Source organism: Paenimyroides marinum, assembly GCF_900108395.1.
Classification (GTDB): Bacteria; Bacteroidota; Bacteroidia; order Flavobacteriales; family Flavobacteriaceae; genus Flavobacterium; species Flavobacterium marinum.
The window spans coordinates 1-57,671 of the sequence record NZ_FNXE01000016.1 but is presented as its reverse complement, the minus strand read 5'-3'; the positions used below and the strand labels follow the sequence as shown (position 1 = coordinate 57,671).

Below are 57,671 nucleotides of genomic sequence, written 5' to 3'. Positions count from 1 at the left end.
CCCTTTTGATGTAAAGTTCTATTTTGTGAGGATTTTCAAAATCTATTTTTTGATTGAAAGATGGTTGTTGAGGAACGATCATAAGTAATTTATAAAAGAAAAAAATCTGCGGTTTTTCAAATAATCCAAATTTTGTTCGTTGGTATAAGCTTCCCGTTCAAACGAAATGTTTCTGTAAGCCTGTTTCTTGTTTTTAAATTGTATCCATCGTATCAGAAATTCTGCAAAATACCATATAAAAAACAGAAGAATCAGTAATTCTGATTGTTGCCGAATGTGGATTTTTTCGTGGTTGACAAAACGATTGTTTTCTGTCCAAAATTTATCGCGTACAAAAACAAACGGAAAAATGGTAATTCCCGAAAATCCTTTTGGTACCCAAAATTTTGAAATGATTAATAACATATGGTAAAGTTATGTGTTTTTGGTGGTTTCAACTTCAACAGACCAATTCTATTCTTTAATGTAATACTCGAACTTTTCTTTAATTTCATTTTTTGGGATATTAGTTCTTATTTGTTTGTTGTTTTTGTCAAGTTGTGAATATATTTTGTCTTTCAATACGTAAATTTCAGGTTCTTGATTTTCATAATAAATTTTATACCAATCAAGATATATTTTGTCATATTTTAAAGGAATGACATTCTTGTTTGAGATGTCTATAATTCCATATTTTTTATTTTGAGAAACGATAATAAGATTATTTGTAAAGTAATTTAATTTGTCGTAAACTATTGGAATTAGTTGTTTTCCTTCTTTTGAAAACATTCCTTTTTTATTGTCTTTACTTACAAAATGAGCTTCGGGTCCGTATTCAACCCAATTGGATATTTCATCATATTCGGTAGGTATGATTTCTTTACCAGATAAGTCTATTATCCCGTATTTTCCATTGCTTTTTATAATAAATTTATTGTTTTCATCGTAATAACAAGGTTGTATGTCTTCAAAAACAAAATCAATAATTTTATTTCCTTGTTTGTCTAATATTCCAAATTTATTTTGATGTTTAACTATATAGGTTTCAGAAAACTTACTTGAGGTAATTTCATCATTTTCAAAAGCAACTAAATTTTGATTTTTGAAATTTATTATACCATATTTTCCGTTTTTTTTTGCAATGGTTGTTTCCTCTCCATCGAAAGCTTGTAGTTCTTCAAATTCAAAAGGAATTACATTTTTACCTTCTTCAGTCATTATCCCATAATTGTTCTGGTTGTTTTTTAGTAAAAGCACATCTATATAATAATCACCTAAATCAATCTTGTCCCAAGTATAACTTAAAATATTTTGCTTTATGGGTTTTATGTTTTCATCAAATATTTGTAAAGTTCCGTTCTTTTCTAATACAAACAGCTCAAGAATGTTTGAATATCTTTTTGGATGTTCAATTTTATTGTATTCTAAGGGAATTACTTCTTGTCCTTGATTGTTTATGATTCCATATTTATTGTTTTTTGCTACAATCCCAAAGCCATTTTTATTTAGAGATTCTATATAGTCATATTTTCCTACAGGAACGATAACCTGCATATTTTTATTGATTAGTTGTGGTTTGTTTTCTAAATATACTATTGCTAAGCCACCTTTAAAATATGTAGAATAATGTGACTTTTCGTTACTAATTGGTAAATCAATTACTTTGTCAAACTGAAATTTGGTCAATTGCTCACCATTATTTGCAAAAAAAGCCCATTTTTTGTTTTTTGATACTATTACTACTTCATCAACCATTGATTGGTCTACTTTTTCATAAATTAAAGGAATAATTTCTTCACCTTGGTTATTTACAAAACCGTATTTTCCGTTTTTATGAACTATTGCCAACCCTGATTTATAAAAATAATTCACTTCATCATAAACGAACGGAATGATTGTTTCTCCTTTTCGGTTAATTGCACCACTTTTTCCATCCTTTGTAGCAGGAGCTAATCCATTATCAGTAAACACCCCTAAATCATCGTAGTCAAAAGCTATCAGAATATTTTGATGAATATCTATATAACCGTCTTTGCCATTCTTTTTGGCTAAAATCATATTTTTTTCATCAATAGGATTAAGAAATTCATAGATTCCAAGAGGAATGACTTCTTTTTCATTTTCATCAACAAATCCCCAAGAATTATTTCCACTGATTCTTTTATAATTCTCTGAAGTTTGTCCTTGACAGGCAAATATCAAAAACAAAAAAGATGTTAGAATAAGCTTTTTCATTGATTTAAAGATTTAGTTTTTACATTTCTATATGGTGTTATCAAATATACAAAAAACATCTATCATCTTAATCAACTATCACCCAACATCCATCACCCGTCAAAAAAACAAAAATAAATCACTAAATTTGTAGTTATGAAGAAAGTTTTAATTGAAGGAGAAGATTATTATCTTTCAGATCGCGGCTTTCGCGTGTTTACCGAAAAATATCTTTTAGATCGCGGATATTGTTGCATGAGCGGTTGCAAGCATTGCCCGTACGGATTTAATAAATTAGTGGATCAAATCAGAAAAAAAGTAAAACCAAGAACAATGACGTTTCAAGAAGAAATATTACAGGGAATACCATCACAATTACCGCCATCAGCTTTATATGATGCAACCATAAATCACGCACCAAAGCGTAAAGAAATACTAACCGATGAGGAAAAAACATTAGCTCTTCGCAATGCATTGCGCTATTTTGAGCCGCAGCATCATGCAACGTTGATTCCTGAGTTTAAAGAAGAATTAGAAAAATACGGTCGGATTTATATGTACCGTTTCCGTCCAAAATACCGTATGTATGCTCGTGACATTAACGAATATCCCGGAAAATCGTTACAGGCAAAAGCCATTCAGATGATGATTCAAAACAATTTGGATTATGCCGTGGCACAACACCCGCACGAATTAATTACGTATGGTGGAAACGGAGCTGTTTTCAGCAACTGGGCACAGTATTTATTAACGATGAAATATCTGGCGGAAATGACCGATGAACAAACCTTGGTTATGTATTCCGGACATCCGATGGGATTATTCCCTTCGCATAAAAATGCACCAAGAGTTGTGGTAACCAACGGAATGATGATTCCGAATTATTCCAAACCGGACGATTGGGAAAAATTCAACGCGTTAGGCGTAACTCAATATGGACAAATGACTGCCGGATCGTATATGTACATTGGTCCGCAGGGAATTGTACACGGTACAACCATTACTGTTTTAAACGGTTTTAGAAAAATAGGCAAAGAACCTAAAGGCAATTTATTTGTAACTTCCGGTTTGGGCGGAATGAGTGGTGCACAGCCAAAAGCAGGAACAATCGCAGGTTGTATCACGGTTTGTGCCGAAGTAAACCCAAAAATCACGAAAATCCGTCACAACCAAGGCTGGATTCACGAAGTGATTGAAGATTTAGATCAATTGGTCAATCGGGTTCGCAAAGCACAAGAGCGAAAAGAAGTAGTTTCAATTGCTTATCTTGGAAATGTTGTTGATGTTTGGGAAAAGTTTGATCAGGAAAATTTACATATCGATTTAGGTTCTGATCAGACTTCTTTACACAATCCTTGGGCAGGTGGTTATTATCCTGTCGGAATTTCGTTTGAAGAATCGAATAAAATGATGGCAGATCAACCTGAATTATTTAAAGAGAAAGTTCAGGAAACCTTGCGTCGTCACGCAGCTGCTATCAATAAACACACGGCAAAAGGAACGTATTTCTTTGATTACGGAAATGCGTTCTTATTAGAAGCTTCTCGTGCAGGTGCCGATGTAATGAATCCAACCCCAACTTTAGGACGTGAATTCAAATACCCATCGTATGTTCAGGATATTATGGGACCGATGTGTTTTGATTATGGTTTTGGGCCATTCCGTTGGGTGTGTGCATCAAACAATCCGGAAGATTTACAAAAAACCGATGATATTGCCTGTGCAGTGTTAGAAGAAATGATTAAAACATCGCCCGAAGAAATCCAGCAGCAAATGAAAGATAACATTCAATGGATTCGAGGTGCACAAGAAAATAAATTGGTGGTTGGATCACAAGCCCGCATTTTATATGCCGATGCCGAAGGACGCATGAAAATTGCAAAAGCCTTTAACGATGCTATTAACGACGGAAAAATCGGCCCCGTAGTTTTGGGTCGTGACCACCACGATGTTTCAGGAACCGATTCTCCTTACCGCGAAACATCAAATATTTATGATGGTTCCCGATTTACAGCCGATATGGCGATTCACAACGTGATTGGCGACAGTTTCCGTGGTGCAACCTGGGTTTCAATTCACAATGGCGGTGGTGTTGGCTGGGGCGAAGTTATCAACGGAGGTTTTGGTATGCTTCTTGATGGAACTAACGAGGCAGAGCAACGCTTAAAATCAATGCTTTTCTGGGACGTAAACAACGGAATTTCACGCAGAAGCTGGGCAAGAAACGAAGGGGCTGTTTTCGCTATTAAACGTGCAATGGAAGCGGAACCTTTATTGAAAGTGACGTTGCCAAACATAGTTGACGATAATCTGTTAAAATAAAATACGATGAAACTAATTAAATTTTTACCGTTTTTAGCAATAATGCTATTTGCGTCATGTAGTTCGGTTCAGGTAGCTACTGATTATGATAATTCGGTTGATTTCAGCCAGTTCAAAACCTATGCGTTTATGAAAGACGGGGTTGATAAAATCAACATTTCCGACTTAGATAAAAAGCGTATTTTAAAAGCAATTGACGACGAACTGAGGGCGAAAGGATACACCAAAAGTGATAATCCTGATTTAGTGATTAATTTGTTTACCGATGCCAAACAAGTGGTAAATGTAAATACGTATTACGGAGGTTGGGGTTATGGTTATTACCGCCCTTGGGGGTGGAATCCGTGGATGATGGGGCCAGGCTATCAATCGGTTTCTACTTCCACACAAGGCATTTTGTATGTTGACGTTTTAAAAGCCAACAACAAAGAACTGATCTGGCAAGGAAAAGGAACGGGGTATCTGACCCAAAATCAAAAGAAAAAAGAAGAACGTATTAAAGAATTTGTTACAAAAGTTTTAGAAACGTTTCCGAATAAATAAAAGCAAGGTTTTAAAACCTTGCTTTTATTTTATCTACAATTATTTGTGCCAATTTTTCTTTGCTTTCTATTGTCCAGCCGGCAATATGTGGAGATAACAGAACGTTATCTGCAGTTATAAGGTATTTAAAAGCGTTGGGCAATTCATTGTCTGAAAACATATTTTCAAATGATGATTTTTCGTATTCTAACACATCTAATCCGGCACCTTTTATTTTTCCGGATTTCAATGCTTCAACCAGATCATGGGTGTTTACTGATTTTCCACGGGCGGTATTGATAAACCAAAACGGCTTGGCAAAACCATCGATTAGTTGTTTATTGATTAAATGATACGTTTCATCAGTTTGTGGCGTGTGTAAGCTTAAAATATCGGTGTGTTCTTGCAGTTCCTGTAAAGAAACCTGTGTAGCATATTCGTTGCCAACATTCGGTTTAATATCATAACAAATTACCTTGCAGTCAAAACCTTTTAATCGTTGTGCGAAAGCTTTCCCCATTGTTCCATAACCAATAATTCCTACGGTTTTACCTTCAATTTCGATTCCTCGGTTTTCTTCACGTTTCCAAATGCCTTGTCTCACCTCCTGATCAACATAAGAGAGTTTATTCATTAAATTTAAAAGCATTCCCATCGCGTGTTCAGCAACAGCAGTACGGTTGCCTTCAGGTGCAGCAATAAGTTGAATTCCTTTTGCCTCGGCGTGCTCACAATCAATATTTTCCAATCCGGCACCCACACGACCAATGAATTTTAGATTTGTTGCTGCATCCAGAAATCGTTGGTCGATTTTAAAACGACTCCGTATAATAATACCGTCGTATAAAGCGATTTTTTGTTCGATTTCTTCTTTAGAGGACGTATAATCTTCGTGATTTTCAAATCCGGCGTGTTGTAATTGTTCAATCAATAAGGAATGATTGGTGTCAAGGTGTAATATTTTCATTTATTTGCAAAGTTTTGTCGTTGAGACTTTTGAATCTTTCGGTACAATAAAAACGAAGTTTAACTACCAACTTCCACCTGCCCCACCTCCAGAGAATCCGCCGCCGCCGAAACCACCTCCAAATCCGCCGCCGAAACCACCCGATGAGCCTCCGCCAAAACCGCTGCCACCTCCGCCACCGCGACCAAGACTGCTTAAAATAATGATGTCCATTAAATCCAATCCACCGCGTCGTCCACGATTGTTTCCTCCTTTACCACCACCTATTTTACTTGCGATAATCAGAATAATGATGACAACAATGATAAGAAAAAAAGCAGAACCACTGCTCTCTGTGTTTTCTTGGCGTGTACCTTTGTAAGTACCCGAGAACAGCTCCATGAGTTTGTCTGTTCCAATATCTAATCCGGCATAATAGTCGCCTTTTTTAAATTCGGGAATAATATAATTGCGAATGATTTCTCCGTTAATTCCGGCAGTTAAAAGATGTTCTAATCCATAGCCTGGAGAAATCCATATTTTTCGTTCTTTTTCAGCCAAAAGAATAAATACGCCATTATCTTCTTTTGCCTGACCAACACCCCATTTATGTGCCCATTTTGGAGCCAGCTCTCCTTCATATTCTCCTTGTAAACTTGGAATAATGGCTACAACAATCTGTGTGGAGGTCGTATCGGCATAATGAATCAGCTTTTGTTCTAACTGCTGTTTTTCAGAAGCTGACAATAAAGAAGCGTAATCGTACACTGATGTCTGCTCGCTTGCTTTCGACGGTTTTTCGGGTATATTGAATTGTGCTAAAAGTACGAACGGAAAAAGCAGTACGATTAATAGTGATATTTTTCTAAATGGTTTCATTAACCTCGTGAAATTTCGTTAGGTAATTCGTTTACATCTTCATTTCCGCGGTATGGAAAATAGTGTTTCAATTGTTTCCCTGTATGTAAAATACCTGCGATCAGTCCTTCTTTAAATTGATTGAGCTTAAAGTGGTTGATGACCTTTTTTTTGGTTTCTTCCCAAAAATCATAAGGAACCACCGCGTCGATACCATCATCACCAATAATGGCAAAATGACGATCTTTAACGCCTATATAAAACAAAACGCCGTTGTGGGCGCTTGTTTTATGCATATTTAGCATTTTAAAAACCTCCTGGGCACGTTCTAATACGGGTAAATCGCTGTGTTCTTCTATGTGCACGCGAATTTCGCCCGATGTTTCTTTTTCGGCTTTTACAATGGCTTCAATAATTTCCTGTTCTTCAACAGTGCTTAAAAAATCTTCTGTTAACGACATATTTTTAGAAATTAAATTCTACTTCCGGAGCTTTTTCTGCACCTTCTGAAGCTTGAAAATATCCTTTTTCTGTAAATCCTAAAATTCCAGCTAACAGGTTGTTTGGAAATACTTTAATATGATTGTTGTAAGGTTTAACGGTTTCGTTAAAACGCGTACGTGCCGTTAAAATCTGGTTTTCTGTGCTTACCAATTCATCTTGTAGTTTAATGAAGTTTTGGTTTGCTTTTAAATCAGGGTATCTTTCAACAGTTACCAATAAACGAGATAAAGCACTGTTAACACCGCTTTGAGCTTGGCTAAATGCTGCCAATTGTTCTGGTGTAATATTTGTTGGATCGATAGTTGTTTGTGTTGCTTTAGAACGTGCACTAACAACAGCTTCTAAAGTTGATTTTTCAAAATCTGCCGCACCTTTTACTGTATTAACTAAGTTCTCGATTAATGAATTTCTTCTTTCGTAAGCGGTTTCAACATTTCCCCAGCTTTCTTTTATATTTTCGTTTAAAGTTACTGCTGTGTTGTTAATACCTTTTACCCAAGCATATATACCAATTGCTAATACTGCGATAATAATAAGAGGGAGAAATTTTTTCATAATTTTTCTAATTTAAAGTTCGTTTTTAATACTTAATAATTGTTTTTTAATAAGCTCTAATTTTTCAATAATTTCAATGGTGTTCAACGGTTTTTTCTTGTTATTTTTTAAATATTCTTTGGCACCATCAAGCGTAAATCCCTTTTCTTTTACTAAATGATAAATGGTTTTTAGGTTTTTTAAATCTTCAGGAGTGAACATTCTGTTGCCTTTTGCGTTTTTTTTTGGCTTTAAAATGTCAAATTCTTTTTCCCAAAAACGTATCAACGAAGCGTTTACGTCAAACGCTTTGGCAATTTCACCTATACTGTAATATCTTTTTTCGGGCAATTCAACCTGCATTATTTCAAATTTTAGCTATGCTAATATACAATTTTTTAAAATTAACTTGCAAACAGTTTAATAATATATTGCAATTACGTAATATCTGCCAAAAATCATTAATTTTGCCCCTGTTGTACACTTTTTTGTAAAGTGTTTGTTTTGAACGATTCATAATTAATATATCGAATGAAATCACAGGATATCAGAAAAAAATTTCTTGATTTTTTTGAAAGCAAGGGACATTTAATTGTTCCTTCGGCCCCGATTGTTTTAAAAGACGATCCAACCTTGATGTTTAACAACTCGGGTATGGCACAGTTTAAAGAATATTTTTTAGGCAATGCTGTCCCAAAAGCCACACGTATTGCCGATACGCAGAAATGTTTGCGCGTTTCAGGTAAGCACAACGATTTAGAGGACGTAGGTTTTGATACTTATCACCACACGATGTTTGAAATGTTAGGGAACTGGTCGTTTGGCGATTATTTCAAAAAAGAAGCTATTGCCTGGGCGTGGGAATTTTTGACCGAAGTGCTGAAAATTGACAAAGATCGTTTGTATGTTTCCGTTTTCGAAGGAAACGAAGCAGAAAACGTTCCGTTTGATCAGGAAGCCTGGGACTTGTGGAAGCAATTTGTTGCCGAAGACCGTATCATTTTGGGAAACAAAAAAGACAATTTTTGGGAAATGGGTGATCAGGGACCGTGCGGACCTTGTTCTGAAATTCACGTAGATTTACGTCCGGATAACGAAAGGACAGAAGTTTCCGGTCGTTCATTGGTAAATGCAGATCATCCACAAGTGGTAGAAATCTGGAACAACGTATTTATGGAATTTAACCGTAAAGCCGACGGTTCTTTAGAAAAATTACCTGCAAAACACGTTGATACCGGAATGGGCTTTGAGCGTTTGTGTATGGCAATGCAAGGTGTTACATCCAATTACGATACCGATGTGTTTACACCATTGATTGCAAAGGTTGAAGAAATTACCGGTAAAAAATATACAAACAACGAAATCAAAAACATATCGGAAGAACAAAACCAAACCAATATTGCCATTCGAGTAATTGTAGACCACGTGCGTGCGGTTGCTTTTGCAATTGCAGACGGACAACTACCGTCAAATAATGGTGCGGGTTATGTGATCCGTCGTATTTTACGTCGTGCGATTCGCTACGGTTTTACCTTTTTAGGAACAAAAGAGCCGTTTATTTATCAATTGGTTGATGTGTTATCGGTTCAAATGGGTGCATTCTTCCCGGAAATCGTTACGCAAAAAGAACTGGTTAAAAACGTCATCAGGGAAGAAGAAGCTTCTTTCTTGCGTACTTTGGATCAAGGACTACATTTGTTGGATTCGGTTATTGAGAAAACAGAAGGGAAAATAGTCGACGGAGCAAAAGCATTTGAATTGTATGACACTTTTGGTTTTCCGATTGATTTAACAGCTTTGATTTTACGCGAAAAAGAATATGATTTAGACGAAGTTGGTTTTGAAGCGGCACTGAAAGCACAAAAAGACCGTTCGCGTGCGGCATCTGAAATTTCTAAAGACGATTGGAAGGTGCTGATTGAAGGAAACATTGAAACTTTTGAGGGGTACGACAAAGTAGAAAACGAGGTGAAAATTACACGCATCCGCAAAGTGAAATCGAAAAAAGACGGAACGTTGTATCAAATCGTTTTAGATCATACACCGTTTTATCCCGAAGGCGGAGGTCAGGTTGGAGATAAAGGTAATTTGATTTCGGCGAATGAAACGATCGAGATTTTTGATACCAAGAAAGAAAACAACTTAATTTTACATTTTGCAAAACAATTACCTGGAAATTTAGAGGCTAATTTTGTTGCAAAAGTAAACACCGGTTTACGCAATGCGGCATCTAAAAACCATTCGGCTACGCACTTGCTGCATCAGGCGTTGCGAAGTGTCTTAGGAACGCACGTAGAACAAAAAGGATCATTGGTTGCACCAAATTATTTACGTTTCGATTTTTCGCATTTTGCCAAAGTTACCGATGAGGAGCTGCAACAAGTAGAAGCTTTTGTAAATGCACGTATTGCAGATCAATTGCCGTTGATTGAACGCCGTTCAATTCCTTTTCAACAAGCTTTAGATGAAGGAGCAATGGCATTGTTTGGTGAAAAATACGGCGATGAAGTTCGTGCGATTAAATTTGGTGATTCTATGGAACTCTGTGGAGGAATCCACGTACAAAACACTGCCAATATCTGGGCGTTTAAAATCGTTTCGGAAAGTGCAGTTGCAGCGGGAATCCGTCGAATCGAAGCAATTACAGGAGATGCGGTTCGTTCATTCTATCAAAACCAGGAAGCTACTTTAAAAGAGATTAAAGAAACGCTTAAAAATCCGCAAGATGCGTTAAAAGCTGTTCATTCGTTACAAGACGAAAACACGAAGTTGAAAAAACAAGTGGAACAATTATTGAAAGAGAAAGCAAAAAGCTTAAAAGGCGATTTGCTGAATGAAGTTCAGGAAATAAACGGAGTGAAATTTTTAGCAAAACAGGTAGATTTAGATGCTACGGGAGCAAAAGATTTAGCTTATGAAATTGGCGGAACAGCAAATAATTTCTTTATTTTGTTTGGAACCGTTAATGAAGGGAAACCAATGTTAACTGCTTATGTTTCTAAAGAAATCGTAGAAACTAAAGGTTTAAATGCCGGACACATTGTTCGTGAATTAGGAAAATACATTCAAGGCGGCGGTGGCGGACAAGCATTCTTTGCAACTGCAGGCGGTAAAAATGCTGATGGTATAAAAGATGCGATTGCTAATGCTGTTAGCTTTGTGAAGTAGTAATATGTCACTTCACGCATAGTCGAGAAGTTTATATAAAAACAAAAAGAGGAAAGTTAACTTTCCTCTTTTTTAATAAAACCTTATTTCATAAACAAAGTATCTATCTAAACCGAAAATCTCATACCATTTATCGTACTTATCTATAGCTGCTGCAAAATCACAATCTCTGTATGTGTTTTCGGCTATTTTAATAGGCTTTACAATCGCACAAAACAAATAGACCTGATTATACGTAAACTTTTGGGCCTCATTTATAAAAATTTTAAAATGGTACTGGTCTTCATTATTCAAATCAAAGTTTCTAATCAAACTATAGAATTCATAAAACTGAAGCATCATTTTGTAATTCGTGTCCGATGTACTTTTGGCAAGAATTGTAGTTGAAATACTATTTCCAATCAAATTTGAAAGCACATTTTTAGAATCAAAATATACTTTCTCATTTTTTAACTCACCTTGAACAAACTCTTTCTCAATGATTTCAAAATTCAAAGAAGCCGTTTCATTTGTGACAAATTTGAAATTGTAATAGGAATATCCCTCAAAAGTTTTAAGTGTTTGTTCAAATTTAGTTTCATCCATTTCAGTCTGAATACTAATTTCTTGTGAAAAGACAGTTAAACTATAAATGATAGCCAAGATTGATAATGCAATTTTTTTCATGTTATTTATTTTTAAAGTAACGAAATGTTTTACGAATGTAGTATTTGAAAATAGTAAAATATCTTGTAACTTTAAAGTAAAATTTGTGTTATGAGATACATAGTTATAGTTGAATATCAGGTTTTTCCCAGCTTACGCGAAAAATTTTTTGATTTGGTACGAAAAGAAGCAGCCACAGTGGTAGAGATCGAATTGGGAACGTTGCACGTAACCAGTATGATTGACCGCACGGATCCGAACAAATTCATCAATCTGAAAATCTTTGAAGATTCTGATGCGTATGAGGTTCACAAAAATGGTGAAATTCTCAAAGCATTTTTAACATCTGCAGACGAAATGATTATTGCCGGACCACAGATTGTTTTTGAAGGCTATCAGATGTTTTCGTGTGACGATTATACATTGGAACAAAAAAGTGGTAATGATTTATCTGCTTATTTCAAGAGATAACTTTGTATTTTTGCAATAAAAAAGATGCAATTACAAACCATTGTTCCCATAAAACCGCTGGGAAATCCAATAAATTATAAGGCTAAAATAGTTAACATCGGGAGTTGTTTTGCCGTAAATATGGCACAACGGTTACAGTACTATCAGTTTCAAAACACGATCAATCCGTTGGGGATTTTGTTTCATCCGGAAGCTATCAGTCGTTTGTTGGAATTTGTGGTAAACGATAAGGTCTTTACCCAGGAGGATGTTTTTCAGCATAATGAAATATGGAGTTGTTTCGATGCACATTCTGATTTGAATCAATTGGAACAAGAAGATATTATCGAGCAATTAAATAGCAAAATCTGTAGGTTTAAAGCAAATGTGTTTGATGCAACACATATTATTTTGACGTTTGGAACGGCATGGGTGTATCGCAATAAACAATCAAATCAAATAGTTGCAAACTGCCATAAAGTACCTCAGAATCAATTTGAAAAAGAATTGTTGGCGGTTGAAACCTGTCTGGAAAATTTAAAAAAGATCGAACAAAATCTTCGGCAAATCAATCCGAATATTCAAATTATTTACACGATTTCGCCTGTTCGGCATATAAAAGACGGTTTTGTAGAAAATCAACGAAGTAAGGCACATTTAATTGCAGCTTTGCATGAATATTTAGAGAAAAATAAACCGTTAAATTACTATTTTCCGTCTTACGAACTGCTGATGGACGAATTGAGGGATTACCGGTTTTTCGGAAAAGATTTAATTCATCCAAATGATTTGGCAGTAGATTATATCTGGCAGAAATTTGTTGAGACCTGTATCCATTCAAATGAAATTCCTACCATGAAAATGGTCGATGAAGTGCAAAAAGGTTTGGTGCATCGTTCGTTTAACCCTTATTCTGACGCACACCAGCAATTTTTAGACAAATTAGCTCAAAAAATAGATGTTCTGTTAGAACAATATCCTTTTATGAATTTTAGATAAGATAAATCAAATCTATCAATTAGTTATATGGTCAATAAAGTATTTTTGTGAAATAATAATAGAACAAAAACATATTGAGAACCTGTAAATAAAAAACTTCCCGATACAAAATTTCTTCCACTGCGCTACAGAAATTCTACTCGAAGTGACTGGAAATCCTTAAATAATAACCGAACTTAGGTATATAAATAAAATAAATGTGTTAATTTTTTAACAGCGATTGTTTTTTTTCATACTTTAGACTTTTTAATTATAGAAACTTAAAACAATTTATTTATGAAAATTAATAAACTACTTCTTTTTTTACTGGCGTTGGTCAGTTTAAATTCATGTGTAGAATATGTGGATAACGGTACAGAGCCAGACGGGCCTGAAAAGCCGGAAGAACAGGTGTTTGTAGCAAAACTTTCAGAGGAATCTGAAGGGGAGTTTGTTGGAGATGAATTTATATTTGAAGCAACATTAAATGGTGTAGATGTGACCTCTTCAACTACTTTTAAAGTAAACGGAGTGGCGGTAAAAGGAAATGTATATAAAGCTATAAAAGAAGGCGAAAACGCTGTGCTGGCTACGATGGACGATTTTACTTCTACGTTTAGATTTACCGTTAAAGAAAAAGGCGAAGAAGAACCGGAACCTACAGGTAACAGAATTGAGTATGATGATAACTCATTTGAAGTGAAAACTACAATTTGGTTATTGAATGTTAAATCTGATGAAGATGTACCATATCCTTATGAATTAACACTTCAAGATGGTAGTAAAGTTTTGTGTACTAAATGGATGATGATTTCAACGAGTGCTACAAATGTTACTAATCTACAGCAGGTGATGGATTCTGATTATTACTATTTGTCAGTTGTTTATGTTCCTGTTAATAGTGATAATACAGTTGCTTTTCCTGACGAAACCACTACTTATTTTGATGAGGGTGGTGTAAAAATTGATACTGAGGAGTATGAAATGGAAGATGTAGAATATACTTTTAACTCCGTGACAAGTACAGATGCAGACTATGAGGGGGAGGCTTTGCTGGAGAATAGTAATACAGCAAATTTATTTTGGAACGGAGCCTATATGGTTAGTACAGTGGATTTAGGATCAAAACCTAAAAATAATGCTTTATCAAATACTAATAAAATTGAATTTATTTCGAAAGATAAAATTAAAAACTTAAAAATTACAAAATAACAACCTTTAAAATTTAATGTTTTAAAAACGCTGCTGTACCAGGCAGCGTTTTTGCTTTTGTGTACTTTAAAAAGATTTTTAATGCTGATATTATAAAAGAAATTCCCTTTGCTTATTAAGCAAAGGGAATTTTATAAAATAAGAGGTTTGTTTTAACTAAAAGATACCTTCAACTACTTTATCTTCATTTTCGGTAACCACTTTTGTTAAATTATGCGAGGCTAAACCTTTCATGGCTTTATCCCATTTTTTGCCGCTTAAAGCAGCTTGTTCTTTTAAAGTGCTTAACGGCATTTTGTTCTCGTGTTTTTCTAAAATAGAAAGAATGATTTTTTCATCATCTGTTAGTTCGTAAGCAGGTACTGCTTTTTCCGGACGCATTTGCGGAAACAGTAATACTTCCTGTATAGATGGATTGTTTGTTAAAAACATAATCAATCGGTCCATGCCAATACCTAAACCACCTGTTGGCGGCATACCAAATTCTAAAGCACGCAAGAAGTCTTCATCAATAAACTGTCCGGCTTCATCGTCACCTTTTTCCGATAATTTCAATTGCTCTTCAAAACGTTCGCGTTGGTCAATAGGGTCGTTTAATTCTGAATATGAATTGGCAATTTCTTTACCACAAACCATCAACTCAAAACGCTCTGTTAATTCCGGGTTGTCACGGTGTTCTTTGGTTAAAGGCGACATCTCTTTTGGATAATCGGTGATAAACGTTGGCTGAATATAATTTCCTTCACATTTTTCGCCGAAAATTTCATCAATCAATTTCCCTTTACCCATTGTTTCGTCAACGGCAATTCCCATGTTTTTGGCGGCTTCACGAATTTCATCTTCTGATTTTCCATCAATGTCAAAACCAGTGAAATCAATGATAGCCTGACGCATGGTTATGCGTTTGTATGGTGCTTTAAAATCAATTTCGTATTCGCCAAATGTAGCTTTACTGCTACCGTTTACAGCTATGGCACAATGTTCTAAAAGCTGTTCGGTAAAATCCATCATCCAGTTGTAATCTTTGTAAGCAACATAGATTTCCATCGCCGTAAATTCCGGATTGTGGGTTCTGTCCATGCCTTCGTTTCTAAAGTTTTTAGAAAACTCGTACACGCCTTCGAATCCACCTACAATCAATCGTTTTAGATACAATTCGTTGGCGATTCGCATATACAGAGGGATGTCTAAAGCGTTGTGATGGGTGATGAACGGACGTGCAGCCGCACCACCGGGAATGGCTTGTAAAACCGGTGTATCAACTTCTAAATAACCACGGTCGTTAAAAAACTGACGCATGGCATTGTATAATTTGGTGCGTTTTATGAAAATTTCCTTGTTTAACGGATTCACGATTAAATCTACGTAGCGCATACGGTAACGCAATTCCGGATCGGTAAATGCGTCGAAAATATTTCCTTCGTCATCTGTTTTAGGTAACGGCAGTGGGCGTAATGTTTTAGAAAGAATCGAAAATTTCTCTACACGAATACATTTTGCACCCACTTGTGTGGTAAACAATTCGCCTTCAATACCAATAAAATCGCCTAAATCGGTTAGTTTTTTAAAAACGGTATTATATAATGTTTTGTCATCGCCTGTACAAATTACATCGCGGTTAAAATACAACTGAATTCTTCCTTCCTGATCCTGGATTTCGGCAAAACTTGCTTTTCCCTGATCGCGCACACTCATTAATCTACCGGCGGTTACAACCTTCTTGCTTTCTTCAAAAGTTTCCTTGATCTGCTTCGTTGTATGATCTACCGGAAACAAATTAGCGGGATAAGGATTGATGCCAAGTGCTCTTAACTTGCTCAATTTCTCTCTTCTGATGATTTCTTGTTCTGAAAGTTGCATAAAATATGTAATTTTTTATTTAATCCGCAAAATTAGGTATTTTTCGCTTGATTTGATAGAAATTGTTTAGATTATTTTAGAAGAAGATTTGTGGATAAATGAGTAAATTTGTAAGGAAATAAATTTAAGATATATGAGTTTTTGGAGAGTGGTATTGGCTGTTTTCTTGCCGCCATTAGCTGTTTGCGATAAAGGGTGTGGTTCGTTCATTATTGTGTTTTTACTCACATTGGCAGGGTGGGTTCCAGGAATTATCGGGGCTTTGGTTATATTGAACAACCCAAAATACAACAGATAATAAAAAATAAAAATGAATAAAAAAGTTGAAATTCAAGATTTAGGTCTTAAAGATTATAAAGATACCTGGGATTATCAGGAAAAATTGTTTCAGGAAATTTTAGAGATCAAATCACAAAATAGAAAAGATGAAACCAATGCTAAACAAACGCCGAATTATTTATTGTTTGTAGAGCATCCACACGTTTATACATTGGGTAAAAGCGGACATATGGAAAATATGCTGTTAAATGAAGGTCAATTGGCGGCAAAAGGAGCTACGTTTTATAAAATAAACCGCGGTGGGGATATTACGTATCACGGTCCGGGACAAATTGTGGGGTATCCCATTTTTGATTTGGATAATTTTTTTACAGACATTCATAAATACCTGCGTTATCTCGAAGAAGCAATTATCATGACATTAGCCGAATACGGATTAAAAGGGGAACGGAGCGAAGGCGAAACCGGTGTGTGGTTAGATGTTGGGACGCCTTTTGCCAGAAAGATATGTGCCATGGGAGTTCGGGCTTCACGCTGGGTTACTATGCACGGTTTTGCGTTAAATGTAAATACCGATTTGGGCTATTTTGATAACATTATTCCTTGTGGTATTCGCGGTAAAGCCGTAGCTTCTTTAAATGTAGAATTGGGATTGAAAAAAGTTGATGAAGAAGAGGTGAAGAGTAAGATTGTAAAAAATCTGCAAAATCTATTTTCACTTGATTTTTTATAGGGAGTTAAAATGTTACAATAGTAAAATTTTCTTTTATTTACGATTTTATTTGTAATATTATTCGTTTTAGATTGTCTTGGTGTTAAAATTTTAACAATATTTTCTTGTTTTGTATTGTGATAATACTTATAATTGTTAAAAAAATTAAGACATGAATAAAAGATTTTTTGTTACACTTACAGTTGCATTTGCATTCTGTGGTTTAACATCAGCTTATGCTCAAGAGAAAGTAGTTACAGGTACTGTTAAAGTTGGTACAGAAGCTGTATCCGGAGCGGATGTTGTTGTTAACGGAGGAGAAAGTGGTACTGTCACTGATGATGATGGTGGTTATTCTATATCTGTGAATATAGGAGATACGGTAGAGTATCATTATGTTGGATTTAAATCCGAAACAAGGACAATTAATGCTTCTACACAAGTCATTAATGTTACTTTGACAGAAGACGAGGGATTGCTAGATGAAATCGTTGTAATGGCCTACGGTCAGCAACGTAATAAAAATGAGATCACAGGAAATGTAGTGAAAATTTCTGGTGAAGAGGTTTCTAAAGCTCCAATGGTTTCTGCCGATCAGGCGTTACAAGGGCGTGTAGCGGGTTTAAGTATGGCTACAAATTCAGGTACTCCTGGATCAACCCAACAAATACGTATCCGTGGTTTAAATTCTGTTACAGGTAGTAATGATCCGTTAATTGTTATTGATGGTGTAATTGTTACAAATAACAATTTGTCAGGTGACTCTGAAAATGCATCTTCATTGTCTGCTTTATCTGCAATTAATAGTAACGATATTGAATCGATGACAGTGTTAAAAGATGCCGCTGCAACTTCAGTTTATGGAGCTCGTGGAGCTAATGGTGTTATTGTGATTACTACCAAACGTGGTAAAGAGGGTGTAACGCGTTATGAATTTACCTCTTCTTTAGGATTTCAAAACAATGCAGTTAAAGGGCCTCGCTCATTGACCGGACAAGAAAAGATGGATCTTTTATTAGAAGCATATAACAACACTATGAATGGTGGCGGAGCTTTTGATAAAGATGCTGTTTATCAACAATTAATTGCTCAATACCCTGGAGAAACTGCCAGCTTACAAGCGTGGGTTGATTCAGGAAAACCAGTCAATAACTGGAATGAGTTAATGCGAAATAAAAATGCTGTTGTAAGTATCTTAAATTTCTCTGCAACAGGAGGCGATGAGAAATCTAATTTCTATGCCTCATTAGGACATAATAAAACAGAAGGAACTGTTATTGGTTCTGATTTCAGAAGAATCAGTGGGATGTTTACTTTTAATAGAAAAATGTCTGATAAAGTTGATTTTGGGTTCTCTGCAAACGTTTCGAATATTAAGCAAGAGGGGGTATTGGAACAAGGAGCATTCTTTTCTAATCCCAATTTAATTCGTTACTTTATGAGTCCCTGGGCTTCTCCTTATAACGCAGATGGTAGCTTAAATTTAGGAGGAGGGATGGCAGGTTTACACAACCCTTTATATACTATTCCTAATAATATCCGTATAAATGATGTTATTCGGGTATTAAATAACAATTCAATCAGTTATAAATTTACAGATGACCTTAAGTTTACTTCACAGTTATCTACAGACTTCACATACATAGCATATAGAAACTATAATAATCCAATTCATGGTGATGGAGCCGCGTACAATGGATATGCAGAAAACTCTACCTCTACGATTTTTAAATACATCGCTCAAAACGGATTTGATTATCGATTTTATTTAGGTGATGATCACAAATTCGATGTGAAAGTTTTAATGGAGTATGAAAAAGTAAAGCGTAACTATTTGTATGGTTTTGGAGAGAATATTCCTGAAGGTTTTGATATGTTAGGGAATGCTTCGGCAAACTTTAGTGCATCAACTACATTTACAGATGAGGCAAACTTGGCTTATTTGGGTTTAGTAAACTATTCATATATGAATAAGTATCTAATTGACGCTTCGGTTCGTAGAGAAGGTAACTCTAAATTTCACCCGGATAATCGTTGGGGAACATTCTGGTCTATAGGTGCCGCATGGAATATAATGAATGAAGACTTTTTATTAAGTAATAATACCATTTCAACATTGCGTTTAAGAGGTTCTTATGGCACAAGTGGTAACCAGGGAATTCCAGTAAATATGTATCAAAACACATTAGCTACAGATCGTTATGACGGAGATACGGGATTTGTTCCAAGCCAATTAGGTCAGGATATTACTTGGGAATCACTGAAGAAAACGGATGTTGGAATAAATATAGGTTTTTTACAAGATAGATTTACCGCCTCTTTTGCTTATTTTAAATCAGCTACCTCTGATATGCTTTTGCAAGTGCCTATCACAAGAACAAGTGGTTTTTCGAGTGTATTAATGAATACAGGGACTTTAGAAAATAAAGGTATAGAAATTGAAGCGAGTGCTCGAATAATTGATAAAGAGAATTTCTCTTGGACTTTATACGGAAACATCGGAACAGTAAAAAATAAGATTACTGAGATGCCAACAGATGCTTCAGGTGAAAAAATGACTATAACATCTTCAACAACCAGAACAGAAGAAGGTCATGAGATGAGGGGTTGGTATATGCCTAAATATGCTGGTGTAGACGCCCAAACAGGAGATGCATTATGGTATGTTAACGGACATGATGGAGAAACAACAAATGTTTATAGCGATGCAAAAGTCGATTGGCAAGGAGGTAGTGCAATGCCCACTTATACAGCAGGTTTGGGTACACAAATAGAAATGGGAGGTTTTTTTGCAGGAGCTAATTTCTCTTTTGTAGGCGGAAATAAAGTTTACGAGGATTGGGGGCAATACGTGCAAGGTACATCAACAGCAGCTTTGCTAACATTTAACTCTACAGATTATATAATGGATCGTTGGCAAAATCCTGGAGATGTAACAAATACACCTAAGCTAACATTTACAAGTAACGATAATCACAGGGCTTCAACACGATTCTTAAAAGATGGAGATTATGTTCGTTTACGTGATGTAACTTTTGGTTATAATTTCAAAGGAAATGTTCTCGATCAATTAAATATTGATGGACTTTCTTTGTCTGTGCGAGGAACAAATTTATATACCTGGACTAAAGATAAAACGTTGAAGTTTGATCCCGAGGTAGGTATGAATGCGGGCGATGGAACTTATGGATATACAGGGTTCATTTCACCACCAGTAAAATCAATCATCTTTACTGTTAACGTTAAATTTTAATTGTTATGAAAAAGTTTATATTTAAAGCAGGTTTGTTAACTCTTGTTGTTGTGGGTATAGTGTCTTGTAGTAAAGATTCGTTAGAGCCAGAATTGTCAACTGAAAGAGATCTTAATACAAACCCAGTTTCAACCCTTACAGATTTAGAATACCTTACAAATGGTATGTATAAAAGAATGAGAGCTTCAACTTATTATGGTCGTGATTATATTATTTTTAATGAAGCTCGTACCGACAATGCTTATTCAATAGGTTCTTCTAATCGCTTTGTAACGGTTTCTGAAATGAGAGTGAATGATGGCGATGCTTATGCATCAGATACATGGTCGCAAATATATGCTGTTATTTTAAATGCGAATCATATTATAACAGCAGAAAATGTAACGGGCGATGAAGATGGTATAAATGATTGTAAAGGACAGGCTTTAGTGGCACGAGCTGTAAGTCATTTTGATTTAATGAAATTGTACGGACAGCAACATATAGATGGTCAGGGTGGAACCAGTGCTATTACCGTGCCTTATGTAACTGTTGCGCCTTTGAATTCTACAGACGCAGTTGGGTTTTCAAATGAACGATCTACTTTGGACGAGTTAAGAACTTATATTTATAAAGATTTAGATGATGCTATTGAAATTATTAATAATAGTGCGAACAAAACAAAAATAACTAAACAAGCGGCTCTAGGATATAAATCAAGAATTGCGTTGTATTTAGCAACCTTCTATCCGGCAGATTATCAGTTGGCTTATGATGCAGCTGTAGCGGCAATTGCTGAAGGCGGAAGTGTAGGAAGTGCAGATAATTTTATAGCCCAGTTTTCAGGTAACGTTCCAGATGCAAATTCGGTTTTCGAATTTGCAATGCCTTCTGATGACCATTTAGGCAATACGGGTTTGTTTGAAATATACAATGGAAATGCTTATGGAGATATAGTTGCTCAGGCTGATGTTATAGATCTTTTTGATGATGATGATGTAAGAAAAGATGTTTTAGGTATAGATGGAGCTAATCTAAGAAATGTAGGAAAATACACTGCTTATGCAGATAATGTTATAGCTATGCGGTATGAAGAATTGCTGTTGAACGCAGCGGAAGCGGCTACGCATGTAAATCCTTCAGAAGCTCTTGGTTATATAAATCAAATTAGAACAAATCGCGGTCTCACAGCTTTAACCAGTGTGACAATTGATGATGTGCTATTAGAACGTAGAAAAGAATTAATGTTTGAAGGTTTTAGATTTGATGATCTGATGCGCCTAAAGCAAGACGTTCCTATGAATCCTAGGATTACTGAACAATACGAGTATGGACATTATAGAATAGCATTCCCTATTCCATTAACAGAAATTAATGCAAGTGGAATGCAACAGAATCATGGGTATTAACACTATTTTGAATTAGTTTAAAGGGCTTCCATCGGAAGCCTTTTTTTATAAATCTAATGTATATTGTTTGGGCAGTAATTTAAAAGACATTCTGTGGTATTTACAGGGGCCATATTCCAAAATAGCTTTTCGATGTTGTTTTGTAGGATATCCCATGTTCGTGTCCCAGCCATACATAGGAAACTCCTCGTGAAGTCGCAGCATATACTCGTCTCTATATGTTTTTGCCAAAATAGAAGCTGCAGCAATGCTCAAATACTTGCTGTCTCCTTTAATAATGGTTTCATGTGGAATCTGATAATACGGTTTAAATCGGTTTCCGTCAACAATAATAAACTCTGGTTTAAAACTTAATTGAGAAATCGCTGTGTGCATGGCTTTGATTGAAGCGTTAAGGATATTTATTTCGTCAATGGTATCTTCATAAATATGAGCAATGCTAAAAAAATGATTGTGTTTTTCGATAAATTCCCTCAGTTTTTTTCTTGAGTTGATAGAAAGTTTTTTAGAATCGTTGATTAATTCATTTTCTAACTCTTTATTAATAAGAATAGCCGCTGCAGTAACCGGACCCGCCAAGCAGCCTCTTCCGGCCTCATCGGTTCCTACTTCTAATTTTAAATTACTGAATGATTTTAATAGCATAATAAAATGTTAAATATAAATAATAGTTTGGTAAAAATGAAAAGATTACCACAAAATTATTTAATTTTGATATTCTAAAATTAGAATTAATCTATAAATAAAAATGAAAAATAAAATTACTAAGTTGTTCTTAGCATTGTTAACATTATCATTTGGTTATAATGCAAATGCTCAAGTTGAGGATCAACCAATGCCTGACTATGTACGTAAGGCAACTAATATTGAATTTTTAAATAATTTCGCTAAAGAAAAAGAAGCTGAGTTTGAAGCAAACTACAAAAAAGCTGTTGAAATTGCAAGGAGAGAGGGAAAGCCTATTTCTGGAGATAGAGACGGTAGTACGTTTTTTTTGGTGGGTTTTGATGAAGAAATGGGAGAGTTGATTTATAAAAAAACTTATAATAATGCTGTTGTAGAAAGTAATATGTTTTTTAACAATGTAGCAATTGGTAGTTCGTTACAAACAGCTAATGCGAAACCACTTCACTTAGATAACATTATCGGCGCGGGTATGACTGTTGGTGTTTGGGATGGCGGTGCCGGACTGCCAAATCACTTAGGTTTTGCAACAGGGAGATATCAGCCAAAGAATAATCCAAACAGTAATAATAACACCCAAAACAGTATAAATCACTCGGCACACGTAGCAGGTACAGTCGCAGCAGGTGAATTTGGAAATAAAGATGCTAAAGGATTTGCTTATGGAGCAACAGTTCACGCTTATTTTGGGCTTGGGAATGATCTTGCTACTATGATACCGGCTGCAACTTCAACAACTAACCCTATATATGTGTCTAACCATTCTTATGGTGTTGATTTTGAAGGTAATCCTAATGTAACTGCATCTATTTTTGGACGATATGATGCAAGTGCTAAAGCTTATGATGAGTTAGCAAACAATGCACCTTATTATACGATGGTTTTTGCGGCAGGTAATGATAGAGGAGAGAATTATAATCCAAGCAGACCAGGAGGGAAAGATTTACTGTCTCAAGGAGGGGTGTCCAAAAATACTGTGGTTGTGGCTGCAACCCGCGGTACAGAGGATTTTTCCGGGATAACGGGGGTTTCGTCTGTTACTTCAGCGGGGAATGGACCGTTTATTACTCCTTATAGTAATTATGGGCCGACTGATGATTTTAGAATAAAACCCGATATAGCAGCAAAAGGAGGGGTGTATAATATAGATCCTGTTGTTTCTGTGGGTACTTCTTCGGTAAGTGCTACGGCTACTATGCAAGGAACTTCAATGGCAGCGCCGGCGGTAACAGGGGTATTTACCTTATGGCAGGGATATTATAAAACCGTTTTTAATAAATATATGAAATCCGCTTCGGTTCGTGCATTAATGGCACATACTGCAAGAGAGACCGGACCTGCTGCCGGACCTGACTTTATGTTTGGTTGGGGATTGATAGATGCTGACAAAGGAAGACAGATAATTGATCAGGCCGCAGAAAATACCGCTTTGTTTGGGGAATTTGAGATAGCGCAAAATACAACTTTTGAATATGAGTTTGAATACGATGGGGCTGAACCTTTAGTGGCTACGATCGCTTGGAATGATCCGGCAGGAACGGTTACGAGTCAAGCAAATCTTAATTTGGCAAAATTAGTAAATGATTTAGATCTTCGTTTAATTAATACAGATAATAATACGGTTTATTACCCTTGGTCATTGGTACATAATATTGGACTTGCAGCTACAAGTACCGGTATTGCAGTGAGAGATGTTGATAATACACGAGATAATATTGAAAAAATAGAGCCTGAAAATGCGGCAGCAGGAAATTATAAATTAGTAGTTTCTTACAAAGGAACAATACAGGGAGGTTCGCAAGATTATACGTTAATCATCTCTGGGGCAGGAGGACAAATGCCTGAAACAGATGGTTTGGCTTCTATAGAAGATAAGATACTAAGCGAACTAAAGGTTTATCCAAATCCTGTAGATTCTTATTTGAATATAGATGGAGATTTAGAAGCCTTGGTAAATGCTAAAGTTCAGATATTCGATTTAAGTGGTAAGAGAATACAAGAAGCCGATTTGAATTTTAATTCAAATAATGCTGGTGTTGATGTTTCTGCTTTGAATCCAGGAATGTATATTCTAAAAATCTCAAAAGAAACAGCAACCCAAAGCTATAAGTTTGTGAAAAAATAAACGGATAAGCTTTAAAAAAGTAATGAAACAGAGGGTTGTTTTTTGCAATTCTCTGTTTTTTTTGTGTGTTAAAAATTTGTTATTATATAAAAAAGGTTTAGTTTTGTGCTTGAACTAATTCAAATTAAATTAATATGAGATCAAAGTTTACTTGGATTTTAACTCTGTTCTTCGCTTTAGTTGTGCAAGTTGGTTTTGCACAGAAGCCAGTAACGGGAGTTGTAAAGACGCAAGACGGTGAGCCTATCCCTGGCGCTACTGTTATGTTGGTAGGTACCAATCAAGGTACAGATACTGATGATGAAGGGAAATACACATTAAATTTAAAAAAGGGCGATAAAATCCAAGTGGTTTACGAAGGTTTTAAACCCACAACAGTTACAGCTACCGATTCAGGTATTTTGAATGTAACTTTAGTAGAAGATGATTCTTGGTTGATACCCGAGGTAATTGTAGATACTTATAGAACAGTATCAAAAGAAGAAAATACAACATCTGTTTCTTCAGTTACTTCTAAAACCATTGAAGGGCGTCCAAATGCATCAATTATTCAAACCCTGCAAGGACAGGTTCCTGGGTTGAATATTATGACAGGTTCTGGACAACCGGGAGCTGAAAGTAGAGTAACTCTTCGTGGATTGGGATCTATTAACGGTAATACAGAGCCTTTGTATATCATTGACGGTATTCCAATGTCATCTAACCGTTTCCGTTCGTTAAATCCGAATGAAATCGATCGTGTTGATATTTTAAAAGATGCCGGAGCTACGGCTATTTATGGTAACCGTGGTGCAAACGGAGTAATTGTAATTACCACTAAGCGCGGTTCGTTTGAATCTGATTTAAGTATTAGATATATTGGAACAACCGGGATTTCGTCTATTCAAAGAAATCAGTATAATCTAATGAATACAGCCGATTATGATGATTTTGTTCGTACAGCCCGTCAAGACTATCCAGGTATTGGGGGTAATCTTTCTAATGCACAACGTAGTGTAAATACTGACTGGACAGACGTATTCTTTAACGATGCCCTTACACAAACGCATACCGTAATGTTTAGTGCCGGTTCTAAAAACCTTTCTACTTTTACTTCTGTGGGATATTCAGAATTCGGAGGAACTTTGAAAGGAACCGATTTAAAACGTTTTAGTTTTAGAACAAACTTAGACGGTAAAAACAATTCAGAGAAATTAACTTACGGCACCACAATAAATGCTAACTTTTCTAGATCAAATATGGAAAACGCATCAGGTACTAATGGGGTAAACCAAAATTACTTTTTAGGTGCTTTCCAATCATTACCCTATGTAGACCCTAATAGTTATACCAACGGGTATGATTTATTCCAAGATTACTTAGCGCAGAGAATAGGAATTTCAAACGGTATGCCATTATTTTTAATGGATAAAAGAGCTACGTCAGGCTTTGGACAAGATGAGTTTAAATTGTTAGTAAATGGTAACATTAATTACAAATTAAGTGATAAATTTAAAATATCTAACCAAACAGGTGTAGATTACCAAACAATTAATCAAAACTCTTGGACAAGATACGATGCATTTAACGAATATCTTTTTGCAGTACAAGGACAGGATTACCGCGGATATGTTGCAACGATTGATGAAGACCGTATGGTGTTTAATACCAATACCAACTTGCGTTACGAAGATACATTTAACGATGTGCATAAAGTTTCGGCAGGAGTGTTTTTAGAATACCTTAAAGCACATTTAAGATCAAAAAATATGCAAAAAACAGGTTTCGACCCAATTTTCTGGTCTGATGGAGGGATGACCGGTTGGATTGGTGGTGAGGAAAATTATCAGTTATATGCTCCTACAGCAGGTATGTCACGTTTTGATGCTGGTTTGTTTTCTTATTTTGGAACTGCGAGCTATGATTATGATAGAAGATATGGTTTAGATGCTACTATTCGTCGTGATGCTTCGTTCCGTTTTACCGATGACAATCGCTGGGGAACGTTCTGGTCAGTTTCGGCTCGCTGGAATATTAGCAATGAGAAATTTATGGAAAATTCCGTGTTTAATGACTTAAAATTAAGAGGATCTTATGGTTCTTCAGGGAATCAGGATATTACTGGAGGAGGAATGTTTAGTGGTGCGCAGTTATATGATACGCGCTTTATATCAGCGGTTGGCTATAATGGTGAAACTGGTTTGTCTCTTGGACAACTTCCTAACCCTAATTTGCAGTGGGAGGTTATCACACAAGCAAACATTGGTGTTGATTTCGGAGTGTGGAACAACCGTTTAAGAGGTAGTGTTGATGTGTATCAAAAACAAACCGATGATTTATATTTAAATAATCCGTTATCGGCTATTAATGGTGCGTCTTCATTAAATGCAAACTTTGGTACAATGAGAAACACTGGGGTTGAAGTAAACCTTACCGGAGACATTATCCGCAATGAAAATACCTCATTGTCATTAAGATTTGTAGGAGCCTATAATAAAAACGAAGTGATTGAAATACCTAATGAGAACGGTGAATTCTGGAACGGTACCAGTTTAGTAGGTTATCGAGAAGGAAGTATGGTAAATGAATTCTATATGCCTGAATATTTGGGAATCAACCCTGATAACGGTAATATGATGTTCCGTAGTAAAGACGGTGGCGTAACAGAAAATCCAAACGATGGTGATAACCAATGGTTAGGAAAATCGTCAATGCCTGTGTATCAAGGCGGTTTTGGTATTGATTTTGCACATAAAGGATGGTTCTTAACTGCAGATTTTACTTATGCGTTAGATGCTTGGAGATATGATAACGATTATTATTTCTTTACAGCACCAACTTTTATTAAGCAAAATAACTTATCTAATGACATGAGAGATTATTGGACTCCTGATAACAGAGACGCTAGTTTTCCTGCCTTAACAGGTTCTAATTTCTCTTATGCAAGTGGTTCATCTTTTTATTTGCAAGATGCGTCTTATCTAAGATTAAGATATCTTACTTTAGGATATAATTTTAATCAAAAAGACATCGACTTTATGAAGTTGTCAGGCTTAAGAGTGTATGCGCAAGCTGAAAATTTATATACTTGGACTAAATGGAGAGGTTGGGATGCTGAAAGCAGCAGATCTATTGACTACGGTCAATATCCAACACCAAGAACAGTTTCGGTAGGTGTAGAAGTTCAATTTTAAAGTTAAGAGATTATGAAAAAAATATTTTTAAGTGCATTGTTTGCGTCAGTGATCTTAATCGGATGTTCAGATGCTTACGATATAGAACAAGCCGGTTATGTTACAGAAGAAACAGATGCTTTTAAAACGGCAGATGATATAGGTAAAGGAATACGTTATGTATATAGTTTGTTTCCGGCAGAGCAAGAAATAGCCTTTGATTCTTATTTTACCGATGAATTAGGTGTTGGGGTAGGAAATGCTGGGCAAGGAGTTAACGACGGTAGTTACACTTTTATCTTGTTGGCAGGTAATGACAACGCAACAGCTATGTGGGGAAGATACTACGGAGTGGTAAACCGTTTAAATAGAATATTGGTGCGTATAGACGAGTTATTATTGGAACAAGATGCTGATGAAACAGCTTTGAAAGTACAAAAAGCCAATGCACACGCTCTAAGAGCGTATTGCCATTACAAGTTGTTTGCGTACTTTACTCCTGATTATACTGACCCTAATGGTTTGTCGGTAATTAAATTTGATTTTAAACAAACTGATGATTATAGCAGACACGAAAGTAGAGCGACAGTTGCAGAAATTGTAGAATTTATTGAAGAGGATATTGAAACAGCCAAGAAGTTGGTAGAAAATCCAGATGGAACACCAGGACCTTTAGATCCGGGAGGTCAAATGGCAGGTTCTGGTTATGCATCAGCTGAAATGATGGATGCTATTTTAGTAAAAATGTATTCTATGTTGCAAACTCCAGATGCTTATAATAAGTTAGAAGAGGCTTTTAATAGAATAAAAAATGTAAGATCAATTGCCGATCCTGGTACTTATTTATCAATGTTTGGACAAAGTGCTTCGTCAGCTGATTTTAACGAAGGAATCTTTAAAATCGACAGGGTTTCTACAGATGGAGCGAATACACAGTTTGGTGTTGCATCAGCATGGTATCCAACTCAAGTGGGGACAGCTCCTTATATGGAAATTGGGCGTTCATTATACAATGAATTAGATAAGTTGGATCCTTCTCAACAAGGAGAACCTTATCATGATTTTGAACTGAATTCGGATGGAAGCCTGGTAATAAATCCACAAACGGGTAAACCTATTATTATTAATACGTATGATCGGTATGATGTGAGATATACTATCTCTGTTTTAACAGGTTCTATAGTTGATCCTAATTATGCGTCATTGTCTCAAGAAGCATATAGAAGTAATGATGTTTTATATGTTGGTAAATATGATGGAACGGCAATACAAAACAGACCATTAGCGGCGAGTATTTGGATGTTCCGTTATACGGATATGTTGTTAGCATTAGCTGAAAAACGTGCCTTTGAAGGAGATCTTGCGGGAGTAGAATCTATTATTAAAGAAATTAGAATTAATAGAAATTTAAATATGGATGGTACAGCTCTTAGTATGCCAACAGATTTTTCTACACAACAAGCTGCTTTTGCACGAATTTTAGAAGAACGCAGAGTAGAATTTGCTTTTGAAGGTCAACGTTACTTAGATATGAAACGTTTAGGAGTTCGTGCAGGTTCACCTGGTTTTGTTAGAGATCCACAAGATTGCGCCTCTACTAACGCTTGTAGTTTAGAACCTACAAGCACAAAATTAACAATGCCAATTCCTCGTACTGAGATGGTTTCTAACCCTAACATGGTTCAAAACCCTGGTTATTAATCAGTAAATTAATATAATTAAAAAGAGATGCAATTTGCATCTCTTTTTTTATGCGTTATAGTTGTCAAAAAAATGTACTTTTGTGTAAAATTTGGCTGTATGCGTTTTATTTTATTTTTTGTTTTTCTTTTTTCTATGGGCAGCTTTGCTCAGGTTAAGAAAAGCAATGAAAGAACTAAATTGAGAACTACATTAAATTCTTCAAAACTTGGAGAAATAAAATCTGTTGATCGCTTTTCGTCTGTGGATATGTCCGGGAATGATTCACTTAATGTAAAAAAAATTATTACAAAAGCAGGTGATACGGTTGCACCAATCTCTGCTTACAAAATATATAATGAGCTAACCGGAAGTACTTTGTTCGACACGATTCTTACGATTAAAAAGCAATACAGCTTTAATTATCTGCGTAAAGATATTTTTGGATTATTACAGTTTAATAACGACGGACAGACCTTTCAATCGTTAGATCCTAATTTTCTTCAGGTAAATAATATTATTAGCGTTGGTTTCAACGCACGCCGGTTCTCGTATTTAAACAAAGAAGACATCAGTTATTACAACGTGCCCACACCTGCTACTGAATTAATGTACCGAAGTGTTACCGGTAAAGGACAAAATTTAGATGCGCTGATAGCTATAAATACCTCTGAACGATTCAATGTATTTGTTGGCTATCGCGGATTGCGTTCGCAAGGAAAATATGCGAATCAGCTAACATCAAACGGAAATTTTAGAATAGGTTCAAGTTATTTTACGAAAAATAAAAGATATCAGTTTAAAAACCACATTACTTTCCAGGATATTTATAATGAAGAAAACGCGGGAATGATGAATATCCGTGAGTTTGAGAGTTCCAATGAACCTTATAATAATAGAGAGAATGTAAATGTGTATTTTGCTTATCCTTATGCAGAATCAAGCACCTTATTTAAAGGATTAAGAGGGTATTTCGATCACAGTTTTCAGTTTAATAAGTCAGAAAATAACAAAGCATTAATACGTCACCAGTTGGTCTATGAATATTTTTCAAATTTATATAAATCAACTAATTCAAACCCTCGTAATCTTAATATACCTTATTTTGGTAATGCATTTTCAACAGGAATTCACGATAAAGTACGTCATACACGTGTTGAAAATAACTTTGATTTAGCTTTTGACTCAGAGAAAATTGGTCTGTTTGCTGTAGGCGTCGGTGTATATAATTTTAATCACAGATACCAATCAATAGTTTTTGATGAAGAAAATAACCGCATTGCCAACCGGTTAAAAGATGATATTGTTACATTGGGCGGATCGTATGTGCTGAGTAAGAAAAATGTAGTTGCCGATGCATCGTTTAAACAATCGGTTGTAGGGAAACCATTAACCGATTTAAAAATCAATGCCGCATTTAACCTGAATGAATCTTACGGAATTGAAGCTACTTACCGTTTAGAAAGCAGAATTCCTGATTATACCTACCAGTTGTTTCAAAGTGGATTTATCAAATTAAACTGGCAAAACGATTTTTCAAACGAAAAATACAGTACGTTGAATGCCCGAATTGCCTCTCCTTTCATTAATTTAGAAGGAACCTATCAAATCATTACAGATAAATTATATTTTAGTAACGACGCTACTGCGTTGAATGAAAATGGCAGATACGTCCAATTACTGGTAAGTCCGAAACAGTACGGTAAGGCAATTAATTACTTTATGCTTAAGGCTCAAAAAGAATTTCTGTTTAACAAGTGGGGATTTGATAATACGGTAATGTTTCAGCAGGTGATACAGGATGATGATATTTTAAACGTACCGCAAATTGTAACCAGAAATACCATTTATTTTCAAGACTATGCTTTTAAAAAAGCACTGTTTTTTCAAATGGGAATCACTTTTAATTACTTTACAAAATACTATGCCAATGAATACCATCCGGTGTTGGGCGATTTTGTGGTGCAGGATCAGATAAAAATTGGTAATTTCCCAATGTTTGATTTTTTTCTGAATGCTAAAATTAAAACCGCACAGATTTACATCAATGTAGATCATTTTAATGCTATGCTAACCGGATATAATTATTACAATACACCAACCTATCCGTACCGCGATTTAACATTTAGATTAGGTATGAAATGGAATTTCTTTAATTAAAGTTGTAGCAATACAACTTTTTTCTTTTCTAAAAAGCATATTGTATCTTTGTAGAAATTTATCAATAATGAATTACGCAAAAAATATATTAGAAACCATTGGCAATACACCTTTGGTGCAGTTAAACCATATTGTAAAAGATTTGCCTTGTAAAGTTTTTGCAAAGGTAGAATATTTTAATCCGGGGCATTCGTGTAAAGACCGTATGGCATTGCAAATGGTAGAAGATGCTGAAGCAGACGGACGGTTAAAACCAGGTGGAACCATCATCGAAGGTACTTCAGGAAATACCGGAATGGGATTGGCGTTGGCAGCCATTGTAAAAGGATACAAGTTGATTTGCGTAATTACTGATAAACAATCTAAGGAAAAAATGGATATCTTACGTGCTGTTGGTGCGAAAGTGGTTGTTTGTCCCACCGATGTAGAACCTGAAGATCCACGTTCTTATTACTCTGTTTCAAAACGATTGGCAGAAGAAACGCCTAATTCATGGTACGTAAATCAATATGATAATCCGTCAAATACAAAAGCTAATTATTTGCAAACCGGACCTGAAATCTGGAATCAAACCGATGGTAAAGTGACACATTTTATTGTTGGTGTAGGAACGGGCGGAACCATTTCAGGTATTGGGAAATATCTGAAAGAACAAAATCCAGATGTGAAAATTTGGGGAGTTGATACGTATGGATCTGTTTTTAAAAAATACCACGAAACCGGAATTTTTGATGAAAACGAAGTTTATTCGTATGTAACCGAAGGCATCGGAGAAGATATTCTTCCAAAAAATGTTGATTTTTCTATCATCGATCATTTTACAAAAGTTACCGATAAAGATGCGGCGGTTTATTGTAGAAAACTGGCATTAGAAGAAGGTCTTTTTGTGGGCATGTCATCAGGATCAGCCATTAAAGGTTTGTTGCAAATGAAAGGTGAGTTAAAGCCGGACGATGTAGTTGTGGTATTGTTTCACGATTCTGGTTCTCGTTACATCGGTAAAATCTTCAACGATGACTGGATGCGCGAACGCGGATATTTAGAAGATGAAGTAGTTACTGCCGCAGATTTAATTAAAAATCATATCGATAAACCATTGGTAACTGTCCGTACCGAAGAATTGGTTTCGCACGCTTTAGAACGTATCAGAAAATATAAAATATCACAGATTCCTGTAATTGATAAAGATGGTTTTGCCGGATCGGTAGAAGATAGCGATTTGTTTGCAGCTTATATGGTTGATGCAAATATTGCCGAAAAACCTATTCGCGAAGTCATGGGGAAACCTTATCCGGTGGTAAACAGAAAGACAAAAGTAGCCGAAGTTTCTAAACTGATTACTAAAGAAAACAATGCGGTTTTAGTGGATCTGGAAAATGGAAAATTCCACATCATTACTAAATACGACATCATTAATTCAATTAAATAACCAAAATCCCCGAAAGCTGACCTTCGGGGATTTTTCATTTATATCTTAATTCTCAAGCGACTGTATATACTCCTGAATTTCGAGTGCTCGTTTTTTGACCATTTCCATCTTTCTGAAATCACCCATCACAAAGAAAAGTGTTCCTTTTTCTTGTTGGTAGTAATACAAGTTAATAAACGCGAATTCTGCATCCCGAAATTTTATCCAGTTACGTTGAGCGGTAACTAATAATTCTTTTTCATTTTTGGATAACTTGTTTAGAAATTGACGGTAACTTTCATTTAATAAAATATCCCATTTTTCGTAGGCTTCTTTCACGCAATTTCGTTGTTCTGCAGTTGTTATGGCATCATTTAAACACCGATTCATAGCATCGTCTATCGGGTGCTTTTCTTCTTGCGAAAAGCAAGAAAAGCTAAATAAGCAAAACAAAAAAATAACCTTTTTCATATAACAAAATTTACACAAATGTACTGATAATTAGGATATTTAAAATTTTCAATTTAAATTTATAGAAAGCTTTTTTATTATGAAAGAAGATTTTTTACATTATGTATGGAGATTTAAAAAGCTTAATAATACTCCCCTTAAAACAGTTCAGGGCAATGAAATTGTAATAAAAGATTTTGGACTCTTTTTAGGAACCCACGGTCCCGATTTTTTTAATGCCCGAATGTATATCGATAAGCAACTTTGGGCGGGCAATGTAGAAATACACGTCAACGCTTCAGATTGGTATGCACATCATCACGAGATTGATCCGGCTTACGAAAACGTTATTTTACATGTGGTTTGGAATAATGATTTATCGGTTTTAAGAGCAAACGGAACCGAAATTCCCACGCTTGTTTTAAAAGATTACGTTGCCGAAAATGTTTTTAATGCGTACCATCAGTTTAAAAAGAAACCCAAATATATTTTTTGCGAAGATTACATCAATCATTTTAATTCGTTTGATTGGTTGTTGTGGAAAGAAAAATTAATGATTGAACGATTAGAACAGTTTACAAACCGCATTGTTCAGGAATTAAAACAAACCAATAACAATTGGGAAGAATCATTCTACCGGATGCTTTTACGAAATTTTGGTCTGAATATTAACGGGGCTTTCTTTTATGAAATCGCAAAAAAGCTACCTCTAAATATCGTTAAAAAAGAGCGGACGAACGAGCAGCATCTGGAAGCATTGTTTTTAGGAACTGCCAACCTGTTAACCGCAGAAACAGAAGATTATTATTTTAGGACACTGCAAAAAACCTATGCTTATTTAAAACAGAAATATAGTTTAACGCAAGTTGCTACTGCACCAACATTCTATAAATTACGTCCGGATAATTTTCCAACAATTCGTTTAATGCAGTTTGTTTCGTTTGTAAATCAACAGCCTTTTATGTTTGATTTGGTAAGACATCCAGAAAGTTTATGTGTAAATAATCAGTTGTTGGGCGCCGTAGTTTCTAATTACTGGCAAACGCATTACGTTTTTGGGAAAGAGCATAAGCTCCGTAAAAAGTCAATCACAGCATCGTTTTATAATTTGTTGCTGATTAATACCATTTTGCCTTTTCAGTACGTTTATCATCAGCAGTTGGGCAACGATGTGGTAGATGAAATTTTACAGCATTATCAATCGATAAAACCGGAACAAAACAGTATTACCGATATGTTTAAAAAACTCCAGGTGCCTTTGTCGTCGTCACTTGACAGCCAGTCGGTATTGTTTCTAAAAAAGAATTATTGTGATGTAAGACGGTGTTTAAATTGTGAAATCGGTATAAAATTAATGAACAAATGAACGTGCAGTTACCTTATTTTACCAGAAAACAGCGTGCGGGCATTATCGCTTTAATACTATTGATTGTTCTTCTGCAATTGATCTTGTTTTTTGTTAAGAATACAGATAACGGAAAGGAAATGGCAAATTATGAAATCGATGAAGAAGTACAGTTACAGATTGATCGTCAGAAACAAGCGTTGTTGAAAAGTTATGAAACCCAGCCGTTCAATCCCAATTTTATAACCGATGCCAAAGGGTTCAAATTAGGAATGACTACTGAAGAAATTGATAAATTAGTCGCTTTTCGGGCGTCAGGAAAATACGTTAATTCGGCAGCAGAATTTCAAAAAGTAACAGGTGTCTCAACAGAGTGGCTCAATAAAAATGCACCTTACTTTAAATTTCCGGATTGGACACAAACCCAAAACCGACCATCGTCTCAAAATCAAACCAACGTTTCTGTCACAAAAATTGATTTAAACAAAGCTACAGTCCAACAATTAATCGCTATAAAAGGCATTGGCGAATATTATGCAAACGCGGTAATCAGTGAACGCGAGCGGCTCAACGGGTTTGTTTCTACAGATCAGATCAATTTCATAAAAGGGTTGCGTCCCGAAGCGGTAAATGTTTTAAAGCAAAATACTTTTGTTAACAAACAGGCAATACAAAAAGTAAATGTCAACAATGCAAGTAAAGAAGAATTAGCTGAAATTCCATACATTAGCCCATACATCGCACGGCAGATTGTACTTTTAAGAAGTAAAAGCGATCAACCATTAAAAATTGAAGATTTAGAAAAAATTAATAATTTTCCGCTTGACAAATTACAGATAATTAGGTTATATTTGAATTTTTAGAAAAATAAGCAAAAACAATAACAATAACAAGTTTAAAAATGAATTTTGAGTATAATGAAACCCAAGCAATGATTGCACAATCAATCAAAGATTTTGCAGAAAAAGAAATCCGTCCAAATATCATGAAATGGGACGAAGAGCAGATTTTTCCTGTAGAATTATTTAAAAAATTGGGAGAAATGGGATATATGGGGGTGTTGGTTCCCGAAGAATTAGGCGGATCTGGTTTAGGATACCACGAATATATCACTGTTGTAGAAGAAATCTCAAAAGTAGATTCTTCTATTGGTTTATCGGTAGCAGCTCACAATTCGTTGTGTACCAATCATATTTTAACGTTTGCAAACGATGAACAAAAGAAAAAATGGATTCCGAAATTAGCAACCGGCGAGTGGATCGGTGCTTGGGGACTAACCGAACATAACACCGGATCCGATGCAGGTGGAATGGCTACCACAGCCGTAAAAGACGGTGACGAATGGGTGATTAACGGAGCTAAAAACTTTATCACGCACGCAATTTCCGGTGATGTTGCCGTTGTAATTGTTCGTACAGGCGAAAAAGGCGATTCTCGCGGAATGACTGCTTTTGTAATTGAAAAAGGAACACCGGGATTTTCATCAGGTAAAAAAGAAAATAAATTGGGAATGCGTGCTTCTGAAACAGCAGAATTGATTTTTGACAATTGCCGTGTTTCTGATGCCAACCGTTTAGGTGAAGTAGGTGAAGGATTCATTCAGGCAATGAAAATTTTAGACGGCGGACGCATTTCTATCGGAGCTTTATCGTTGGGTATTGCTAAAGGAGCTTACGAAGCGGCGTTGAAATATTCTAAAGAGCGCATACAGTTTGGTAAACCTATTTCGCAATTTCAGGCAATAGGCTTTAAATTGGCAGATATGGCTACCGAAATTGAATGCTCAGAGTTGTTGTTGCACAAAGCAGCTTATTTAAAAAATAACAACAAACCAATGACAACTGCCGGTGCAATGGCAAAAATGTATGCCTCTGAAGTGTGTGTGAAAGTAGCAACAGAAGCAATCCAGATTCACGGCGGTTATGGTTATACCAAAGATTTCCCGGTAGAGAAGTTCTTCCGCGATTCTAAATTGTGCACCATTGGTGAAGGAACAACCGAAATTCAAAAATTAGTAATTTCAAGAAATCTTTTAAAAGACTAATTTTTTAGAAGATAGAAAATAGATAAAAAAGGAAAGACTGTAGTGGTTTTTCCTTTTTTGTTTAGCTAGTTTGTTTTTTAGTTTAGGTTATTTTAAACTTAAATTAGTAATAATCTCAAAAATATGAAGTAATGTTTAAGAACAAAAATATCATCACAATACAACATCCTGAATCTATTCATCATACAAATGGAATGATTGGATCATGGACAGATTGGGAATTATCTGAAGAAGGAAAGCGACAAGCAAAAAATATAGCGCGTAATTTAAAGATAGAAGTTAAAGAAAATAATTTTTCTCTCTATTCTTCTAATCTTTTAAGGACGAGACAGACGGCTGAAATTGTTGGGGAAGAGCTAAATATAAAGCCACTGTTTGTGGATGTATTGAAAGAAAGAGGTCTTGGAAGAGCAGTTGGAAAATCTGTGCAATGGTTAAAAGAAAATATTGAAAAAGAAGAATTGACAGTTTTTGATAAGTGTTTTAGCGATGCAGAATCAAGAAATGATGTTTGGGAAAGGTTATTACCTTTTTATGAAGAATTAATCAATAATGATGATGAAAATATAATTATTGTTTCTCATGGAGATACCTTAAGTATATTTAATGCTATGTGGTTACGTTTTGATATTGATATCCTTAATAAAGTTGATTTATATGGGATAAGTGGAGGTGTTTCTTTTCTTTATCAAACAAATAAAGGTAAAAGGATCATTAAGCGATTAAGTGATAGTTCATATATGAAATAAAATATATTAGTTTTTTTTCTAATTTATTCAAAAAAATATCCCTACATTTGCACCCATAATGAAAGGAGGTGTATAAATTATGTTGATCATTCCAATTAAAGACGGAGAAAATATTGATAGAGCGTTAAAACGTTACAAAAGAAAATTTGACAAAACAGGAACGTTACGTGCATTAAGATCTCGTAAAAACTTTACGAAACCTTCTGTAACAAAACGAGCTCAATTGCAAAAAGCACAATATGTACAAGGCTTAAGAGATGCAGTAGAAATCTAATAAGTTTTTGAAATAATATTTTTAAAATCGCTAATTAAAGGTAACTTTGGTTAGCGATTTTTTTATGGAGAAATTTTTACAATCATATTACGACTACCTTTTAAAAGAAAAACATTTTTCGCTGCACACCGTAAACGCGTATGTAAAAGATGTGGAAGCATTTTTGAACTTTGCCGAAAAAGATACAACTGATATCGATAAAATTACGTATCAGCACGTTCGTAACTGGATGGTGGACTTGTCTTCGAAAAAAATGAGCAATAATTCAATAAACCGTAAAATTGCCTCGCTGAAAAGCTACTTCAAGTTTCTTTATATTACAAAAACCATCACGTCTTATCCGTTACAGGCACACAAGGCGTTGCGAACCAAAAAAGTATTGCAGGTTCCGTTTTCAGAAGATGAAATGAAAAAAATAGACCGTTCTGATTTTGAAGACGATTATTTTGGATTTCAAAACTATGTCATCATCCTGCTTTTTTATACGTTGGGAATTCGTAAAAGCGAACTGATCAACTTAAAACGAACCGATATCGATTTATACAAACAAGAAATTAAAGTTTTGGGAAAAAGATCTAAAGAGCGTATTGTGCCCATTATGTCTTCAATGCTGCCTGTTTTAAAGGAATTTCTTGAAAACCGCAAAAATCAATTTGGCGAAGATTACAACAAAAACATCTTTTTGTTAAAAAATAGTAAAAAATTAAACCAAACATTTGTTTATAGATTAATAAATAACTATTTTAGAGGTGTAACATCAAAAGGAAAAAAAAGCCCGCATGTGTTACGTCACACGTTTGCTACACACATGTTAAACGCAGGTGCCAATTTAAATACGATAAAAGAATTGCTGGGGCATGCAAGTCTTTCGTCAACCCAGATTTATACGCACACCAGTTTGGCAGAGTTGAAAAAAACGTACGGCAAGGCACATCCGCGCTTTAATACCGGAGAAGAAGATTTATGAACCCTTTAAAAATATAAATTTATGAAAGTGAATATTCAGGCAGTTAACTTTAATGTTGATAGAAAATTAGTAGATTTCATAAACAGTCGTTTAGAAAAATTACAACAATATTTTGATAAAATTGTTGGAATAGATGTATCTTTGCGAACAGAAAATACAAGCGACAAAGAAAACAAGTCGGTTGATATTATTGTAAAGATACCTGGTGATGATTTAGTGGTTAAAAAAACAGCTAAGTCATTTGAAGAGGCAACCGATATGGGAGCAGATGCTTTAGAACGTTTACTAGTAAAACGCAAAGAAAAAATAAAAGCTTATTAAAGAATAAAAAAAACTAAAAAAAGCTTTTGTTTTTTTAAATAAGTATATATATTTGCAGTCCGTTAGAAATAGCGGACTTTTTTAAATGCCTTTGTAGCTCAGTTGGCTAGAGCAGCTGATTTGTAATCAGCAGGTCGTGGGTTCGAGTCCCTCCAAAGGCTCATCAACAAGCAAAGTTGTAAAAATAAAACAGGTTAGGGGAGATACTCAAGCGGCCAACGAGGACGGACTGTAAATCCGTTGGGAAACCTTCGCAGGTTCGAATCCTGCTCTCCCCACAACAAAATTCTTTTTTGCCGGCGTAGCTCAGGGGTAGAGTGCTTCCTTGGTAAGGAAGAGGTCACGGGTTCAAATCCCGTCGTTGGCTCAAAGGTGAATAAAGTTGAACACTAATTATATAACTAAGATTAAATTAATTAAATCATGGCAAAAGAAAGTTTTGATCGTTCGAAACCCCATTTAAACATCGGTACTATCGGACACGTTGATCACGGTAAAACAACATTGACAGCTGCTATTACTAAAGTATTATCAGATGCAGGTTTATCTGAAGCAAGATCATTTGACCAAATTGATAACGCTCCAGAAGAAAAAGAAAGAGGTATTACTATTAATACATCTCACGTAGAATATGCTACAGCTAACCGTCACTACGCTCACGTTGACTGTCCAGGTCACGCGGATTACGTTAAGAACATGGTTACTGGTGCTGCACAAATGGATGGTGCTATCTTAGTAGTTGCTGCTACTGATGGTCCAATGCCACAAACTCGTGAACACATCTTATTAGGTCGCCAGGTTGGTATTCCTCGTATGGTTGTATTCATGAACAAAGTTGATATGGTTGATGATGCAGAATTATTAGAGTTAGTTGAAATGGAAATCCGTGACTTATTATCATTCTATGAGTATGATGGTGATAATGGACCAGTTATCCAAGGATCTGCTTTAGGTGCATTAAACGGTGAACCAAAATGGGTTGAAACAGTAATGAACTTAATGGCTGCGGTAGATGAGTGGATCGAAGAGCCAATCCGTGATACTGAAAAACCTTTCTTAATGCCGGTTGAAGACGTATTCACAATTACAGGTCGTGGTACAGTTGCAACAGGACGTATCGAAACAGGTATCGCTAACACAGGTGATCCGGTTGAAATCATTGGTATGGGTGCAGACAAATTAACTTCTACTATTACAGGGGTTGAGATGTTCCGTAAAATCTTAGACCGTGGTGAAGCAGGTGATAACGTAGGTTTATTGTTACGTGGTATCGATAAAACTGATATCCGTCGTGGTATGGTTATCATTAAACCAGGATCAGTTAAACCACACGCTAAATTCAAAGCAGAGGTTTATATCTTGAAAAAAGAAGAAGGTGGACGTCACACTCCATTCCACAATAATTACCGTCCGCAATTCTACGTTCGTACAACTGACGTAACTGGAACAATCCAATTACCAGAAGGTACTGATATGGTTATGCCAGGTGATAACTTAACTATTACTGTTGAGTTGTTAAACCCAATCGCATTATCTGTAGGTTTACGTTTCGCTATCCGCGAAGGTGGTCGTACAGTAGGTGCTGGTCAGGTAACTGAAATTTTAGACTAATTCAGTTTTAAATTATATTAATTAAAGTCGGCAGGTTACTGCCGGCTTTTATACGGGTGTAGTTCAAGGGTAGAATAGCGGTCTCCAAAACCGTTGATGGGGGTTCGAATCCCTCCACCCGTGCAAAAACAAATCTTATGGCAAAAGTAGTTAATTATATATCAGATGCGTTTACCGAGTTAAAATCTAATGTTACTTGGACAACATGGGCAGAGGTACAGCGCTACACAATTATCGTTGCTATCTTTACCGTGGTGCTTTCGTTAGCTACATGGGGGGTGGATACTTTGTTTGCCGATGCTCTTGCAGGTTTCTTCAACCTTTTAAATTCATAAATTTAAAAGAAGATGGCAGAAAGTAACATGAAAAAATGGTATGTGGTAAGAGCGGTAAGCGGGCAAGAAAACAAAGTAAAAGGTTACATAGAAAGTGAAATTGTACGCTTGGGTATGGAAGACTACTTGTCGCAAGTTTTGGTTCCAACCGAAAAAGTAGTTTCACAACGCGATGGAAAAAAAATTACAAAAGAACGTATTTACTTTCCGGGCTATGTAATGATAGAAGCAAACTTAACCGGCGAATTACCGCATATAATAAAATCTATTGCAGGTGTAATTGGTTTCTTAGGTGAAACCCGTGGCGGTGACCCTGTGCCTTTAAGACAGGCAGAAGTAAACCGTATGCTTGGCAAAGTAGATGAATTAGCTGTTTCAGTTGATGCAGGATTAATTCCTTATGAAATTGGAGAAACAGTAAAAGTAGTTGATGGTCCTTTTAATGGTTTCAACGGAACCATAGAAAAAGTGAACGAAGACAAACGCAAGCTTGAAGTAATGGTAAAGATCTTCGGAAGAAAAACACCATTAGAATTAAGCTTCACACAAGTAGAGAAAATATAATTGTTACATACACATCAATCGCTTCCAATTGAAAGATGTGCTAAATTTTTTTAAAAATGGCAAAAGAAATTAGTAAAGTAGTTAAACTACAAGTTAAGGGAGGTGCTGCGAATCCTTCGCCACCGGTTGGACCTGCTTTGGGGGCTGCTGGAGTTAACATTATGGAATTCTGTAAGCAATTTAATGCAAGAACACAGGATAAACCAGGAAAAGTGCTACCAGTACAAATTACAGTTTACAAAGACAAATCTTTTGACTTTGTTGTTAAAACGCCGCCTGCTGCTGTTCAATTATTAGAAGCTGCAAAATTAAAATCAGGTTCTGGGCAACCAAACCGTAAAAAAGTTGCTTCTATCACATGGGATCAAGTTAAAGCAATCGCTGAAGACAAAATGGCCGACTTAAACGCATTCGAAATTGAGAAAGCTATGTCTATGGTTGCAGGTACTGCACGTTCTATGGGAATCACGGTAACAGGAAACGCTCCTTTTTAATCTTAAAGAAAAGAAGAAATGGCAAAATTGACAAAAAAGCAAAAAGAGGCTGCAGCAAAAATTGAGAAGAACAAATTATATTCTTTAAAAGATGCTTCTGCATTAATTAAAGAGGTTGCTTCTGCAAAATTTGATGAGTCTGTTGATATTGCAGTACGTTTGGGTGTAGATCCGCGTAAAGCAAATCAAATGGTACGTGGGGTTGTAACATTACCACACGGTACAGGTAAAGATGTAAGAGTATTAGCATTAGTTACTCCGGACAAAGAAGCAGAAGCTAAAGCTGCTGGTGCTGACCACGTAGGTTTAGATGAATATCTACAAAAAATAAAAGATGGTTGGACAGATATCGATGTGATCATCACAATGCCTGCTGTAATGGGTAAATTAGGTCCGTTAGGTCGTATTTTAGGACCTCGTGGTTTAATGCCTAACCCTAAAACAGGTACGGTAACAATGGATGTTGCTAAAGCAGTACAAGAAGTGAAATCTGGTAAAATCGATTTTAAAGTTGACAAAACAGGTATTGTTCACGCAGGTATTGGTAAAGTATCATTCGGTGCTGACCAAATTCAAGAAAACGCATCTGAAATTATCCAAACATTAATTAAATTAAAACCAACTGCAGCAAAAGGTACTTATATCAAGTCTATCCACATATCAAGTACAATGAGTCCTGCAATTGCTTTAGATCCAAAAGCAGTTTAATTGGTAGTTAAAATTATTTAGTATGACTAGAGAAGAAAAATCAATTGCGATTCAAGATTTAACTGCACAGTTAGCTGACACTAAAATTGTTTACGTTGCAGATATTTCTGGATTAAATGCAGCTACTACTTCAGATTTACGCAGAGCTTGTTTTAAAGCAGGTATCAAGTTAGAAGTAGTTAAGAATACATTGCTTGAAAAAGCAATGGAAGCATCAGAAAACGAATATGGCGATTTACCTTCAGTTTTAAAAGGAAACAGCGCTATTATGATTGGCGAGGTTGCTAACGGACCTGCGAAAGTTATAAAAGAATTCCGCAAAAAAGGTGAAAAACCAGTTCTTAAAGGAGCTTATATCAATGAAGAAATCTATATCGGTGATAACTTGTTAGATTCTTTAGTAGCAATCAAATCGAAAGAAGAAGTTATTGCAGAAATCATTGGCTTATTACAGTCTCCTGCACAAAGAGTTATTTCAGCTCTTAAAAATCAATTTAAAGACGAAGAATAGTAAACAAGCTATCCCGTTTTTAATGTTCAAAAGAACGCACACAATAAATTATATTATTACAAATTCAAATTAAAAGATAGAAAAAATGGCAGATTTGAAACAATTCGCAGAACAGTTGGTTAACTTAACAGTTAAAGAAGTTAACGAATTAGCAACTATATTAAAAGATGAGTATGGTATCGAACCAGCTGCTGCTGCAGTAGTAGTTGCAGGTGGTGGTGCTGAAGGCGGTGCTGCTGAAGAGCAATCAGAATTTACAGTAGTATTAAAAGAAGCTGGTGCTTCTAAATTAGCTGTAGTTAAAGCTGTTAAAGAATTAACTGGTTTAGGATTAAAAGAAGCTAAAGATTTAGTAGACGGTACTCCTGCTAACGTTAAAGAAGGTATTTCTAAAGACGAAGCTGAAGGATTGAAAAAAGCATTAGAAGAAGCTGGTGCTGTTGTTGAGTTAAAATAATCTCAAACATATAAATTTTTACGGTTTAGGCCTTGGAAGTTGTTCCAATGGCCTAAACCATTTTGCATATAAAAAATAATCAATAACGAAGAAAAAAGCAAACAACGTTCCTGGTTTGTTTTTAAAGATGTGTTGGTTATTTAAAAATAGGAAGTATTAAATAGCTGTGTTTTTACACAAAAAATTACTTTTTTAAACCAAAATTTTGTTCATTAATGATTACAAATCATACTGAAAGGTTAAATTTTGCCTCTACGAAAAATATTCCTGCTTATCCGGATTTTTTGGATATTCAGGTAAAATCGTTTAAAGATTTTTTTCAATTAGAAACGAAATCTGATGAAAGAGGTAACGAAGGTTTGTACAAAACCTTTATGGAAAATTTTCCCATTACGGATACGCGTAACCAATTCGTTTTGGAATTTTTAGACTATTTCGTAGATCCGCCTCGTTATTCTATTGAAGAATGTATTGACAGAGGGTTAACGTATAGCGTTCCTCTTAAAGCTCGTTTAAAATTATATTGTACAGACCCGGAACACGAAGATTTCGAAACCATCGTACAAGATGTGTATTTAGGGACTATACCGTATATGACCCCGAGTGGAACTTTTGTAATCAATGGGGCAGAACGCGTTGTTGTTTCACAATTACACCGTTCGCCGGGTGTTTTCTTCGGACAATCTTTCCACGCAAACGGTACCAAATTGTATTCGGCACGTATTATTCCGTTCAAGGGTTCTTGGATCGAATTTGCAACCGATATCAACAGCGTAATGTATGCGTATATCGACCGTAAGAAAAAATTACCTGTAACTACTTTATTCCGTGCAATTGGATTCGAAAGAGATAAGGATATTCTTGAGATTTTCGACCTTGCCGAAGAAGTTAAAGTTTCTAAAACAGGATTAAAAAAATACATTGGTCGTCGTTTGGCTGCACGTGTATTAAATGTATGGCACGAAGATTTCGTTGATGAAGATACTGGTGAGGTAGTAACAATCCCTCGTACCGAAATTATTTTAGACCGTGATATTGTCTTAGATAAAGACAATGTTGAAGAAATTATAGAGGCAGATGTTAAGACCATTCTTTTACACAAAGAAGACAGTAACCTTGCCGATTATACGATTATTCACAATACGCTTCAAAAAGACCCGACCAACTCGGAAAAAGAAGCTGTTGAATACATCTACCGTCAATTAAGAAACGCATTACCTCCTGATGAAGAAACAGCAAGAGGTATCATAGATAAATTATTCTTTTCTGACCAACGTTACAACTTAGGTGATGTAGGTCGTTACAGAATGAATAAAAAATTAGGATTAGATACGCCGATCGATAAACAGGTTTTAACAAAAGAAGATATCATCACTATTGTTAAATATTTGATCGAGTTGATTAATTCTAAAGCTGAGATTGATGATATTGACCACTTATCAAACCGTCGTGTACGTACAGTAGGAGAGCAGTTGTCAGCTCAGTTTGGTGTTGGTTTGGCACGTATGGCACGTACCATTCGTGAACGTATGAACGTTCGTGATAACGAAGTGTTTACGCCAATTGATTTGATTAATGCAAAAACATTGTCATCGGTTATCAATTCGTTCTTCGGAACCAACCAGCTGTCTCAGTTCATGGATCAAACCAATCCGTTGGCAGAGATCACGCACAAACGTCGTTTATCGGCATTAGGACCAGGTGGTCTTTCTCGTGAAAGAGCAGGTTTCGAGGTACGTGACGTTCACTATACACATTATGGTCGTTTATGTCCGATCGAAACCCCAGAGGGACCAAACATTGGTTTGATTTCTTCATTGGCTGTTTATGCAAAAGTAAACAGCATGGGATTCATTGAAACACCATACCGTAAAGTAGAAAACGGCGTGTTGCAGATTAATGAAGCTCCTGTTTATTTATCGGCAGAAGAAGAAGAAGAAAAATTAATTGCACAGGCAACTATTAATGTTGCGAAAGACGGAACCATTGAAGGCGAAAGAGTAGTAGCAAAACAAGATGCCGATTTCCCGGTAGTTGAACCAAAAGAGTTAAACTATGCCGACGTTGCACCTAACCAGATTGCTTCTATCTCGGCTTCGTTAATTCCGTTCTTGGAACACGATGATGCAAACCGTGCATTGATGGGATCAAACATGATGCGTCAGGCAGTACCATTGTTACGTCCGGAATCTCCAATTGTTGGTACCGGATTAGAAAAACAGGTAGCTACCGATTCTCGTGTGTTGATCAATGCTGAAGGTGAAGGGGAAGTAGTTTATGTAGATGCACAAAAAATTACTATTAAATACGACCGTACAGACGACGAGCGTTTAGTAAGTTTTGATGCAGACGAGAAAACATACAACCTGATCAAATTCCGTAAAACCAACCAAAGTACGTCTATCAACCTAAAACCAATTGTTCGCACAGGTGACCGTGTTACTAAAGGACAGGTTTTATGTGAAGGATATGCAACACAAAACGGTGAGTTGGCATTAGGTCGTAACTTACAAGTGGCGTTCATGCCTTGGAAAGGGTATAACTTCGAGGATGCGATTGTAATTTCAGAGCGTGTGGTACGTGATGATATTTTTACATCAATCCATATCGATGATTATACGTTAGAAGTTCGTGACACCAAGTTAGGATCAGAAGAATTAACCAACGATATTCCAAACGTTTCAGAAGAAGCTACTAAAGATTTAGATGAAAACGGAATGATCCGTATTGGGGCTGAAGTAAAACCTGGTGATATCTTAATTGGTAAAATTACACCAAAAGGAGAGTCAGATCCAACACCGGAAGAAAAATTATTACGTGCCATTTTTGGTGACAAAGCAGGCGATGTAAAAGATGCTTCATTAAAAGCTTCTCCATCATTACGCGGTGTGGTATTAGATAAAAAATTATTTGCACGTGCGGTAAAAGATAAACGCAAACGTTCTAAAGACAAAGAAGACATTGCTTTATTAGATACACAGTTCGAAGTAAAATTCAACGAATTAAAAGACCGTTTGGTTGATAAATTATTCCAGTTGGTAAATGGTAAAACATCACAAGGTGTAATGAATGATTTAGGTGAAGAAGTATTGCCAAAAGGTAAAAAATACACCTTAAAAATGTTACATGCTGTTGAAGATTTTACACATTTAACAAAAGGTCAATGGACAACCGATGAGTATACAAATGAGTTGATTACCGATTTGGTTCACAACTATAAAATTAAATTAAACGACTTGCAAGGAGTATTGCGTCGTGAGAAATTTATGATTACAGTGGGTGACGAATTGCCATCGGGTATCTTAAAATTAGCCAAAGTTTATATCGCTAAAAAACGTAAATTACGTGTGGGAGATAAAATGGCGGGTCGTCACGGTAACAAAGGTATCGTTGCAAAAATCGTTCGCGATGAAGACATGCCTTTCTTAGAAGACGGAACACCGGTTGATATCGTATTGAACCCGCTTGGGGTACCATCTCGTATGAACATCGGTCAGATTTACGAAACCGTTTTAGGATGGGCTGGTAAAAAATTAGGTAGAAAATACGCAACGCCAATTTTCGATGGTGCATCATTAGAAGAAATAAATGCATTAACAGACGAAGCCGGTGTACCACGTTTTGGTCACACCTATTTGTACGATGGTGGAACTGGTGAGCGTTTTGACCAAAAAGCAACTGTGGGTGTAATTTACATGTTGAAATTAGGTCACATGGTTGATGATAAAATGCACGCACGTTCAATTGGACCATACTCTTTAATTACGCAACAACCTTTAGGAGGTAAAGCGTTATTTGGAGGTCAGCGTTTTGGAGAGATGGAGGTTTGGGCTCTTGAAGCTTACGGTGCATCTTCAACATTACGTGAGATATTGACTGTTAAATCGGATGACGTTATTGGTAGAGCCAAAACCTACGAGGCAATCGTTAAAGGTGAACCAATGCCTGAACCAGGATTACCGGAATCATTCAATGTATTGATGCACGAGTTAAAAGGACTTGGTTTAGATATCAGATTAGAAGAATAACATCGTAAAAAGAATGGTGCTTTTTACTAAGCATCATTCTGTTACAAAAGCTTTAAAAAGTAAAGGGTTTAGCAATGAGACAAAATAAAGATAAAAATAATACCGTAAAAAGATTTAATAAAATCTCTATCGGATTAGCATCACCTGAATCGATTTTAGCCGAATCAAGAGGTGAAGTTTTAAAACCTGAAACCATCAACTACCGTACGCACAAACCAGAGCGCGACGGGTTGTTCTGTGAGCGTATCTTCGGACCTGTTAAAGATTACGAATGTGCTTGTGGAAAGTATAAAAGAATTCGCTACAAAGGGATCGTTTGTGACCGTTGTGGTGTTGAAGTTACAGAAAAGAAAGTTCGTCGTGACAGAGTAGGGCATATCAACCTGGTGGTGCCAATTGCACACATTTGGTATTTCCGTTCGTTGCCGAACAAAATCGGTTATATTTTAGGATTACCATCTAAAAAATTAGATGAAATCATTTATTACGAAAAATATGTTGTGATTCAAACAGGTGTTGCAAAACGTCCTGACGGTGAAGAATTAAAGCGTTTGGATTTCCTTACAGAAAATGAGTATCTGGATATTTTAGATACCCTTCCAATGGAAAACCAGTATTTAGATGATAACGATCCAAATAAATTCATCGCTAAAATGGGTGCTGAATGTATTATGGATTTATTAGAGCGTACCGATTTAGATGAATTATCATACCAATTGCGTCACGCGGCTAATAACGAAACATCTAAACAACGTAAAACCGAAGCGTTAAAACGTTTACAGGTTGTTGAGGCATTCCGTGAATCTAACGAAAACCGCGAAAACCGTCCGGAATGGATGATTTTAAAAGTGGTTCCGGTAATTCCGCCAGAATTACGTCCGTTGGTGCCGTTGGATGGTGGTCGTTTCGCAACGTCAGATTTAAATGATTTATACCGTCGTGTAATTATTCGTAACAACCGTTTAAAAAGATTAATGGAGATCAAAGCTCCTGAAGTAATCTTGCGTAATGAAAAACGTATGTTGCAAGAAGCGGTAGATTCATTGTTTGATAACACACGTAAAGCAACAGCGGTTAAAACAGAATCTCAACGTCCGTTAAAATCGTTATCAGATTCATTAAAAGGGAAACAAGGTCGTTTCCGTCAAAACTTATTAGGTAAACGTGTAGATTACTCGGCTCGTTCGGTAATTGTCGTTGGTCCTGAATTGAAGTTATACGAGTGTGGTCTTCCAAAAGATATGGCTGCCGAATTATACAAACCATTCGTAATCCGTAAATTGATTGAGCGTGGAATTGTAAAAACGGTTAAGTCTGCTAAAAAGATCATTGATAAAAAAGAACCAGTTGTTTGGGATATCTTAGAAAATGTGATTAAAGGACACCCGGTATTGTTAAACCGTGCTCCTACGCTTCACCGTTTAGGTATCCAGGCATTCCAGCCAAAATTAATCGAAGGAAAAGCAATTCGCTTACACCCGTTGGTGTGTACGGCATTCAACGCCGATTTCGACGGGGATCAAATGGCGGTGCATTTACCATTAGGACCAGAGGCTATTTTAGAAGCCCAGTTGTTAATGTTGGCATCGCACAACATCTTAAACCCGGCGAATGGTGCACCTATCACAGTACCTTCTCAGGATATGGTTTTGGGTCTTTATTATATGACCAAAATCCGTAAATCGACACCGGAGCATACTGTAAAAGGGGAAGGTTTGACCTTCTATTCGGCAGAAGAAGTTAATATTGCAATTAACGAAGGTCGTTTAGATTTGAACGCACCTGTGAAAGTTCGTGCAAAAGACTTTAATGATAAAGGAGAATTGGTTTATCAAATCATTGAAACATCTGCAGGTCGTATCTTGTTTAACGAGGTAGTTCCGGAAGCTGCTGGTTACATCAACGAAGTGTTAACTAAAAAATCATTACGCGATATTATCGGTAAGATTTTAGCAGTTACCGATGTACCCACAACAGCGAAGTTCTTAGACGATATGAAAGATATGGGATATGGATACGCATTTAGAGGTGGATTGTCATTCTCATTAGGCGATATCAAAATTCCAGATCAAAAACAAGGAATGATTGATGATGCTAACAATCAGGTAGAAGGTATCACCATGAACTATAACATGGGGCTTATTACCAACAACGAACGTTATAATCAGGTAATCGACGTTTGGACATCAACCAATGCTTTATTGACCGAATTGGCAATGAAAAATATTCGCGAAGACCAACAAGGATTTAACTCGGTATTCATGATGCTTGATTCAGGAGCCCGTGGATCTAAAGAGCAAATCCGTCAGTTAACAGGTATGCGTGGATTGATGGCTAAACCTAAAAAATCGACAGCTTCAGGTGGAGATATTATTGAAAACCCGATCCTTTCGAACTTTAAAGAAGGTTTATCAATCTTAGAATACTTCATTTCAACGCACGGTGCACGTAAAGGTTTGGCGGATACCGCATTGAAAACTGCCGATGCAGGATACTTAACACGTCGTTTACACGATGTAGCTCAAGATGTGATCGTTAATTCAGAAGATTGCGGTACGTTAAGAGGTATTGAGTTTGAAGCATTGAAGAAAAACGAAGAAATTGTAGAATCATTAGGAGAACGCGTTTTAGGACGTGTAACTATTGACGATGTGGTTAATCCGTTAACGAATGAAATAATTGTTGCTGCCGGTGAAATGATTAATGAAGCACATGCAGCTAAAATTAACGCATCGCCATTAGAAAGATTAGAAGTGCGTTCTGCGTTAACTTGTGAAGCCGATCACGGAATTTGTGTAAAATGTTACGGACGTAACCTGGCATCAAACCGTATGGCTCAGTTAGGTGAGGCTGTTGGTGTAATTGCCGCACAATCAATTGGTGAGCCTGGTACACAGTTAACATTGCGTACATTCCACGTAGGAGGTACGGCAGGTAACATTTCTGAAGTTTCTACTATTACAACAAAATTCAAAGGTCGTTTAGAGATCGAAGATTTAAAAGTTGTAAAAGGAGAAGATGCAGATGGTAAAGAAATCGATATTGTGATTTCTCGTTCAACCGAATTAAAATTGGTTGACTTAAATACAGGAATCGTTCTAAATACACATTACATCCCTTACGGATCTACTATTTATGTTAAAGATCAGCAAGTAGTTGAAGAAGGAACCGTAATTTGTAAATGGGATCCATACAACGGGGTTATTATTTCTGAATTTACCGGTAAAGTTGCTTATGAAGACATTGAACAAAACCAGACATTTATGGTGGAGATCGATGAGCAAACCGGATTCCAGGAAAAAGTAATTACCGAATCAAGAAACAAAAAATTAGTTCCAACGTTATTGATTTACAACAAAGACGGCGAATTGATTCGTTCATACAACTTACCGGTAGGTGCCCACTTAATGGTAAACGATGGCGAAAAAATTAAAGCAGGTAAAGTGTTGGTGAAAATTCCACGTAAATCATCTAAAGCGGGTGATATTACCGGAGGTTTACCGCGTATTACCGAGTTGCTTGAAGCTCGTAACCCATCAAACCCGGCGGTTGTTGCTGAAATCGACGGTGTTGTTTCTTTTGGAAAAATCAAACGTGGTAACCGCGAAATCATCATTACACCAAAATCAGGTGAGGATGAACAACGTAAATATTTGGTGAAATTATCAAACCAAATTCTGGTTCAGGAAAACGATTACGTAAAAGCAGGAACTTCATTGTCAGACGGGGCAATTACTCCGGATGATATTTTAAGAATTCAAGGACCATCAGCTGTTCAACAGTATTTGGTAAACGAAATTCAGGAAGTTTACCGTTTGCAAGGGGTGAAAATCTCAGACAAACACTTTGAAGTCGTGATCCGCCAAATGATGCGTAAAGTTCAAATCCAGGATTCGGGCGATACCCTGTTCTTAGAAGAACAATTGATCCACAAAGATGATTTTATCCGCGAAAACGACCGTTTATTCGGAATGAAAGTGGTTGAAGATGCCGGAGATTCTGTAAACTTAAAAGAAGGACAAATAGTTTCGGTACGCGATTTAAGAGACGAGAATTCTCTATTGCGCAGAGAAGACAAAAATTTAGTAGTAGCCCGCGATGTAATCCCGGCAACAGCAACACCAGTGTTGCAAGGTATTACCAGAGCATCGTTACAAACTAAATCGTTTATCTCGGCAGCATCGTTCCAGGAAACAACAAAAGTATTAAACGAAGCTGCAGTAGCAGGTAAAGTTGATAACTTATCCGGATTAAAAGAAAACGTTATTGTGGGGCACAGAATACCGGCAGGAACAGGTATGCGTGAGTACGATCATATTGTTGTGGGATCAAAAGAAACCAAACAAGAAGTTGATTTAAATTTTTAATTTCAACAAATCTAATATAATGAAGCCGCCTTTTTAGGGCGGCTTTTTTATTTCTACTAAATGAGATGTTTACGTGTGTTTAACAAGAAAATTTGTTAAAAGTTAAAAATAATATAATTTAATATTAAAGAATTAAAAAAAAATAATTAAGTTTATCGTTCAAATGACTAATTGTAATTATTATAAATTTATGAAAAAAACTACAATACACTCAAGGTTTAAGATACGGTGGTTAAGCACCCAGACTTTGATATTGCTATTTTTAGGTTTGTTTTTGCCTACTTTACAGGTAAATGCACAATTTACTATCGATACTACATTAGCTCCAGGTAATTTTGCAGCAAATAATGGGAATGGATTTGTCACATTTAACTTTACAAATACAAATACTTACCCTGTTTTTATTACAGATGTATCGGCAGTCACATCTGGTGCTTATACAAATGCAGAAGCTTACCTCTATACAAGTATTACACCTTTAACTGGTCCGCCTGGAGTTATCCCTACAGCTTCAACTATGCCTTGGGTACAAGAAGTAAATCAAACCATTAATACAACTAATAATACAACAACCCCTCAGCCTATACTAACAGGTGTTAATGTAGTCATTCCAGCAAACACAACTGTAGGTATGGCTATTGGAGTTTTTACTACAGGTAATTCTAGTGGAGCTATGAGATACCATACGATGACTTCGAGTACATTTACATATAGTGCAGGTGGCGTTGATATGATATTTTCACCCACAACAGCTTATGGGGTTACAAGTTATACAGGTTCTACTGCAAATAATCCAAGAGCTTTTGTGGGTAGTGTATCTTTCATACCTGGAGTCCCTTGTTCAGGACAGGTGTCTGCTGGTACAGCTTCCTCAACAGTAACGGGAGCTTGTGCTGCGGTTCCTTTCAATTTATCACTTAATGGGGCAACTATGGCTGGAGGTGTTACTTATCAGTGGCAAAGTTCACCTGCGGGTGCTAATACATTCACCAATATCACAGGAGCTACCAATATGTCGTACGTTGTAGCAAACCAAACAGTAGCAACAGATTATCGTTGTGTGGTAACATGTACTAATAGTAATAGTACTGCTACATCTACTATTGTTTCTGTAGCACAAAACCCTTATACTGATTGTTATTGCACGCCAACATATTCATACTCTTGTAGTAATACAAGTGAGAATATAAATAGTTTTATAATAACAGGAGAAGGAACTTCTGAAATTAGCGATTTAGATACCGGATGTAGCACAGGTAATTACCAAGATAGAACATCTGTTTTTACCCCAGTAGATTTGTTGCAAGACAGTGAATATGATGTGCAAATCAATACGAACTATGGCTCGGCACAATTTGTATGGGCTAGTATTTGGATTGATTTTAATGATAATGGTGCGTTTGAACCATCAGAGCAACTTGTGAAAGATGTACCAATGGTTGCAGCCCCAGGTTTCCTTAACCTCTCTATTGCAATTCCGGATACAGCTCCGCCAGGAGTTCACAGAATGCGTGTTCGTGCAAATTATAATGCCACAATTGATGCGTGTGCAAACGGTAGTTGGGGAGAAACACACGATTATGACGTAAATGTTATTGCTATAACATGTTTCAGACCTTTGGATGTACAGATATCAGATGTTACTAAAAACAGTGCTTTGGTAACAGTAACACCAAATACAAAAAACACAGGAAGTGTTACATACGCTTATGAAGTTCGGGAGTCTGGTATGCCAGGAAGCGGAACTATAGGCTTAGCAGCTTCCGGTACAGCTACAACCAATCCATTTACGGTTACAGGCTTACAACCATCAACAAAATACACTGTTTATGTAAAAACCGTTTGTTCATCAACAGACAGCAGTGGCTGGACAAAAAGTGATATAATAGGCACCATGTGTGATTATCCTGAATTAATTGCTGCACCTGGTAAAACGGTTTGCGGACCGCAAGAAGTAGATCTTACTGCTATTTTTGATGCCGGAACAGTAAAGTGGTACGATACGGTAACTAAAGATAGTTTATTATATACCGGAGCTAATTTTACAACCCCTGTATTAACAGCAGACACAAGTTATTGGGTACAAGCAGGTAATATATCTTTAGGAGAAAAAGCTGTTGGAGAGGGCACTTATACCACTTCGGGTAGCTGGGAATTTTTATACAGTTTATATCATGGTTATAAACATCAGTATATTTTTACTGCTGATGAATTAATAGATGCAGGAATATCAGCGGGTAATATAACAGCCTTAAAGTTTGATGTGGTTTCAACCGGTGTTTATAATCCGCGATTGAATTTCAGTATAGCAATGGGAGAGACAACACAAAGCGTGGCGACCACTACCCAAATAGCCAATAGTAATTTAACACAGGTTTACAGTAATGCATCGCAGCCTTTAACCACAGGTATTATGACTTTTACATTCACAACGCCTTATGTATGGGACGGTTCAAGTAATGTAATTGTTCAAATAGCATCAGATAATGGGGCATGGTCTAGCCCGTATGGTGAAATACGCGGACATGATGCTCTAGCTACAAGAACTTCTGTCCTTTACGGAGATAATCAGGGCATAGCCGGAATATTGGCAGCTACAGCTCCTGCGGGTTCTATCTATGGAGCAACAAGTGCGTACCGCCCAAACACCATTTTTGTCGGAGAATTTGGTTGTGCTTCCCCAATGGTAGAAGTAAAAGTAGAAGTAGAGCCCAAACCAGCCTTTGAGTTATCTACAGATATGGTAACTTCATGTGGAGGAGGTGATTCAGAAGTTGTAACCATTACTACTAATTTAGGAGGGTACGATACCTTTGTATGGACACCGAGTACAGGAGTAAGCGGAGACGAGGTAAATGGCTGGACATTTAGCAGCACCCAGGAACAGGATTATGTGTTATCAGCAAGTCAGTCAAACGGTATTTGTGAACATTTAAAAACAGTTCGTGTTTTTGCAAGCGAAAACCCACAAGCAGATGCTACATTGGCAAGTACTTATGATTTGTGTAAAAACGAAGTAGCCGAACTAAAAGCACTGGAGGCTGTTCCTGCCGATGTAACAATAGGTATGCCTACTACAACAACCAGTGCAACGAGTGAGATGTCTGCTTATGTGTACAGTGAAGTTTATTCAAAACAACAATATATATACAGTGCAGCCGAATTAATCGCCCAAGGCGTAACCACAGCTGGTTATATAGACGAATTATCTTTTGAAACAATTAATTCAGGAGCAGGTTTAACAAGTGCAGAATATACTGTAAGAATGATGTCCACACCGAATACTACTTTTGGTACTACAGATTTTGCAACAGGAAATTTTGTAACAGTCTTTTCAAGAACCAACCATGCCCATACGTTCCAAGGGCTTCAAACAATGACATTAGACAGTCCGTTCTATTGGGATGGTCAGTCAAATATATTGGTAGAAATCACACAAGAGCGTGGTACGGCAACAGGAACCAATAATGCACAAACGTATTACAATACTGTTTCAGGAAGCGATGTAGGTATCTATACTACAAGTGAAACAGATCCGGATCCGTTAACAGGAACAGTAACTAATAACCGGTTAAATGTGAAGTTTGGGTTAACTCAGGCAAAAGTAACGTGGAGTCCGACAACTAATTTATATTTAGATGCAGCTACAACTGTACAATACACCCCTGGTACAGATGCTTCAACAGTTTATGTTATATCAAGTGGAGCAATGAACCAAGTATATAATGCAACAATAACCGCACCAACAGGTTGTGAATCGGTAATTCCTGTTACAATCAACGTGGTGGATGTAACAACACCTGTTGTACAAAGCCAGACCTTCTGCCAGGCAACACCTGTAAGCGATATTGTAGTAACGGGAGGGACAAGCAGTACAATCTATAATTTTTATGATTCAGCAACTGCCACTACCCCAATAACCACGATTTCTAAAACAGGAACGTATTATGTAGAAGCAGTTCAGGGAGATTGTAAATCACCACGTGTAGCTTTCACCGTAACAATAACAACATTAGCACTGCCAAATGCGCAGCTAACCCAATACTCATGTGGTAGCGGTACTGTGGCCGATTTAGTTGCAACCGGAACAAGTGGAGCACAAATTAAGTGGTATGATTCAGCAACCTCAACAACCCCGTTGGCGTTAACAACCCCATTGGTAAACAATACCACTTATTATGCGTCACAAACATTAGGAAGTTGTGAATCAGGAAGAATAGCTGTATTGGTAAATGTAGGTCAGGGACCGGCTTCATTAACTCCTCAAACCATTTCAGTTTGTGGAGCATTGAACTACGGAAATGTAAATCTGAATCAAATTGCCGGCTCAGAACTGGTATGGTATCCGTCATCAACATCTCAAACACCGATACCAAATACCTCGCAGGTAGTAACCGGTACCTATTATGTTTCACAAAAGGTAAACGGATGTGAATCACAACGAGCTCAGGTAATCGTAACTGCCCAAGGAAGTGTTCCGGCACCTACTGCTACTATTCAAAATATATGTGGTAGCGGAACAGTTGCACAGTTAACAGCACAGATATTACCAAATGCTACTGCAGAATGGTACAGTAATGCCACATCGACAACACCATTGGCATTAACAACCCCATTAACAAGCGGTACTTATTATTTATCTCAAAGAGTGGGTAACTGCGTATCGGTAAAAGTACCGGTTGCAGTACGCGTAACAAGCACAAGTGCTCCGGCAGTAACGCCAATTACCCTATGTGACGGTGCACAGGTTGGCAATATCGATTTACCAACACCAACAGGCGTATCGTATAACTGGTATTTGAACAGTACTTCGACCACTCCATTACCATTAACCGATATTTTACAAAGCGGCTACTATTTTGTAACGCGTGTTGAAAACGGATGCGAATCGGTACGTACTCAGGTACAGGTAACAATCAACAGCCGACCAAACAGTCCAACGGGAGCTTCACCGCAAACATTTAATAATTACGCAGAAATAAGCAATCTGATCATGAACGAACCAAACGTGGTTTGGTACGCAACATATGAAGATGCAATGAATGGTGTTAATCCGTTGCAACAGAATATGCCAATGGTAAATGGCAGTACATATTATGCTGTTGTTATAGGAACTAACGGATGTCCAAGTTTACCAACACCGGTTGAAGTAGTGATTGTTTTGGGTGTAAATGATTTTGATTTAAGCAAATTAAACTATTATCCAAACCCTACAAGCGACTTATTAACGATTAATTACAACGAAGTAATTACTAAAGTAGAGGTATTTGATTTAAACGGACGTTTGGTAATGACCCGTGAGTTTGAAAGTGAAACAGTGCAGTTGGATTTTGGTAAATTAAGTTCAGGTACTTATATGCTGAATGTAAAAACCAAAGACAGCAGCCAGTTTATTAAAATTGTTAGAAAGTAA

Annotated in this window: 44 protein-coding genes and 4 tRNA genes (1 of these 48 running past the window's edge); 36 read left to right on the top strand and 12 right to left on the bottom strand. The window is 36.3% G+C overall.

The annotated features are described in order from the left end of the window. The 3 genes in view from BLW20_RS06955 to BLW20_RS06945 are tightly spaced (at most 48 nt apart) and all read right to left on the bottom strand, a layout consistent with a single transcriptional unit that may run on beyond the window. On the bottom strand, nucleotides 1–82 hold the 5' portion of the coding sequence (locus tag BLW20_RS06955; RefSeq protein ID WP_091098073.1) for a 1-aminocyclopropane-1-carboxylate deaminase/D-cysteine desulfhydrase. Its footprint begins 803 nt before the window's first position; the window shows 82 of its 885 coding nt (coding positions 1–82); the start codon lies at nucleotides 80–82; its stop codon lies beyond the left edge, outside the window. Continuing rightward, the gene (locus tag BLW20_RS06950; protein WP_091098070.1) at nucleotides 79–405 is read right to left on the bottom strand and encodes a hypothetical protein; all 327 of its coding nucleotides are present in this window, start codon (nucleotides 403–405) and stop codon (nucleotides 79–81) included. Before BLW20_RS06950 ends, BLW20_RS06955 begins: the two co-directional genes overlap by 4 nt. Nucleotides 406–453: 48 nt before the next feature. Then, complete coding sequence (locus BLW20_RS06945; protein WP_091098068.1) at nucleotides 454–2,214, bottom strand: WG repeat-containing protein; 1,761 nt, start codon at nucleotides 2,212–2,214, stop codon at nucleotides 454–456. A gap of 135 nt (nucleotides 2,215–2,349) precedes the next feature. Here BLW20_RS06945 and BLW20_RS06940 point away from each other — a divergent pair, with 135 nt between their 5' ends. Both BLW20_RS06940 and BLW20_RS06935 read left to right on the top strand, forming a co-directional pair. Continuing rightward, entirely contained in the window at nucleotides 2,350–4,515 is a 2,166-nt protein-coding gene (locus BLW20_RS06940) for a urocanate hydratase (RefSeq protein ID WP_177165048.1), read from the top strand. Nucleotides 4,516–4,521: 6 nt separating this feature from the next. Further along, a complete protein-coding gene (locus BLW20_RS06935; RefSeq protein WP_091098065.1) occupies nucleotides 4,522–5,058 on the top strand; it encodes a DUF4136 domain-containing protein in 537 nt (178 codons plus the stop codon). Nucleotides 5,059–5,068: 10 nt separating this feature from the next. Here the strand turns inward: BLW20_RS06935 and BLW20_RS06930 are convergent, their stop codons facing one another. The 5 genes from BLW20_RS06930 to BLW20_RS06910 all read right to left on the bottom strand — a co-directional run bounded on the left by BLW20_RS06930 (nucleotide 5,069) and on the right by BLW20_RS06910 (nucleotide 8,242). Beyond that, a complete protein-coding gene (locus tag BLW20_RS06930) occupies nucleotides 5,069–6,004 on the bottom strand; it encodes a 2-hydroxyacid dehydrogenase (RefSeq protein ID WP_091098062.1) in 936 nt (311 codons plus the stop codon). A 63-nt stretch (nucleotides 6,005–6,067) separates the two neighbouring features. Next, nucleotides 6,068–6,862 carry a TPM domain-containing protein gene (locus BLW20_RS06925; protein ID WP_091098058.1) on the bottom strand — a complete coding sequence of 265 codons (795 nt, stop codon included), beginning with the start codon at nucleotides 6,860–6,862 and terminating at the stop codon, nucleotides 6,068–6,070. Continuing rightward, entirely contained in the window at nucleotides 6,862–7,302 is a 441-nt protein-coding gene (locus tag BLW20_RS06920) for a TPM domain-containing protein (protein ID WP_091098055.1), read from the bottom strand. The genes BLW20_RS06925 and BLW20_RS06920 overlap by 1 nt, the downstream gene beginning before the upstream one ends. Before the next feature lie 4 nt (nucleotides 7,303–7,306). Then, complete coding sequence (locus BLW20_RS06915; protein ID WP_091098051.1) at nucleotides 7,307–7,900, bottom strand: LemA family protein; 594 nt, start codon at nucleotides 7,898–7,900, stop codon at nucleotides 7,307–7,309. Nucleotides 7,901–7,912: 12 nt separating this feature from the next. Next, nucleotides 7,913–8,242, bottom strand: a complete 330-nt coding sequence (locus BLW20_RS06910) for a MerR family transcriptional regulator (RefSeq protein WP_091098047.1) — start codon at nucleotides 8,240–8,242, stop codon at nucleotides 7,913–7,915. A 168-nt stretch (nucleotides 8,243–8,410) separates the two neighbouring features. Here BLW20_RS06910 and alaS point away from each other — a divergent pair, with 168 nt between their 5' ends. Beyond that, nucleotides 8,411–11,047 (top strand): alanine--tRNA ligase, encoded by a 2,637-nt coding sequence (gene alaS, locus BLW20_RS06905; RefSeq protein ID WP_091098044.1) that lies wholly within the window; start codon nucleotides 8,411–8,413, stop codon nucleotides 11,045–11,047. A 72-nt stretch (nucleotides 11,048–11,119) separates the two neighbouring features. Here the strand turns inward: alaS and BLW20_RS06900 are convergent, their stop codons facing one another. Next, nucleotides 11,120–11,713, bottom strand: a complete 594-nt coding sequence (locus tag BLW20_RS06900) for a hypothetical protein (protein WP_091098040.1) — start codon at nucleotides 11,711–11,713, stop codon at nucleotides 11,120–11,122. A 90-nt stretch (nucleotides 11,714–11,803) separates the two neighbouring features. Between BLW20_RS06900 and BLW20_RS06895 the strand changes: the two genes are divergently transcribed. The 3 genes from BLW20_RS06895 (at nucleotide 11,804) to BLW20_RS06885 (ending at nucleotide 14,332) form a co-directional block, all read left to right on the top strand. Continuing rightward, nucleotides 11,804–12,163: a putative quinol monooxygenase gene (locus BLW20_RS06895; RefSeq protein WP_091098036.1), complete on the top strand. Its 360-nt coding sequence runs from the start codon at nucleotides 11,804–11,806 to the stop codon at nucleotides 12,161–12,163. Between the two features lie 24 nt (nucleotides 12,164–12,187). Then, the gene (locus tag BLW20_RS06890) at nucleotides 12,188–13,141 is read left to right on the top strand and encodes a GSCFA domain-containing protein (RefSeq protein WP_091098033.1); all 954 of its coding nucleotides are present in this window, start codon (nucleotides 12,188–12,190) and stop codon (nucleotides 13,139–13,141) included. A gap of 276 nt (nucleotides 13,142–13,417) precedes the next feature. Continuing rightward, nucleotides 13,418–14,332 (top strand): hypothetical protein, encoded by a 915-nt coding sequence (locus BLW20_RS06885; protein WP_091098029.1) that lies wholly within the window; start codon nucleotides 13,418–13,420, stop codon nucleotides 14,330–14,332. 156 nt (nucleotides 14,333–14,488) lie between these two features. Here the strand turns inward: BLW20_RS06885 and lysS are convergent, their stop codons facing one another. Beyond that, nucleotides 14,489–16,192: a lysine--tRNA ligase gene (gene lysS / locus BLW20_RS06880; protein WP_091098026.1), complete on the bottom strand. Its 1,704-nt coding sequence runs from the start codon at nucleotides 16,190–16,192 to the stop codon at nucleotides 14,489–14,491. Nucleotides 16,193–16,325: 133 nt separating this feature from the next. Here lysS and BLW20_RS06875 point away from each other — a divergent pair, with 133 nt between their 5' ends. The 4 genes from BLW20_RS06875 to BLW20_RS06860 all read left to right on the top strand — a co-directional run bounded on the left by BLW20_RS06875 (nucleotide 16,326) and on the right by BLW20_RS06860 (nucleotide 21,824). Continuing rightward, nucleotides 16,326–16,490: a YqaE/Pmp3 family membrane protein gene (locus tag BLW20_RS06875; RefSeq protein WP_091098022.1), complete on the top strand. Its 165-nt coding sequence runs from the start codon at nucleotides 16,326–16,328 to the stop codon at nucleotides 16,488–16,490. 12 nt (nucleotides 16,491–16,502) lie between these two features. Then, nucleotides 16,503–17,204, top strand: a complete 702-nt coding sequence (lipB, locus tag BLW20_RS06870; RefSeq protein ID WP_091098016.1) for a lipoyl(octanoyl) transferase LipB — start codon at nucleotides 16,503–16,505, stop codon at nucleotides 17,202–17,204. A 151-nt stretch (nucleotides 17,205–17,355) separates the two neighbouring features. Further along, on the top strand, nucleotides 17,356–20,436 hold the full coding sequence (locus BLW20_RS06865; RefSeq protein WP_245725288.1) for a SusC/RagA family TonB-linked outer membrane protein: 3,081 nt from the start codon (nucleotides 17,356–17,358) through the stop codon (nucleotides 20,434–20,436). 5 nt (nucleotides 20,437–20,441) lie between these two features. Further along, the gene (locus BLW20_RS06860; protein ID WP_091098012.1) at nucleotides 20,442–21,824 is read left to right on the top strand and encodes a RagB/SusD family nutrient uptake outer membrane protein; all 1,383 of its coding nucleotides are present in this window, start codon (nucleotides 20,442–20,444) and stop codon (nucleotides 21,822–21,824) included. Nucleotides 21,825–21,869: 45 nt separating this feature from the next. Here the strand turns inward: BLW20_RS06860 and BLW20_RS06855 are convergent, their stop codons facing one another. Then, complete coding sequence (locus BLW20_RS06855) at nucleotides 21,870–22,469, bottom strand: ribonuclease HII (protein ID WP_091098010.1); 600 nt, start codon at nucleotides 22,467–22,469, stop codon at nucleotides 21,870–21,872. Between the two features lie 124 nt (nucleotides 22,470–22,593). Here BLW20_RS06855 and BLW20_RS06850 point away from each other — a divergent pair, with 124 nt between their 5' ends. The 5 genes from BLW20_RS06850 (at nucleotide 22,594) to BLW20_RS06830 (ending at nucleotide 33,054) form a co-directional block, all read left to right on the top strand. After that, entirely contained in the window at nucleotides 22,594–24,633 is a 2,040-nt protein-coding gene (locus BLW20_RS06850; protein ID WP_177165047.1) for a S8/S53 family peptidase, read from the top strand. Nucleotides 24,634–24,767: 134 nt separating this feature from the next. Further along, nucleotides 24,768–27,806 (top strand): SusC/RagA family TonB-linked outer membrane protein, encoded by a 3,039-nt coding sequence (locus BLW20_RS06845; protein ID WP_091098003.1) that lies wholly within the window; start codon nucleotides 24,768–24,770, stop codon nucleotides 27,804–27,806. 12 nt (nucleotides 27,807–27,818) lie between these two features. Further along, on the top strand, nucleotides 27,819–29,486 hold the full coding sequence (locus BLW20_RS06840) for a RagB/SusD family nutrient uptake outer membrane protein (protein WP_091098000.1): 1,668 nt from the start codon (nucleotides 27,819–27,821) through the stop codon (nucleotides 29,484–29,486). 99 nt (nucleotides 29,487–29,585) lie between these two features. After that, nucleotides 29,586–31,625: a putative porin gene (locus BLW20_RS06835; RefSeq protein WP_177165046.1), complete on the top strand. Its 2,040-nt coding sequence runs from the start codon at nucleotides 29,586–29,588 to the stop codon at nucleotides 31,623–31,625. A gap of 67 nt (nucleotides 31,626–31,692) precedes the next feature. Continuing rightward, nucleotides 31,693–33,054: a pyridoxal-phosphate dependent enzyme gene (locus BLW20_RS06830; RefSeq protein WP_091097993.1), complete on the top strand. Its 1,362-nt coding sequence runs from the start codon at nucleotides 31,693–31,695 to the stop codon at nucleotides 33,052–33,054. A 45-nt stretch (nucleotides 33,055–33,099) separates the two neighbouring features. Here BLW20_RS06830 and BLW20_RS06825 read toward each other — a convergent pair whose 3' ends face one another. Next, a complete protein-coding gene (locus tag BLW20_RS06825) occupies nucleotides 33,100–33,504 on the bottom strand; it encodes a lysozyme inhibitor LprI family protein (RefSeq protein WP_091097989.1) in 405 nt (134 codons plus the stop codon). Nucleotides 33,505–33,583: 79 nt separating this feature from the next. On the opposite strand from BLW20_RS06825, the gene BLW20_RS06820 reads away from it, so the two are divergent. From BLW20_RS06820 to BLW20_RS06720, 21 genes are all read left to right on the top strand, one after another. Beyond that, a complete protein-coding gene (locus BLW20_RS06820) occupies nucleotides 33,584–34,849 on the top strand; it encodes a DUF2851 family protein (RefSeq protein WP_091097985.1) in 1,266 nt (421 codons plus the stop codon). Then, nucleotides 34,846–35,691 (top strand): ComEA family DNA-binding protein, encoded by an 846-nt coding sequence (locus tag BLW20_RS06815; RefSeq protein ID WP_091097982.1) that lies wholly within the window; start codon nucleotides 34,846–34,848, stop codon nucleotides 35,689–35,691. The genes BLW20_RS06820 and BLW20_RS06815 overlap by 4 nt, the downstream gene beginning before the upstream one ends. Nucleotides 35,692–35,729: 38 nt before the next feature. After that, nucleotides 35,730–36,872 (top strand): acyl-CoA dehydrogenase family protein, encoded by a 1,143-nt coding sequence (locus BLW20_RS06810; RefSeq protein ID WP_091097978.1) that lies wholly within the window; start codon nucleotides 35,730–35,732, stop codon nucleotides 36,870–36,872. 131 nt (nucleotides 36,873–37,003) lie between these two features. Then, nucleotides 37,004–37,621: a histidine phosphatase family protein gene (locus BLW20_RS06805; RefSeq protein ID WP_091097974.1), complete on the top strand. Its 618-nt coding sequence runs from the start codon at nucleotides 37,004–37,006 to the stop codon at nucleotides 37,619–37,621. A 79-nt stretch (nucleotides 37,622–37,700) separates the two neighbouring features. Further along, entirely contained in the window at nucleotides 37,701–37,895 is a 195-nt protein-coding gene (gene rpsU / locus BLW20_RS06800; protein ID WP_091097970.1) for a 30S ribosomal protein S21, read from the top strand. 64 nt (nucleotides 37,896–37,959) lie between these two features. Continuing rightward, a complete protein-coding gene (locus BLW20_RS06795; protein ID WP_091097967.1) occupies nucleotides 37,960–38,862 on the top strand; it encodes a tyrosine-type recombinase/integrase in 903 nt (300 codons plus the stop codon). Between the two features lie 21 nt (nucleotides 38,863–38,883). Beyond that, nucleotides 38,884–39,183: a ribosome hibernation-promoting factor, HPF/YfiA family gene (gene hpf / locus BLW20_RS06790; RefSeq protein WP_091097963.1), complete on the top strand. Its 300-nt coding sequence runs from the start codon at nucleotides 38,884–38,886 to the stop codon at nucleotides 39,181–39,183. 87 nt (nucleotides 39,184–39,270) lie between these two features. Further along, nucleotides 39,271–39,344: transfer RNA gene (locus BLW20_RS06785), tRNA-Thr, on the top strand. Between the two features lie 36 nt (nucleotides 39,345–39,380). Next, nucleotides 39,381–39,461: transfer RNA gene (locus tag BLW20_RS06780), tRNA-Tyr, on the top strand. Between the two features lie 17 nt (nucleotides 39,462–39,478). Beyond that, nucleotides 39,479–39,550 (top strand) — tRNA-Thr (locus BLW20_RS06775). 56 nt (nucleotides 39,551–39,606) lie between these two features. Continuing rightward, the gene (gene tuf / locus BLW20_RS06770; RefSeq protein WP_091097959.1) at nucleotides 39,607–40,794 is read left to right on the top strand and encodes an elongation factor Tu; all 1,188 of its coding nucleotides are present in this window, start codon (nucleotides 39,607–39,609) and stop codon (nucleotides 40,792–40,794) included. Nucleotides 40,795–40,846: 52 nt separating this feature from the next. After that, nucleotides 40,847–40,917 (top strand) — tRNA-Trp (locus BLW20_RS06765). 14 nt (nucleotides 40,918–40,931) lie between these two features. Beyond that, nucleotides 40,932–41,129: a preprotein translocase subunit SecE gene (secE, locus tag BLW20_RS06760; RefSeq protein WP_091097955.1), complete on the top strand. Its 198-nt coding sequence runs from the start codon at nucleotides 40,932–40,934 to the stop codon at nucleotides 41,127–41,129. A 12-nt stretch (nucleotides 41,130–41,141) separates the two neighbouring features. Beyond that, the gene (gene nusG, locus BLW20_RS06755) at nucleotides 41,142–41,693 is read left to right on the top strand and encodes a transcription termination/antitermination protein NusG (RefSeq protein WP_091097951.1); all 552 of its coding nucleotides are present in this window, start codon (nucleotides 41,142–41,144) and stop codon (nucleotides 41,691–41,693) included. 56 nt (nucleotides 41,694–41,749) lie between these two features. Then, the gene (rplK, locus tag BLW20_RS06750) at nucleotides 41,750–42,187 is read left to right on the top strand and encodes a 50S ribosomal protein L11 (protein WP_091097948.1); all 438 of its coding nucleotides are present in this window, start codon (nucleotides 41,750–41,752) and stop codon (nucleotides 42,185–42,187) included. A gap of 18 nt (nucleotides 42,188–42,205) precedes the next feature. After that, nucleotides 42,206–42,895, top strand: coding sequence for a 50S ribosomal protein L1 (rplA, locus tag BLW20_RS06745; protein ID WP_091097944.1), 690 nt, complete (start codon nucleotides 42,206–42,208; stop codon nucleotides 42,893–42,895). 22 nt (nucleotides 42,896–42,917) lie between these two features. Continuing rightward, complete coding sequence (gene rplJ, locus BLW20_RS06740) at nucleotides 42,918–43,406, top strand: 50S ribosomal protein L10 (RefSeq protein WP_091097941.1); 489 nt, start codon at nucleotides 42,918–42,920, stop codon at nucleotides 43,404–43,406. An 85-nt stretch (nucleotides 43,407–43,491) separates the two neighbouring features. After that, nucleotides 43,492–43,863, top strand: a complete 372-nt coding sequence (gene rplL / locus BLW20_RS06735) for a 50S ribosomal protein L7/L12 (protein ID WP_091097937.1) — start codon at nucleotides 43,492–43,494, stop codon at nucleotides 43,861–43,863. 215 nt (nucleotides 43,864–44,078) lie between these two features. After that, a complete protein-coding gene (gene rpoB / locus BLW20_RS06730; RefSeq protein ID WP_091097934.1) occupies nucleotides 44,079–47,891 on the top strand; it encodes a DNA-directed RNA polymerase subunit beta in 3,813 nt (1,270 codons plus the stop codon). A gap of 74 nt (nucleotides 47,892–47,965) precedes the next feature. Then, the gene (gene rpoC / locus BLW20_RS06725) at nucleotides 47,966–52,258 is read left to right on the top strand and encodes a DNA-directed RNA polymerase subunit beta' (RefSeq protein ID WP_091097930.1); all 4,293 of its coding nucleotides are present in this window, start codon (nucleotides 47,966–47,968) and stop codon (nucleotides 52,256–52,258) included. A gap of 190 nt (nucleotides 52,259–52,448) precedes the next feature. Beyond that, complete coding sequence (locus tag BLW20_RS06720; RefSeq protein ID WP_177165045.1) at nucleotides 52,449–57,671, top strand: Ig-like domain-containing protein; 5,223 nt, start codon at nucleotides 52,449–52,451, stop codon at nucleotides 57,669–57,671.

What these genes read in the sequence shown, in the direction of transcription:
- BLW20_RS06910 (WP_091098047.1), bottom strand. Translation starts at nt 8,242, where the DNA reads ATGCAGGTTGAATTGCCCGAAAAAAGATATTACAGTATAGGTGAAATT.
- BLW20_RS06940 (WP_177165048.1), top strand. Translation starts at nt 2,350, where the DNA reads ATGAAGAAAGTTTTAATTGAAGGAGAAGATTATTATCTTTCAGATCGC.
- BLW20_RS06810 (WP_091097978.1), top strand. Translation starts at nt 35,730, where the DNA reads ATGAATTTTGAGTATAATGAAACCCAAGCAATGATTGCACAATCAATC.
- BLW20_RS06835 (WP_177165046.1), top strand. Translation starts at nt 29,586, where the DNA reads ATGCGTTTTATTTTATTTTTTGTTTTTCTTTTTTCTATGGGCAGCTTT.
- tuf (WP_091097959.1), top strand. Translation starts at nt 39,607, where the DNA reads ATGGCAAAAGAAAGTTTTGATCGTTCGAAACCCCATTTAAACATCGGT.
- BLW20_RS06945 (WP_091098068.1), bottom strand. Translation starts at nt 2,214, where the DNA reads ATGAAAAAGCTTATTCTAACATCTTTTTTGTTTTTGATATTTGCCTGT.
- BLW20_RS06845 (WP_091098003.1), top strand. Translation starts at nt 24,768, where the DNA reads ATGAGATCAAAGTTTACTTGGATTTTAACTCTGTTCTTCGCTTTAGTT.
- BLW20_RS06920 (WP_091098055.1), bottom strand. Translation starts at nt 7,302, where the DNA reads ATGTCGTTAACAGAAGATTTTTTAAGCACTGTTGAAGAACAGGAAATT.
- BLW20_RS06840 (WP_091098000.1), top strand. Translation starts at nt 27,819, where the DNA reads ATGAAAAAAATATTTTTAAGTGCATTGTTTGCGTCAGTGATCTTAATC.
- BLW20_RS06865 (WP_245725288.1), top strand. Translation starts at nt 17,356, where the DNA reads ATGAATAAAAGATTTTTTGTTACACTTACAGTTGCATTTGCATTCTGT.
- lipB (WP_091098016.1), top strand. Translation starts at nt 16,503, where the DNA reads ATGAATAAAAAAGTTGAAATTCAAGATTTAGGTCTTAAAGATTATAAA.
- rpoC (WP_091097930.1), top strand. Translation starts at nt 47,966, where the DNA reads ATGAGACAAAATAAAGATAAAAATAATACCGTAAAAAGATTTAATAAA.
- rplA (WP_091097944.1), top strand. Translation starts at nt 42,206, where the DNA reads ATGGCAAAATTGACAAAAAAGCAAAAAGAGGCTGCAGCAAAAATTGAG.
- BLW20_RS06860 (WP_091098012.1), top strand. Translation starts at nt 20,442, where the DNA reads ATGAAAAAGTTTATATTTAAAGCAGGTTTGTTAACTCTTGTTGTTGTG.
- BLW20_RS06825 (WP_091097989.1), bottom strand. Translation starts at nt 33,504, where the DNA reads ATGAAAAAGGTTATTTTTTTGTTTTGCTTATTTAGCTTTTCTTGCTTT.
- rpsU (WP_091097970.1), top strand. Translation starts at nt 37,701, where the DNA reads ATGTTGATCATTCCAATTAAAGACGGAGAAAATATTGATAGAGCGTTA.
- BLW20_RS06900 (WP_091098040.1), bottom strand. Translation starts at nt 11,713, where the DNA reads ATGAAAAAAATTGCATTATCAATCTTGGCTATCATTTATAGTTTAACT.
- rplJ (WP_091097941.1), top strand. Translation starts at nt 42,918, where the DNA reads ATGACTAGAGAAGAAAAATCAATTGCGATTCAAGATTTAACTGCACAG.
- alaS (WP_091098044.1), top strand. Translation starts at nt 8,411, where the DNA reads ATGAAATCACAGGATATCAGAAAAAAATTTCTTGATTTTTTTGAAAGC.
- BLW20_RS06720 (WP_177165045.1), top strand. Translation starts at nt 52,449, where the DNA reads ATGAAAAAAACTACAATACACTCAAGGTTTAAGATACGGTGGTTAAGC.
- BLW20_RS06820 (WP_091097985.1), top strand. Translation starts at nt 33,584, where the DNA reads ATGAAAGAAGATTTTTTACATTATGTATGGAGATTTAAAAAGCTTAAT.
- nusG (WP_091097951.1), top strand. Translation starts at nt 41,142, where the DNA reads ATGGCAGAAAGTAACATGAAAAAATGGTATGTGGTAAGAGCGGTAAGC.
- BLW20_RS06875 (WP_091098022.1), top strand. Translation starts at nt 16,326, where the DNA reads ATGAGTTTTTGGAGAGTGGTATTGGCTGTTTTCTTGCCGCCATTAGCT.
- BLW20_RS06815 (WP_091097982.1), top strand. Translation starts at nt 34,846, where the DNA reads ATGAACGTGCAGTTACCTTATTTTACCAGAAAACAGCGTGCGGGCATT.
- BLW20_RS06890 (WP_091098033.1), top strand. Translation starts at nt 12,188, where the DNA reads ATGCAATTACAAACCATTGTTCCCATAAAACCGCTGGGAAATCCAATA.
- rplK (WP_091097948.1), top strand. Translation starts at nt 41,750, where the DNA reads ATGGCAAAAGAAATTAGTAAAGTAGTTAAACTACAAGTTAAGGGAGGT.
- lysS (WP_091098026.1), bottom strand. Translation starts at nt 16,192, where the DNA reads ATGCAACTTTCAGAACAAGAAATCATCAGAAGAGAGAAATTGAGCAAG.
- rpoB (WP_091097934.1), top strand. Translation starts at nt 44,079, where the DNA reads ATGATTACAAATCATACTGAAAGGTTAAATTTTGCCTCTACGAAAAAT.
- BLW20_RS06935 (WP_091098065.1), top strand. Translation starts at nt 4,522, where the DNA reads ATGAAACTAATTAAATTTTTACCGTTTTTAGCAATAATGCTATTTGCG.
- BLW20_RS06855 (WP_091098010.1), bottom strand. Translation starts at nt 22,469, where the DNA reads ATGCTATTAAAATCATTCAGTAATTTAAAATTAGAAGTAGGAACCGAT.
- BLW20_RS06795 (WP_091097967.1), top strand. Translation starts at nt 37,960, where the DNA reads ATGGAGAAATTTTTACAATCATATTACGACTACCTTTTAAAAGAAAAA.
- BLW20_RS06925 (WP_091098058.1), bottom strand. Translation starts at nt 6,862, where the DNA reads ATGAAACCATTTAGAAAAATATCACTATTAATCGTACTGCTTTTTCCG.
- hpf (WP_091097963.1), top strand. Translation starts at nt 38,884, where the DNA reads ATGAAAGTGAATATTCAGGCAGTTAACTTTAATGTTGATAGAAAATTA.
- BLW20_RS06950 (WP_091098070.1), bottom strand. Translation starts at nt 405, where the DNA reads ATGTTATTAATCATTTCAAAATTTTGGGTACCAAAAGGATTTTCGGGA.
- BLW20_RS06885 (WP_091098029.1), top strand. Translation starts at nt 13,418, where the DNA reads ATGAAAATTAATAAACTACTTCTTTTTTTACTGGCGTTGGTCAGTTTA.
- BLW20_RS06915 (WP_091098051.1), bottom strand. Translation starts at nt 7,900, where the DNA reads ATGAAAAAATTTCTCCCTCTTATTATTATCGCAGTATTAGCAATTGGT.
- BLW20_RS06930 (WP_091098062.1), bottom strand. Translation starts at nt 6,004, where the DNA reads ATGAAAATATTACACCTTGACACCAATCATTCCTTATTGATTGAACAA.
- BLW20_RS06805 (WP_091097974.1), top strand. Translation starts at nt 37,004, where the DNA reads ATGTTTAAGAACAAAAATATCATCACAATACAACATCCTGAATCTATT.
- secE (WP_091097955.1), top strand. Translation starts at nt 40,932, where the DNA reads ATGGCAAAAGTAGTTAATTATATATCAGATGCGTTTACCGAGTTAAAA.
- BLW20_RS06830 (WP_091097993.1), top strand. Translation starts at nt 31,693, where the DNA reads ATGAATTACGCAAAAAATATATTAGAAACCATTGGCAATACACCTTTG.
- BLW20_RS06895 (WP_091098036.1), top strand. Translation starts at nt 11,804, where the DNA reads ATGAGATACATAGTTATAGTTGAATATCAGGTTTTTCCCAGCTTACGC.
- rplL (WP_091097937.1), top strand. Translation starts at nt 43,492, where the DNA reads ATGGCAGATTTGAAACAATTCGCAGAACAGTTGGTTAACTTAACAGTT.